Source organism: Halorhabdus amylolytica (assembly GCF_004944975.1).
In the GTDB taxonomy this organism is placed as follows: Archaea; Halobacteriota; Halobacteria; order Halobacteriales; family Haloarculaceae; genus Halorhabdus; species Halorhabdus amylolytica.
Map to the genome: position 1 here is coordinate 25,360 of NZ_SPQG01000007.1, position 57,671 is coordinate 83,030.

General features: G+C 63.5%; 45 protein-coding genes, 3 tRNA genes and 4 pseudogenes. 27 read left to right on the forward strand and 25 right to left on the reverse strand.

Features of this window, described 5'->3' with window-relative positions:
* The 3 genes and pseudogenes from E3374_RS17640 to E3374_RS10165 form a co-directional block, all read left to right on the forward strand.
* Nucleotides 1-459: pseudogene (locus E3374_RS17640) on the forward strand (transposase); the annotation flags it as partial.
* Nucleotides 460-634: 175 nt separating this feature from the next.
* Complete coding sequence (locus E3374_RS10160) at nt 635-988, forward strand: hypothetical protein (RefSeq protein ID WP_136688980.1); 354 nt, start codon at nt 635-637, stop codon at nt 986-988.
* 121 nt (nt 989-1,109) lie between these two features.
* Nucleotides 1,110-2,282: an outer membrane protein assembly factor BamB family protein gene (locus tag E3374_RS10165; protein WP_169051823.1), complete on the forward strand. Its 1,173-nt coding sequence runs from the start codon at nt 1,110-1,112 to the stop codon at nt 2,280-2,282.
* 83 nt (nt 2,283-2,365) lie between these two features.
* Here E3374_RS10165 and E3374_RS10170 read toward each other — a convergent pair whose 3' ends face one another.
* Both E3374_RS10170 and pheA read right to left on the reverse strand, forming a co-directional pair.
* Nucleotides 2,366-6,124, reverse strand: a complete 3,759-nt coding sequence (locus E3374_RS10170) for a vWA domain-containing protein (protein ID WP_136688982.1) — start codon at nt 6,122-6,124, stop codon at nt 2,366-2,368.
* A gap of 599 nt (nt 6,125-6,723) precedes the next feature.
* A complete protein-coding gene (gene pheA, locus E3374_RS10175) occupies nt 6,724-7,530 on the reverse strand; it encodes a prephenate dehydratase (RefSeq protein ID WP_136688983.1) in 807 nt (268 codons plus the stop codon).
* Between the two features lie 241 nt (nt 7,531-7,771).
* Between pheA and E3374_RS10180 the strand changes: the two genes are divergently transcribed.
* Together E3374_RS10180 and E3374_RS10185 are read left to right on the forward strand one after the other, a co-directional pair.
* A complete protein-coding gene (locus E3374_RS10180) occupies nt 7,772-9,337 on the forward strand; it encodes a protein kinase family protein (RefSeq protein WP_136688984.1) in 1,566 nt (521 codons plus the stop codon).
* 57 nt (nt 9,338-9,394) lie between these two features.
* On the forward strand, nt 9,395-10,234 hold the full coding sequence (locus E3374_RS10185) for a sugar phosphate isomerase/epimerase family protein (RefSeq protein WP_169051824.1): 840 nt from the start codon (nt 9,395-9,397) through the stop codon (nt 10,232-10,234).
* A 148-nt stretch (nt 10,235-10,382) separates the two neighbouring features.
* Here the strand turns inward: E3374_RS10185 and thsA are convergent, their stop codons facing one another.
* The 8 genes from thsA to E3374_RS10225 all read right to left on the reverse strand — a co-directional run bounded on the left by thsA (nt 10,383) and on the right by E3374_RS10225 (nt 18,320).
* Nucleotides 10,383-12,062, reverse strand: coding sequence for a thermosome subunit alpha (thsA, locus tag E3374_RS10190; protein ID WP_136688986.1), 1,680 nt, complete (start codon nt 12,060-12,062; stop codon nt 10,383-10,385).
* A 196-nt stretch (nt 12,063-12,258) separates the two neighbouring features.
* Entirely contained in the window at nt 12,259-13,320 is a 1,062-nt protein-coding gene (locus E3374_RS10195) for an ATP-binding protein (protein ID WP_136688987.1), read from the reverse strand.
* Between the two features lie 109 nt (nt 13,321-13,429).
* Nucleotides 13,430-13,978, reverse strand: a complete 549-nt coding sequence (locus tag E3374_RS10200) for a KH domain-containing protein (RefSeq protein WP_136688988.1) — start codon at nt 13,976-13,978, stop codon at nt 13,430-13,432.
* Nucleotides 13,979-14,053: 75 nt separating this feature from the next.
* Complete coding sequence (locus tag E3374_RS10205) at nt 14,054-14,956, reverse strand: acyltransferase (protein WP_136688989.1); 903 nt, start codon at nt 14,954-14,956, stop codon at nt 14,054-14,056.
* A gap of 89 nt (nt 14,957-15,045) precedes the next feature.
* Nucleotides 15,046-16,092: a DNA repair and recombination protein RadA gene (gene radA, locus E3374_RS10210; RefSeq protein WP_136688990.1), complete on the reverse strand. Its 1,047-nt coding sequence runs from the start codon at nt 16,090-16,092 to the stop codon at nt 15,046-15,048.
* A gap of 103 nt (nt 16,093-16,195) precedes the next feature.
* Nucleotides 16,196-16,537, reverse strand: coding sequence for a hypothetical protein (locus E3374_RS10215; RefSeq protein WP_136688991.1), 342 nt, complete (start codon nt 16,535-16,537; stop codon nt 16,196-16,198).
* A 315-nt stretch (nt 16,538-16,852) separates the two neighbouring features.
* Nucleotides 16,853-17,083: an Lrp/AsnC ligand binding domain-containing protein gene (locus E3374_RS10220; RefSeq protein WP_136688992.1), complete on the reverse strand. Its 231-nt coding sequence runs from the start codon at nt 17,081-17,083 to the stop codon at nt 16,853-16,855.
* Between the two features lie 124 nt (nt 17,084-17,207).
* Complete coding sequence (locus tag E3374_RS10225; RefSeq protein WP_136688993.1) at nt 17,208-18,320, reverse strand: outer membrane lipoprotein-sorting protein; 1,113 nt, start codon at nt 18,318-18,320, stop codon at nt 17,208-17,210.
* Between the two features lie 236 nt (nt 18,321-18,556).
* Between E3374_RS10225 and E3374_RS10230 the strand changes: the two genes are divergently transcribed.
* The 3 genes from E3374_RS10230 to E3374_RS10240 all read left to right on the forward strand — a co-directional run bounded on the left by E3374_RS10230 (nt 18,557) and on the right by E3374_RS10240 (nt 20,091).
* Nucleotides 18,557-19,243 (forward strand): potassium channel family protein, encoded by a 687-nt coding sequence (locus tag E3374_RS10230; RefSeq protein ID WP_136688994.1) that lies wholly within the window; start codon nt 18,557-18,559, stop codon nt 19,241-19,243.
* Nucleotide 19,244: 1 nt separating this feature from the next.
* The gene (locus E3374_RS10235) at nt 19,245-19,475 is read left to right on the forward strand and encodes an Lrp/AsnC family transcriptional regulator (protein WP_136688995.1); all 231 of its coding nucleotides are present in this window, start codon (nt 19,245-19,247) and stop codon (nt 19,473-19,475) included.
* A 106-nt stretch (nt 19,476-19,581) separates the two neighbouring features.
* On the forward strand, nt 19,582-20,091 hold the full coding sequence (locus E3374_RS10240) for a type IV pilin (RefSeq protein ID WP_248299442.1): 510 nt from the start codon (nt 19,582-19,584) through the stop codon (nt 20,089-20,091).
* A gap of 54 nt (nt 20,092-20,145) precedes the next feature.
* On the opposite strand, the gene E3374_RS10245 is transcribed toward E3374_RS10240, so the two are convergent.
* Nucleotides 20,146-20,664, reverse strand: coding sequence for a DUF5813 family protein (locus E3374_RS10245; RefSeq protein ID WP_136688997.1), 519 nt, complete (start codon nt 20,662-20,664; stop codon nt 20,146-20,148).
* A gap of 138 nt (nt 20,665-20,802) precedes the next feature.
* Here E3374_RS10245 and E3374_RS10250 point away from each other — a divergent pair, with 138 nt between their 5' ends.
* The gene (locus E3374_RS10250) at nt 20,803-21,684 is read left to right on the forward strand and encodes a hypothetical protein (RefSeq protein WP_136688998.1); all 882 of its coding nucleotides are present in this window, start codon (nt 20,803-20,805) and stop codon (nt 21,682-21,684) included.
* A 450-nt stretch (nt 21,685-22,134) separates the two neighbouring features.
* On the opposite strand, the gene E3374_RS10255 is transcribed toward E3374_RS10250, so the two are convergent.
* Nucleotides 22,135-22,217 (reverse strand) — tRNA-Leu (locus E3374_RS10255).
* Nucleotides 22,218-22,307: 90 nt separating this feature from the next.
* Nucleotides 22,308-23,888, reverse strand: coding sequence for a S1C family serine protease (locus tag E3374_RS10260; RefSeq protein ID WP_136688999.1), 1,581 nt, complete (start codon nt 23,886-23,888; stop codon nt 22,308-22,310).
* Between the two features lie 140 nt (nt 23,889-24,028).
* Here E3374_RS10260 and trpD point away from each other — a divergent pair, with 140 nt between their 5' ends.
* The 8 genes and pseudogenes from trpD to E3374_RS18005 all read left to right on the forward strand — a co-directional run bounded on the left by trpD (nt 24,029) and on the right by E3374_RS18005 (nt 35,549).
* Nucleotides 24,029-25,039, forward strand: coding sequence for an anthranilate phosphoribosyltransferase (gene trpD / locus E3374_RS10265; protein ID WP_136689000.1), 1,011 nt, complete (start codon nt 24,029-24,031; stop codon nt 25,037-25,039).
* On the forward strand, nt 25,036-25,674 hold the full coding sequence (locus E3374_RS10270) for a phosphoribosylanthranilate isomerase (protein WP_136689001.1): 639 nt from the start codon (nt 25,036-25,038) through the stop codon (nt 25,672-25,674). Before trpD ends, E3374_RS10270 begins: the two co-directional genes overlap by 4 nt.
* A complete protein-coding gene (gene trpE / locus E3374_RS10275; RefSeq protein WP_136689002.1) occupies nt 25,671-27,368 on the forward strand; it encodes an anthranilate synthase component I in 1,698 nt (565 codons plus the stop codon). Before E3374_RS10270 ends, trpE begins: the two co-directional genes overlap by 4 nt.
* The gene (trpG, locus tag E3374_RS10280; RefSeq protein WP_136689003.1) at nt 27,365-28,048 is read left to right on the forward strand and encodes an anthranilate synthase component II; all 684 of its coding nucleotides are present in this window, start codon (nt 27,365-27,367) and stop codon (nt 28,046-28,048) included. Before trpE ends, trpG begins: the two co-directional genes overlap by 4 nt.
* A gap of 334 nt (nt 28,049-28,382) precedes the next feature.
* Nucleotides 28,383-28,985, forward strand: a pseudogene (locus E3374_RS17980) (ribonucleotide reductase N-terminal alpha domain-containing protein); the annotation flags it as partial.
* 78 nt (nt 28,986-29,063) lie between these two features.
* A pseudogene (locus E3374_RS17985) lies at nt 29,064-30,377 on the forward strand (LAGLIDADG family homing endonuclease); the annotation flags it as partial.
* Nucleotides 30,378-35,103 (forward strand): annotated as a pseudogene (locus tag E3374_RS18090) (LAGLIDADG family homing endonuclease); the annotation flags it as partial. It abuts the pseudogene before it with no gap.
* Between the two features lie 326 nt (nt 35,104-35,429).
* Nucleotides 35,430-35,549 (forward strand): HVO_2523 family zinc finger protein, encoded by a 120-nt coding sequence (locus E3374_RS18005; RefSeq protein ID WP_342210804.1) that lies wholly within the window; start codon nt 35,430-35,432, stop codon nt 35,547-35,549.
* Between the two features lie 40 nt (nt 35,550-35,589).
* Here E3374_RS18005 and E3374_RS10290 read toward each other — a convergent pair whose 3' ends face one another.
* Nucleotides 35,590-36,267 carry a TVP38/TMEM64 family protein gene (locus E3374_RS10290; RefSeq protein WP_136689005.1) on the reverse strand — a complete coding sequence of 226 codons (678 nt, stop codon included), beginning with the start codon at nt 36,265-36,267 and terminating at the stop codon, nt 35,590-35,592.
* A 78-nt stretch (nt 36,268-36,345) separates the two neighbouring features.
* Here E3374_RS10290 and E3374_RS10295 point away from each other — a divergent pair, with 78 nt between their 5' ends.
* A complete protein-coding gene (locus E3374_RS10295) occupies nt 36,346-36,741 on the forward strand; it encodes a DUF5830 family protein (protein ID WP_136689091.1) in 396 nt (131 codons plus the stop codon).
* Nucleotides 36,742-36,786: 45 nt separating this feature from the next.
* On the opposite strand, the gene E3374_RS10300 is transcribed toward E3374_RS10295, so the two are convergent.
* Nucleotides 36,787-37,881 carry a DUF7115 domain-containing protein gene (locus E3374_RS10300; protein ID WP_136689006.1) on the reverse strand — a complete coding sequence of 365 codons (1,095 nt, stop codon included), beginning with the start codon at nt 37,879-37,881 and terminating at the stop codon, nt 36,787-36,789.
* A 157-nt stretch (nt 37,882-38,038) separates the two neighbouring features.
* Between E3374_RS10300 and E3374_RS10305 the strand changes: the two genes are divergently transcribed.
* The 3 genes from E3374_RS10305 (at nt 38,039) to E3374_RS10315 (ending at nt 39,819) form a co-directional block, all read left to right on the forward strand.
* Nucleotides 38,039-38,173, forward strand: a tRNA-Met gene (locus tag E3374_RS10305).
* 605 nt (nt 38,174-38,778) lie between these two features.
* On the forward strand, nt 38,779-39,180 hold the full coding sequence (locus E3374_RS10310) for a universal stress protein (RefSeq protein ID WP_136689007.1): 402 nt from the start codon (nt 38,779-38,781) through the stop codon (nt 39,178-39,180).
* A gap of 219 nt (nt 39,181-39,399) precedes the next feature.
* Nucleotides 39,400-39,819 (forward strand): CBS domain-containing protein, encoded by a 420-nt coding sequence (locus tag E3374_RS10315; RefSeq protein WP_136689008.1) that lies wholly within the window; start codon nt 39,400-39,402, stop codon nt 39,817-39,819.
* A gap of 232 nt (nt 39,820-40,051) precedes the next feature.
* Here E3374_RS10315 and E3374_RS10320 read toward each other — a convergent pair.
* The 5 genes from E3374_RS10320 to E3374_RS10340 all read right to left on the reverse strand — a co-directional run bounded on the left by E3374_RS10320 (nt 40,052) and on the right by E3374_RS10340 (nt 47,676).
* Nucleotides 40,052-40,126: transfer RNA gene (locus tag E3374_RS10320), tRNA-Glu, on the reverse strand.
* Nucleotides 40,127-40,191: 65 nt separating this feature from the next.
* A complete protein-coding gene (locus tag E3374_RS10325; protein ID WP_136689009.1) occupies nt 40,192-41,490 on the reverse strand; it encodes a helix-turn-helix transcriptional regulator in 1,299 nt (432 codons plus the stop codon).
* Nucleotides 41,491-41,615: 125 nt separating this feature from the next.
* Nucleotides 41,616-44,663 (reverse strand): FAD-binding and (Fe-S)-binding domain-containing protein, encoded by a 3,048-nt coding sequence (locus E3374_RS10330; protein WP_136689010.1) that lies wholly within the window; start codon nt 44,661-44,663, stop codon nt 41,616-41,618.
* A 61-nt stretch (nt 44,664-44,724) separates the two neighbouring features.
* Entirely contained in the window at nt 44,725-46,170 is a 1,446-nt protein-coding gene (locus tag E3374_RS10335; RefSeq protein WP_136689092.1) for an MATE family efflux transporter, read from the reverse strand.
* A gap of 153 nt (nt 46,171-46,323) precedes the next feature.
* Nucleotides 46,324-47,676 carry a serine hydrolase domain-containing protein gene (locus E3374_RS10340; RefSeq protein ID WP_136689011.1) on the reverse strand — a complete coding sequence of 451 codons (1,353 nt, stop codon included), beginning with the start codon at nt 47,674-47,676 and terminating at the stop codon, nt 46,324-46,326.
* Between the two features lie 400 nt (nt 47,677-48,076).
* Between E3374_RS10340 and E3374_RS10345 the strand changes: the two genes are divergently transcribed.
* From E3374_RS10345 to E3374_RS10350, 3 genes are all read left to right on the forward strand, one after another.
* The gene (locus E3374_RS10345; RefSeq protein WP_169051825.1) at nt 48,077-48,538 is read left to right on the forward strand and encodes a universal stress protein; all 462 of its coding nucleotides are present in this window, start codon (nt 48,077-48,079) and stop codon (nt 48,536-48,538) included.
* A 115-nt stretch (nt 48,539-48,653) separates the two neighbouring features.
* Complete coding sequence (locus tag E3374_RS17170) at nt 48,654-48,797, forward strand: hypothetical protein (RefSeq protein ID WP_169051822.1); 144 nt, start codon at nt 48,654-48,656, stop codon at nt 48,795-48,797.
* 72 nt (nt 48,798-48,869) lie between these two features.
* Nucleotides 48,870-49,649 carry a DUF1405 domain-containing protein gene (locus E3374_RS10350; RefSeq protein ID WP_136689013.1) on the forward strand — a complete coding sequence of 260 codons (780 nt, stop codon included), beginning with the start codon at nt 48,870-48,872 and terminating at the stop codon, nt 49,647-49,649.
* Here the strand turns inward: E3374_RS10350 and E3374_RS10355 are convergent, their stop codons facing one another.
* Together E3374_RS10355 and E3374_RS10360 are read right to left on the reverse strand one after the other, a co-directional pair.
* Complete coding sequence (locus E3374_RS10355) at nt 49,650-49,841, reverse strand: DUF7333 family protein (protein WP_136689014.1); 192 nt, start codon at nt 49,839-49,841, stop codon at nt 49,650-49,652.
* 80 nt (nt 49,842-49,921) lie between these two features.
* Nucleotides 49,922-52,645, reverse strand: a complete 2,724-nt coding sequence (locus E3374_RS10360; protein WP_136689015.1) for a valine--tRNA ligase — start codon at nt 52,643-52,645, stop codon at nt 49,922-49,924.
* A gap of 307 nt (nt 52,646-52,952) precedes the next feature.
* On the opposite strand from E3374_RS10360, the gene E3374_RS10365 reads away from it, so the two are divergent.
* The 3 genes from E3374_RS10365 to E3374_RS10375 all read left to right on the forward strand — a co-directional run bounded on the left by E3374_RS10365 (nt 52,953) and on the right by E3374_RS10375 (nt 54,735).
* Nucleotides 52,953-53,213, forward strand: a complete 261-nt coding sequence (locus E3374_RS10365) for a BolA family protein (protein ID WP_136689016.1) — start codon at nt 52,953-52,955, stop codon at nt 53,211-53,213.
* Between the two features lie 60 nt (nt 53,214-53,273).
* Nucleotides 53,274-54,080, forward strand: a complete 807-nt coding sequence (locus tag E3374_RS10370) for an aldo/keto reductase (protein WP_136689017.1) — start codon at nt 53,274-53,276, stop codon at nt 54,078-54,080.
* A 292-nt stretch (nt 54,081-54,372) separates the two neighbouring features.
* Nucleotides 54,373-54,735 carry a glutaredoxin family protein gene (locus tag E3374_RS10375; protein ID WP_136689018.1) on the forward strand — a complete coding sequence of 121 codons (363 nt, stop codon included), beginning with the start codon at nt 54,373-54,375 and terminating at the stop codon, nt 54,733-54,735.
* Nucleotides 54,736-54,752: 17 nt separating this feature from the next.
* On the opposite strand, the gene E3374_RS10380 is transcribed toward E3374_RS10375, so the two are convergent.
* Genes E3374_RS10380 through E3374_RS10390 form a run of 3 tightly spaced genes read right to left on the reverse strand, consistent with a single transcriptional unit; the run spans nt 54,753 to nt 57,395 of the window.
* Nucleotides 54,753-55,676 carry an HFX_2341 family transcriptional regulator gene (locus E3374_RS10380; protein WP_136689019.1) on the reverse strand — a complete coding sequence of 308 codons (924 nt, stop codon included), beginning with the start codon at nt 55,674-55,676 and terminating at the stop codon, nt 54,753-54,755.
* 35 nt (nt 55,677-55,711) lie between these two features.
* A complete protein-coding gene (locus tag E3374_RS10385) occupies nt 55,712-57,181 on the reverse strand; it encodes a sodium:solute symporter family protein (protein WP_136689020.1) in 1,470 nt (489 codons plus the stop codon).
* Nucleotides 57,174-57,395: a DUF3311 domain-containing protein gene (locus tag E3374_RS10390; RefSeq protein WP_136689021.1), complete on the reverse strand. Its 222-nt coding sequence runs from the start codon at nt 57,393-57,395 to the stop codon at nt 57,174-57,176. The genes E3374_RS10385 and E3374_RS10390 overlap by 8 nt, the downstream gene beginning before the upstream one ends.
* Nucleotides 57,396-57,671 lie beyond the last annotated feature (276 nt).

Consider the following 57,671-nt stretch of genomic DNA (forward strand, 5'->3'; position numbering starts at 1 on the left):
CGACGCTGCCTCGTGGAACTACGATCCAACAGCCGAGGAGTACTACTACGGCTTCGGCTGTACACTCGTCTCAACTGGCGCAAAATCCCGATAGCAGCAGAATTCACACAAGCCAAGCAAGCAGATCAGGAGACGGCGATGCGCGTCACACGTGACGCGCTCGCCGTCGATACACCGATCTGGATGCTCGGAGACAGCGCTTACGACATCCTCGATTGGCACGACTACCTGCTGGCCGCAGGGGTCGTGCCAATCGCTCCGTATAACCCGCGAAACACCGATGACCCGCTAGACATCGAGTACAGAGTTGAAGACCGCATTGAGGAACACAGCAAGGATGTTCAGCTGAAACAATCTATCTTGGACGAGACGTACAACCACCGGACAGGAGTTGAACGAACTAACGACGCGGTCAAGGACTGCGGCCTCGTGCACGTCCGCGCCCGAGGCCGCGTCCACGTACGAACAGACGCTCTCGTGAAGGTGATTGTTGATACTGTTGTCCGGAGTCGATTGATACCTGAACCCGGTCGTGTGAGTGCTTGGCGCGTCCGTTCTCGTTTCGCATCCCTCAGCATAGAATCGCAAGAGGGCACTACATCAACAACGTGCTTCACAAGAGCGACGAACAGAAGTGTTCCTTGCACTGTGTCTCCGACTCGTCATTGCCATCACCAACTTTGAGCGGGGAGACGACCCTGGCCGCGAGAAGCTCAAGCGGATCGACAGCGAGTACAAGTCGATCCTCCAGTCGGACGCCTGCAAGGCCGAGACGAACTTCATCTTCGACCTCGAGGGGGCGTCGGCCGAAACCGCGGCGGCGTTCGCACAGCGACTCCGAGAGCACAAGACCATCTCGCTCCGCCGAGAGACGCCCAACGGTTTTCCACGTCGCACCGACCCGTTCGACTACTCGACGCTCTCGACGGACGTGGAGTACGAGCTGAAGACCGACGACATGGTGTTCGTCGACTTCATCGGCGAGTGACGCAATGCCACGAGAGCGCTTGGCACGGTAACAGTACGGTACAGCCGGCGTCGACGCGTCACGAACCGCACGCCACGACCAGCGGTACTGATAAATGTCTGTTAGCAGTAATCGTTCAACCATGGGGTCGCGAGTTTCACGTCGGGCAGTCATCGGGTCGGTAGCGGCAGTGATCAGCACCGGGATCACCGGCGGGTGTCTGTCAACGCAGGAAGACGGCAGCGCCGACCGACCGCCGACACCAGAACTCGAGGGACTACATCCGGCATACGGCGTGACACCGGAGCGAACACACTGCAACCCCGACGCCAGTCTGCCCGGAGAAGCACCCACCGTCGACTGGACGTTCGACGGCGGTGGCCCGTTCAGTTCGACGCCGGCCGTCGTCTCGCAGACGGCGTACGTGGGTTGCGACGACGGCAGCGTCTACGCCGTCGCCCTTGCGGACGGAACGAAGGTCTGGCAGTACGAGACACAGAGACGAGTCGTCTCTTCCCCCGTGATCTTCGAAGACACGATCTACGTCGGCAGTACGTCCGGAACGGTCCACGCGATCGCAGCCGACGACGGAACGGAGCGGTGGACCTACGAGACAGGGGGGACGGTCGTCTCTTCGCCGATGGTCGGATACGGATCGGTGTACGTCGGCTCCTACGACGCCAGCGTGTACAGTCTCGCGCTGGACGACGGGAGCCAGCAGTGGACCGTCGACGCTACAGAAGGGATCGCCTCCTCCCCTGCCGTCGCGAACGGACGGGTGTACATCGCGAGCGGCGACGGCGTAGTGCGAGCGATCGAAGCGGCGAGCGGCGACGTCCAGTGGACCTACGACACGAACGCGACCGTCCTGGGGACGCCGGCCGTCGCCGACGGTGCGGTGTACGTCGGCAGCTCCGGCAGCGGTTCGGAGCTCCTCCGGATCGACGCACAGTCGGGGTCAAAAGACTGGGCAGTCACGACCGGCGACAGTGTCATCGCCTCACCCGCAGTCACAGACGGACGGGTGTTCGTCGGCTCGTCCGACGGGAACTGCTACGCCGTTGCCGCAGGAAGCGGTGAGGTCGAGTGGCAGACCGAAATCGGGTCCGAGGTAAACTGGTCACCGCTCCATACCGGGGACGGCCTTTGTGTCGCAGACGACCAGGGAACACTGTACGAACTCGCACCGGCGGACGGATCGATCCGCTGGTCGGACGCGTCGCTCGGGATCACGTCCGCACAGGTGGCGGGTGACGGGACGATCTACGTCGGTGGCAAGAACGATCGGCTGTACGCGCTCACTGCTCGTTCGTGAACCGCCTCGAGGCACTCGGCCTGCTCCGCCTGTAGACGCCCTACTGCCGTCAGAGGGCAGAGACGAACGCGGCAACCGGACCGTCAGTTCGCCCGGAGAACCGTCGGGCCGGCCATCCGGACGTCCGCGTCGATGGCACTGCCCTGGTACCGTTCGATCCGGTCCGCGAAGGCACTCATCCCGTCGTTGGTCGCCGTCAAGACGAGATCTTCCGCGGGGGAACTGCTGACGCCGAGCTGGCCCTCGATCTTCCCCTTGGCGTACTCGTAGATCGCGTATCGGATCGCTCGCCGGACGCCTTCACCGCGCGCGCTGGCTCGCAGCGTCCCCGCCTCGGCCGCCAGGGCGATCTCGGCACCCTCGCTGTAGATCGTCTGTGCGTCGTCGACAGTCTGTGCAGTCTCATCGAGCAACGCCGAGCCGACACCCGAGTATTCGACCTCAGTATTCGGATCAGCGTCGCGTTCGGCGGGGGTTCCCTCGAGCCCGTCGACATCGTGTTCCAGTTTCATCGCCTTGAACGGCCGTTCCTCGGCGATCGCGTCGAGCGTATCCTGGTTGACAGAGATCGTCACAGTGACCGTCCGCGCTTCGTTCGCACCGACAGAACTCGGATAGTCCATCATGACGTAGGTGCTGCGCATGCTATCGAATAAGAGATCGGATTCGAACTCGGAGAGATCGAAGTTCTCCATCGCCGCGTCGTTGGCCGACGCGTACACCACGACGTCGACTTTCTGGACGAGCATGTCGTCGCTCGTCGAGTACGACTCTTTGGCATCGTAGACCAGGTCGTCGCCACGACCCTGGTTGTTGTTGTACGGCAACCGATCTATCCCACAGCACTGGTCGAGTTCGTTGACGGTCGATGGTTTCGACCCGTCGGGATCACTCAACACCGGCATGTAGTAGCCGGCGGTGACGATTTCTGCCTCCATCGGGTCGGAGCCGTTCTCTCGCTCTTCAGTGTCGTTGAGTCCGTGGTCGTCGGAGTTTTTATCTGTTGGGTCGCTGTGAACTGTGTAATAGTTCAGCTCGTAGGTGTGGCCGTAGAGGCTAACGTCACGCTGGACGTAGCTGCCGAGTTCCTCGTCGTCGTCGAGCCCGTCGTCGTCGGTGTCGGTCGCCTCCGGGTTCGTCGTGACGTACGCGAGTTGCGTGTCGTCGCTGGGGTCGATCCGTCCCTCGTCGAGCTGAGGAGCGACCAGCGGCGAGACGGGGATCCCGTTCTCCTCCAGACTGTCGGAGAACTCGTCGTCGTCGCTGTTGGTCTCCGAGACGTCGTCGGCGACGCGGGAGAACACCTCGGGGAGTTCGTCGGCACTCCCGACCGACGAGTACTCACCGCCGGTCGTTTCGGCGATGGTCTCCAGTTTGTCGCCGTCGGCGGATCCGAAGCCGATCGTGTAGATCGTCGTCCCCCGGTCGGCAGCCGTTTCGGCTTCGTCGATACCGCCTCGCCCCTGGCCGTCGGTCAGCAAGATAGCGACCTGTGATCGCGAGTCGTCGCTAGCGGACGCGAAGTGATCGTTCGCCGCCTGGACGCCCGCCCCGATGTTCGTGCCGCCGTTGGCGTCGAGACTTTCGACGGTGACGTTCACGTCCCCGAAGTCGGTCGTCAGCTCCTGTGCGACCTCTGCATCGCCGTCGAAGTCGACGACACCGGCCCGATCACCGTCGATCAGCGCACTGACGAACTCCTTGGCCGCCTGTTTCCGGAACTCCTCGGGGTCGTTCCAGGACATCGAGCCAGACGAGTCGATGACCAGCATGACGTCGACACTCGCGGTGCTACTGCTACCGTCGTCGTCCGACGTGTCGCTCGGCGTCCGAGCATCCAACATGGTCTGCCAGTTCGACACGCGGAAGACCGTAAACCGCGAGAAGTGTTCGGTTTCGCCTTCTATCGTGTTGTTGGCCCGGTCGACGGTCGTCGGCAGCGCCTCGAAGCCCTGGATCGACTCGTTGTACCTGACGACGACGAGGTCGGACTCGTTGGTTCCGAGGTCCGACTCGTTGTACGAGAACTGCACCGTCGCGTTGTCGAAGTCTCGTTCCGTCTCGAGATCGACGATCGGCGCCGCAGTCAGGTTGTCGACCAGTGGCTGGTTGAACCGGTCTTCGGTCTCGTTCTCGATGCTGAGTGTGCTGGCGAGGTCGCCCTCACCGGTCAGGCTGACAGCGACGTCGAGCGACTCGCTTTGTTTCTCCGTGGTGAAGGTTTCGTTGCCGTCGAGCGTCCCGTCACCGTCCGTATCGGGATCGAGCGGATCGGTCCCGAGCGCGACTTCCTCGCCGTCGAGCAGACCGTCGTCGTCAGTATCCTCGTCCGTCGGCTCAGTCCCGAGCGCGAGCTCGCGGCTGTCGTTGAGCCGGTCGTCGTCCGTGTCCGCACGACGGGGAGCAGTGCCTGCGGACTGCTCTTCGCGGTTCGTGAGCCCGTCCTGATCCGGATCTTCGGCGGCGTCCGGCGTGCCGTCGCCGTCAGTGTCCTCCACGAAGGGCATCGTCTGGCTGTCGTCGAGTTCGAACCCGTCGGTGAGTCCGTCACCGTCGGTGTCCTTCGACAGCGGATCGCCACCGAACGCGTACTCGTCGACGTTGTCGAGCCCGTCTGCATCGAAGTCCTGATCGCCGTCGATGACGCCGTCGTCAGCCTGGTCACCCGAGACCACGGTCGAATCGCTGTCCGGATCCAGCGGGTCCGTCCCCGTCACGTTCCTCTCGTAGGTATCGGGCAGGCCGTCGCCGTCCAGTCGAAGCACGACCGTACTCGCTCGGGACTCCTGGTTACGCCCGGGTGGCCCACCACCGTTGCCGTTACCTCCCCGTCTCCCCGTTCGTTTCCTCTTCTTCTTGCCCCTCTGTTTGCGGTTGCCACGGCGTTTCGCCGTTTGAGTGCCGTGGCTCTCGACGACGTTCACTTCGATCGTGTTGACGCGCTCGGTGAGATTGATCGTCGTCCCAAAGGAGGCGTTGGTGTATCCGCCACGAAGCGAGAGCGGGACGGTCCGGTCGTCGTTGATCGTCGCCGTGACGTTCACCGCGTCGAGCCCTGTCGGATCCGTCACGCGACCCACCAACGTGTACGGCGTCCGTTCGGAACCGTTCCGGATCGGATCCGCCCGCCGCGTCAGCGTCACGTCGGGACTGGTCTCTCGATCGATCAATCGCAGGGCTGTCCGGGCCTGGTTGAGTGCCACACCGTACTGGCGGACGGCCCGGGCCATCGTTCGGATGTATTGTGCGCCCTCCTGATTTTGCGCCCGCTCGCGAATCCGTTCGGTGCGATCGAGTTGTCGACGAGCGTTGTCGATGTGGGCCTCTGCGCTGTTCGTGATTCCCGGACCGAGCCGGTCCTCCGTCGCCACAAACGCGTTCTCGGCGTCGCGGATCACCTGTCGGGCCGACCGGTTGTCCGCCCGCGCCACCAGAGTGACGATCCGCTGGAGGCGCTCGTCCTGCCCGGTCCCATCGAACGCCGCGAGTGCCCGCAATCCAACGGCGTCCTCGACGAAGAGGTGCTGGTCGGTCACTCGTGTTGGCCCCTGGTAGTACACGAACGAGTGGTTCAGGCGCGAGCGGGCGCGATCGCGGGCTGCTGCCAACCGATTACTCTCCGCCGAGAGATGCTCGATCGTCGTGATCGCTTGCCCCTTCAACACGACCGGCGGGCCCTCGATCGCCTGGTCGGATCGGTTTCCGCTGTCGATCAGTGCCGTGTTCCCCGCGTTCCCCGCGGCCGCGCTGGCGGGGATCGTCCCCGCCGGGACACTCGCCACGATGATCAACACTGTAGCCGCGAGCGCGAACAGCTGCCTCGTTCCCCCACTACCAGACATTATTGCCGCAAATACGAACCAGCCGTAAATATTTTTCTCACTGTATTTCTATACTATATATTCAGTTCATACTCTTCGAGTTCGAGACAGTTCAACAGAACTGTTCGGGAGTTCAGTGTCGCTTGTAAGCTACCCATGACTGAAGTCAAGGGCTTTCCCCGTGGAGGTTTCCGCCCTCGCTCCATCAGCCGTCATGGGCGGGTTGCACGATGCCGTGATTCTTCCCGACCAAACTGTTCTGTTTGGTCTGGCGTACTCTCGCCGGGCTTTATCCGGCGAGGGCAGCTGGCGCCAACACACCGCTTTAATTCAGCGTGGACTCGGACGCTTCGCACCACCAGAACGGCGGTCGGAGCGGCGTCGTCAGCGTCCCGCTGTTTGGGGCCGGCCTACGGCAGCCCCTCCGAGGCGTCCATTTTGGCCGCCCCGGAATGTAGGGTAACATACGGCACAGAGCGGGGTAAATGTCCCGATACCGAAACCGTCGCCGGCCAGAGCGCGGTGGCCGCCAGCGCATCCGACGCGCTTCCTCACGACTGAAGTCGTGGCCTTCCGCGCTACACAACTATGACGATCGATCTCCCCGGCGTTTTCGTCGATCACTCGACGACGTGACGCGTGTCGTAGGAACCGAGCCGACGCACCCAGCCCTCGCTGGCCAGTTCTTCGACATCCTCCAGGGCTTCCTGTAGCCGTTGCTCGTACAGCCCCGCTTCGACGTCGATGTGGAACAGGTAGTCCCCGAGGCGTTCGCCGCTGGGCCGCGATTCCAGCCGCGTCAGGTTCACGTCCCGCTCGGCAAAGGGTTCCAGCAGTTCCAGCAGGAGGCCGGGGTAGTCGACGTTGGGGTAGACGATCAGCGAGGTTTTCCCGCCCTCGATCGAGCGTTCCTCGGGACCGGCGATGACGAAGAATCGCGTGGCGTTCGAGGATCGGTCCTGGATGTCCTCGGCGAGCACGTTCAGACCGTCGCCCGCGTTGTCGGGATGGCCGATCGCTGCAACCGTCGGGTCTTCGCGGGCGTGTTCGACGCCGCGGGCGGTGCTTGCGACCGCTTCCAGGTCGGCCTCGGGGTAGTGTTCCTCGAGATAGTCGCGACACTGGGCCAGTGCCTGGGCGTGGCTGGCGACGGTTTCGAAGGACTCTCCCTGGGCGACCAGGGCGTGGCGGATCGGCGTGATGACCTCCGCGACGATAGCCACGTCTGACTCGGTCAGACTATCCAGGGACTCGGTGACACTCCCCTCGATGCTGTTCTCGATGGGGATGACGCCGCGGTCGTACTCGCCGTCGGCGACGGCCTCGACGATGGCCGAGACCGATTCGGTGAATTCCACGGGCTCCGAGACCGCCGAGGCAGCCCGATGGGAGTAGGTTCCCTCGGGCCCCAGCGTGATCGTTCGCATGCGGGAGGGTTCGACGCTCCGGCCCTAAAGCGTCGCGGTCGGGTAGCGAATTGGACGCGCACGGCGAACGCCACGTGGTCGCTTCTGCCCGTGCGTCCGCGTGGCACTTCCGGCCGAACCGAAAACCGCCGATCCCACGGTGTCAGCTACCCGTTCACCCGCGTGACGGCGGGGTATCATCGCTGTCGTGTGACGGCCGTCTGACTGAGGTTCTTGAGTCCGCGGGTGAATTGATCGGACGATGGGAGCCGACCAGGTGGACGCAAGCAAGGGCGCCCTTCGCCCGGGCGAACCCGATGCGGCGGACGTCCTCTCGCTGATCCTGCCGTCGGTGCTCGACGGGCTGGCCGCCGAGGGCCACCGGTCGCGCGTCAGCGCGGCCTGGACGGCCTGTCGGCTGGCCGACGAGCGCCCCGAACTGGGTGCCGAACTCGCCGATCGTCTCGTCCGTTCGGCGGATCGGACGCCCAGGGAGCCGCTGGTCAGGACCCTTTCCTCGCTACACGAACGACACCCCGAGTCAGTCGGCGACGCGTTGCGCGCCTTCGACGGGACGGTCGTGCGGGCGGTCCGGCGGGCCGACAGCTGGGACTTTGACGCCGAACTGCGGGCCGACGGGGGCGGTGCGGCCGTGGCCGATCACCAGCGGGTCGTCGACGCCGACGCCCCTGGTGTGACGGTCTATCAGCGCCAGATGCCCGACGAACCCACATCGCGGGACACTTCCTCTCCGGGATCCGAGACGTCGTCTTCCGTCGATGCCGGCGTCGAACCCTCGGGAGTCGACGCAGCCGGGTCCACCGACACTGACCGGGCCGAAACCACGACTGTCGAAGGGGCACGAAAGGGCGACCCCGCCAACACTGACCGGGCCGAAACCGCGCCCGTCGCGGGGACGGCGACGACTGAATCCGATGGGGCCGACGTGCCGGATACCGCCGTTGAGCGACGACGTCGGATCCAGGCCGCCGAGAACTCCGAGTCCTTCGCCGCGGTGCAGCTGGTCAGCGACTTCGACGAGGTGAGCGTCGTCGACCCCCCGCGTCGCGGCCGGTACGGCCACGTTCTTCCCTCGCGGGGCCGCATCGACCAGGCCGAGTACGGCGTCGACCTGCTGTTCTTCGACGAACCCGGGGCCGAGACCCGGTCGTTCGGGTCCACGATGGCCAAGCGCCTCCGACAGTGGTACTGTGCCGACGAGGCGTCCGGGATCGCCGCGGTGGCGGACTACGGCGATCACCCCCGCCCCTGGGTGGCGACGCCCCGGGCCGAGACGACGCTGGCCGACCGCGATCCGTCGGCTCTCGGCGTCGCGTTACGGGACGCCCGTGAACTCGCTGCAGGACTGGTGGCTGCTCACGAACGCGGGCTCGTTCACGGCGGTATCGATCCCCACGACGTTGTGTATCCCGCGACCGGATTCTCATCCGAGCCCGCCCCGAGCCTCTCGCATCTCGGGGTGATGACCGTCTTTCGTAAGTACTTCGGGCCTGCCGAGTACGTCGATCCTCGCTACGCCGCCCCGGAATACTTCGACGACAATTATGGCGACGTCGATCACGCGACCGATGTCTATCACCTCGGCGCCGTCCTCTTCCGGCTGTTCACCGGCGAGCCACCGTACGACGGGGACTACGAGGTCGTCCGCGAATCGATTCTCGCGGATGGAACGCCCTGCCCCAGCGACGTTCGCCCCGAGATACCCGAGGCCGTCGACGAGGTGATCGCCAAGGCCATGGCACCACGGAAGCTCACCCGCTACGAGGCCGCGACGCAGCTCTCACAGAGTCTCGATCGTCTCGGATGAAGCGATGATCCCCGTCCTACCGGAGGATTCATGCCTCATCCCGCTGACTCTCCGACCGTGTTCTGGAATCTCGATCCGGGGGCGATCGGCGTCGATCGGCCGTTTCCCGAGGCGGCCACACTGGCGGCTACGCACGGTTTCGCCGGTATTCAGGTCGACCTCGGATACCTTCGCGAACACGGTCGATCGGACTATCGGGCTGTACTGGACGACCACGACCTTCGGTCGGGAGCGCTCGCACTCCCGTTCGAAATCAGTGCCGATCGCGCGGACTACGAGGCCGGTCTCGAACAGTTGGAGGTAGACGCCGCCGCAGCGGCCGCGATCGGCTGTGAACAGATCTCGACGTATATCTTCTCGTTCAGCGACGAACGCCCCTTCGCGGAGAACCTCGCGTTTCACCGCGAGCGTATCGAACCTGTCGCCGAACTCCTGGCCGAACACGACCTGGAACTCGGTCTGGAGTACCTCGGTCCCGACACGCTTCGGGATGGTCACGAGTACGAGTTCGTCCACACCGCAGAGGGGATGGTCGACCTCCTCGCCGGACTGGAGGCGTCGAACGTCGGCCTGCTGCTGGACAGCTGGCACTGGTACACCGCCGGTGACAGTGCCGACGCTCTCCGGGAACTCGATCCCGGGGCTGTCGTCGACGTGCACCTCAACGACGCGCCGGACCGCCCGCGGCAAGCCCAACAGGACACCGACCGGCGGCTCCCCGCCGAGACGGGCGTAATCGATATCGAGACGTTCCTCGCAGCACTCGATCGACTGGACTACGACGGGCCGGTGACTCCCGAACCGTTCAGCGACCGGGTCGAAGCCATGGACGACGATGCAGCCGTCGCGGCCACGAGCGAAGCGCTCTCCGCTACGTTCGATCAGATCGAGCGCTGAGCGGAGGAAAGACGTCGAAGCGGATGATTTCGCGTCGCTATTTTTGCTTCCGGAGCGGCGGCTGCGAGCGTGAACGCAGAAGAAAAGTGGTTAGAACGTCACTGTGGGGCGCGAGGCGCTGGTCGGGATGGGTGTTCTCAGGCAGCGATCACATCATGCCGCCCATGCCGCCGCCCATGCCGCCCATGCCACCGGGGCCGCCGCCCATGCCGCCGGGGCCGCCAGCGGGTGGTCCTTCGTCCTCGTCGTCGTCGCCGGAGCCACCCTTGAGGTCGCCCGCGGCGATGACGTCGTCGATGCGGAGGATCATCACGGCGGCTTCCGTCGCGCTTTCGACGGCCTGAGTCTTCACGCGCAGCGGCTCGACGACGCCGTCGTCTTCCATGTCGACGATGTCGCCGCTGTAGGCGTCCAGTCCGACGCCCGTCTCGCCGCCGTCGTGCTGACTGCGCAGGTCGACCAGCGAGTCGATCGGGTCGAGGCCAGCGTTCTCAGCGAGCGTACGCGGGACGACGTCGATGGCGTCGGCGAAGGCCTCGACGGCCAGCTGTTCGCGGCCGCCAACGGAGTCGGCGTGGTCACGGAGTCCGAGAGCGAGCTCGGCTTCGGGGGCCCCGCCGCCGGGCAGGACCTTGCCGTCTTCGAGCGTGACGCGAACGACGCCCAGTGCGTCCTCGACGGCGCGCTTGACCTCGTCGGCGACGTGCTCGGTGCCACCGCGGAGGATGAGCGTGACGGCTTTGGCGTCCTCGACGTCCTCGACGAAGATCCGGCTGTCACCGGCGACTTCTTTCTGGGCGACACTGCCCGCGAAGCCAAGATCGTCGGCGGTGACGTCGTCGATGTTGGAGATGATCCGTGCGCCGGTCGCTCGCGAGAGCGCCTTGATGTCGGACTTCTTGGCACGCCGGACGGCGAGAATGCCCTCCTGGGCCAGGTAGTGCTGGGCCATGTCGTCGATACCCTTCTGGCAGAAGACGACGTCCGCACCGGCCTCCTTGAGGGTGTCGACCATGTCCTTGAGCTGTTCCTCTTCCTGATCGAGGAACTCCTGAAGCTGGTCGGGATCGGTGACGTTGACCTCGGCGTCGACCTCGGTCTCACGGACCTCGATCGCAGTGTCGAGTAGCGCCACATCGGCGTCCTCGACGGCGTAGGGCATGTTCTCGTGGACGCGCTCCTTGTCGACGAGGACGCCCTCGACGAGTTCGGACTCGTCGATCGACCCGCCGACGACGGTCTCGATTTTGACGTTGTCGGTGTCGATCTCCTCGTCGTCGGCGACCGACTGGACGGCCCGGACGACCAGTTCCGAGAGGGTGTCCCGGGCGGACTCGGCGCCCTTGCCCGTCATCGCCGTCGCGGCGATGGACTCGAGCTTCTCGGTGTCCTCGGGCGACACCTCGATGGCGTTCTCTTCGAGGATCTCCTTTGCCTTCTCGGCGGCCTGGCGGTAGCCCTGTGCGAGGATCGTGGCGTGAATGTCCTGGTCGAGGAGATCCTCGGCTTTGCTGAGGAGTTCGCCCGCGATGACGACCGCAGTCGTCGTGCCATCGCCGACCTCGTCCTCCTGGGTCTGGGCGACCTCGACGATCATGTTCGCCGCCGGGTGCTCGATGTCCATCTCGTCGAGGATGGTGACGCCGTCGTTCGTGACGACGACGCTGCCCGCGTCGTCGACGAGCATCTTGTCCATCCCTTTGGGACCGAGTGTGGTCCGTACGGACTCAGCGACGGCCGTCCCGGCCGTGATGTTCATCGACTGGGCGTCCTTTCCTGAGGTCCGCTGGCTATCCTCTGAGAGTACGATAAGGGGCTGATTACCCATCTGTTGAGCCATAGTCAAGCAAGGATTGAATGTGATTCTATAAAAAAGTAACGTTCCGCTTTCCGACCGAGGGGGCTGGATAGGGGACTGGGCCCCGCCATGTGAGGTTATGGCAGGCTTTTAAGTATCGTTTCGTCGCGTCGAAGCGGTGGTTCGGGACCGGAGAGATCGGCCGGCCGTGTTCCCGTCCGGGCCGTCAGCGGTCCATGCCGAACCGACGGTGACGGAGTTCGGGGGTGATCCGGATCCGGTCGACGTCCTGGCCGGTCCGGTACCAGACGAACGCCGCGCGCGTGAACAGTTCCCGACACTCCAGTCGGACGTCCCTGGGATTGCCGCCGGTCCGTTCGTGGACGTCCGCGATGGCCGAAGACTCGAAGAGGTCCGGCGACTTGCCGTCGTACTCCTCTCCCCGGAAGAACGCGAGCGAGCGGGCGACGTACTCGGCAACGTCCTCGACGCCGAAGGGCTCGATCCCCTCGTAGTAGCGCAGTCGGGAATCGAGCGTGGCCTTGGCGTCTCCGAGTCGTTCCTTGCCCTCGGGCGTCCCGCTGAGGAACAGCCGGACCCCGGCGTCGCCCGCTATCTGGATCGCGGTGAGCAACTCCTCGGGGAGGTCCTCGATCTCGTCGACCAGCAAGAGCAACGTCACGTCCTCTTCCCGGGCGGCTTCGGCGACCTCTTTGACGGCCTGTTTCGTCTCGGCGGTTGCCCACGGGATGCCGTCGCGGATCTGCCAATAGTTCTCGGGGTCGATCTCGTATCCCGCGTCGCCGGCCGCCCGGAGGACCTTCTCGTAGAGACCCCGGGGAGTGGTCTCCCGGGGGTTGTCGACGTGCGCGACCGCGAAGTCCTCGCGACGTCCCAGATCACGCTTGAGGATCTCCCGGAAGGCCGTCTTACCGGTCCCGTACTCGCTGACCAGCCCGATGTGCTGGCGCTGGAGCAGCCAGCTGGTCACCTGATTGAGCAACATTCGGTCGTGGCGGACATACAGCGGCTCGGGCATGCCGTCCCGGCCGGCCTCCTCGGTGAACGGGAGGTCCTCGACGTCCTCGGGATCGCCCCCCATCGCCCGCCCGAACGCGAGCAGACGCTCCTCGACCGCGTCGAGTTGGTCCAGCACGACGCCCTCTTCGGAGTGCTCGCGTCGCTGTCGGTCGGCCGCTCGTAACTCCCTGAAGCGATCGACGACGCTGCCGACGCGCTCCCCAACCTCGTCGTCCCCCTCGGCGTGTTCATCGAATGTATCAGCCATCGACTCGTTCAGTGAGACATTGTTCAGTGAAGCGAAATAAGTTTCGGCGAAGCGGGACGCGCGGAGTTACTGTGACCTGCTCATCCAGTGAACCGGGCAGCCGACCTGTTCAACCCGTGAACTGGTGGTACTCGAGGCCGGCGTGTTTCATCTCGTTGTGGCGCCGTTCGAGGAACGAGTAGACCGAGCCGTGTGGTGCGCCGTCCAGCAGCATCTCGACGGCCTCCCGGACGGCGTCGACCTGTTCGGGACCCCCGATGATCGACAGCGTCGAGCCGTAGATTACGACTGCGGCACCGGTCAACTCCTCCATCAACTCCCGCGTGCGGCCGTTCTCCCCGATGAGCCGGCCCTTGATCCGTTTGAGGTCGTTGGGATTGCGAGCGGCGGCGTCGATGTCGATCACGTCGAACATGATCATGTCGTCCTCGAGTAGCCGGAAGGCGTCCTCCGGGGCGAACCCGCGGCCGATGGCCTTGACGATGTCGGGGCCTTTCAGCGCCGTCACGGGATCACCGACGGACTCGACGGCGACCTGCCCGGTCTCGCTGTCGATGTCTAAGCGCACCTCCGCGCGTTCCTCGATCTCGCGCATCGTCTCACCCCCCTCGCCGATCACCACGCCGATCCGGTCCTGCGGAATCTTCACGTGTTGCATGTGCGAGACGTAACGCCCGCGTTCAGTTAAGTATCTCGCACTCCCCTGGTCTGGAGTGCGACCGCCTTTCGGTTCTCAGACGTTCGGCGGTTGCAGATCGCGGTCGAACTCGTCGAAGGTATCGAGGTCGTCGGGCAGGTCGTCCTCGATCCGTCGTTGCTCCCGCCGGTCCTCGTTGGCTTCTTCGATCGGCCGGGCGATCGACTCCCAGCCGTCCTTGACAGCGATGGATTTCGCCGGCGTCCCGGCGGCGATGTGGTGTGGGGGAACGTCCTTCCCCGTGATGCTCTTGGCGGCGAGGACGGCGTTTTCGCCGACTTTCACGCCCGCCCGGACCATCGAGTCGTAGGTGAGCCTGACGTCGTCCTCGATGATCGTGTGGTAGTTGCGCACCTCCGTCTGGTCGACGACGTCGTGATCGTGGCTGTAAACGTGGACGTCGTCGGCGATCGAGACACGGTCGCCGATCGTCAACCCTCCCCGGTCGTCCAGGTGGACGTCGTCGTGGATTACGACGTTGTCTCCGACCGAGATGTTGTGTCCATAGGAGAACGTGATGCCCTTGAAGAACCGACAGTTTTCCCCGCAGGATTCAAAGAGGTGGGAGGCGAGCATTCGCCGGAAACGCAGTGCGAAGGCGACGTTGTCGGCCATCGGCGTCGAGTCGAACTGTCGCCAGAGCCACTGGAGGTACTTCGATTCCTCGTAGCGGTCCTCGTCTTTCTCGGCGTAGTACTCGCTCTCGAGGGTTGCGTTACAGGGATCGTACCCTTGCAGGCGGACTCGCTCGGCAGGAGTGACTTCCTCGCCGGCCTGCCAGCGTTCATAGGCCTCTCTATCCCCGTGGAGGTCGACGAGGACATCCTCGACGACATCGCAGGTGTCCTCGTCGCTCTGGAGACGCTCGTTCACCTCGTGGAGAAACTCCCGGAGTCCGTCCTCGGCGAAGGGCGGAAGGGAAACGTGGCGCTTCGTCATGGCACCCCGTACGTGGGTCGGGAGTGAAATGGATTGTCGTTACGGTGGGGTCACCTGGTGACGCTTGTCTCACCGGGCGACGTGTCCGCTCACTCGGCCATCAGGCCGCCTTCTTCGACGCGCATGACGCCCTCGCCGTCAGGCAAGTTCGGGGCGTCGACGAGGCGGACGATCCGCTTGTCGCCTTTGGACTTCCGGAGGTACAGCCGGAACGTCGAGGTGTGGCCGAGGATGTTACCGCCGATGGGCTGGGTCGGGTCGCCGAAGAACGAATCCGGATTCGCCGCGACCTGGTTGGTGACGACGACGGCGGTGTTGTTGAGGTCGCCGACCCGCATCAGGTCGTGGAGGTGCTTGTTGAGCTTCTGCTGGCGATCAGCCAGTTCACCGCGACCCACGTACTCCGCCCGGAAGTGAGCAGTCAGTGAGTCCACACAGAGCAGGCGGACGGGGAACTCCTCGTCCTGGCCCTCGCTTGCGAGTTCCTGGGCCTTCTCCGCCAGTAGGATCTGGTGGTTGGAGTTGAACGCTTTCGCGACGTGAATCTTGTCGAGAACGGATTCGACGAGGTCGTCGAATAGTTCGTCGTCCGCGGGATCGGCCTCGCCCTCCTCGGCGACGCCGTGGAGGACCATCGTGTCCGCGATCACGTCCTCGGCGAGACCGTCAACCATTTGCTCGATACGTTCTGGCCGGAACGTGTCCTCGCTGTCGATGAAGATCGAACTCCCTTCGAGGCCGCCGTGCTCGGCCGGGAGCTGAACGTTGACCGCCAGCTGGTGGGTGACCTGGGACTTGCCGGCGCCGAACTCGCCGTAGACCTCCGTGATCGACTGGGTCTCGACGCCGCCGCCCAGCAACTCGTCGACTTCCTCGACGCCCCAGGTGAGCTTGCCGATCTCTTCGCGGCGTTCCAGCACCTCCGCGCCGCTCTCGAACCCACCGATATCGGCGGCCTCACGGGCAGCCTGGATGATATCCGCGGCACTGGACTCCCCGATGTCCGCCGTGTTCGAGAGTTCTCCGGGACTGGCGACTGCGATCCCCTGATAGGAGTCGAACCCGTTCTCGATGAGCTTCTCGGCCGTCGCCGGACCGACGCCCGGCAGGTCTTCGAGATCTTCTGATGCTGCCATACCACGCCGTTGCGCCCCCTGTTATTTAAAGCCTCGTTAACACCGGAGTGAAAGTGAAACGCGGAGGACGACAGTTCAGACTCTCCCCACTCGACGGGGTCGGTCACCGTGGCTCGGGCGGCGAGTCCTCGGAACGCTCGGGCAACTCGACCTCCTCGGGCGCGGGCATCCAGAAGTAGTCGAAGGTCATCCCGAGCGCCAGCGGCCCGACGATCGTCACGACGACGACGGCGGCGGGACTGACGAGGTCCGCTCCGAGGTCCAGGAAACCGCCCAGGACGAGCGTCGAGACGAGCAACGCCACTGATCCGAGCAGGACGGCGTACAGCGGTCCGGCCCAGGCGGTGACCATGCGCACGCGAAAAAAACGAGTGAGGAGCGCGGCGATCGCCGTGTTCGCGAGGACGATCGCCGCGAGGCCGATCGCATCGACGGCGCCCACCATACCCGACTCGACGCTCCCCACTCTCTTTGTCGTGTCGTTCCCGGCACGATCGTGACCGGTTCGGATCGGTCGACCAGATCCCACCGCTCGTTCCACTTTCACGGATCACTTTGCTCACGGATTACTCCGCTCTCACTGGTCTCTCTTTTCGAATTGCCGAACTCTCGCCTGTTTCGAGGCCTCGCTCTGCTCACGGGTCGCCGTGCTCCTCTTTCGCGTTTGTCCAGACGCTCGCTTCGCTCGCGTCTCGCTGTTCGCGGGTCACTTCGTTCCCCGCTCGCTCGTTCCGAGACGCTCGCTTCGCTCGCGTCTCGCTTACTCCAGACAAATGTACGTCCGCGTGTCGGCGACCCCGTCGAGATCCCGAATCCCGCTGGCAACCGACTCCATGATCTCGTAGACGCTGTCCCGTTCGGCCTCGACGATGAGGTCGTACTGTCCCGCGACGATATGGGCTTCCTTGACGCCGAGCGCGTCCCGTACGTCGCCCAGAAGCCCCTCAGCCTTGCCGGCCACAGCCTTCACCATGATGAACGCTCGGACCATCGTGGCCTGTGGTACGATGTGACATATCATGAAGGTTTCCCCCGGTTCGGTCGGACCAGTGGTTGTCCCGTCGCTTGCAACGCTGACACCGGCGTGGGAATCGAAAATACGGTCGGCAACGGCGTTACTCGGCGACGATCGACTCGGCGATGTCCATCGCCGTTTCGTTCTCGATCTCCCCGTAGAGGGAATACGCCTGTTCGTCCGCCCAGTGCAGCGACGTGAACTCGTCGCTGGCGTAGCGGTACCCCATCGTGTCACCGATCTCGACGGCTTCGTACCGATCCGACTCTTCGTAGATCGACTCGTTGAAGGAGTCGGTGCGGGTGTTGACGCTGATCGTCTCCTCGCCGTCGGTGTATCTGAGACTGATACTGTAGTAGTCTTCACCGTCGACGATCGTGCCCTCTTCGAAGTTGAACCCCGCCGCGAGTTCTTCAGCTGGGAGCGACAGGGTGGCCGATGTCGAGAGGTTATCGTAGCTCTCGTACGACGAAACGTCGGGGCCGACGTATTCCGACGGTTCAGACGCGTCCGCCGGCACGTCGAGTTCGAACGTCGAATCCGGAATCTCTTCGTCGAGCGTGACGTTCCTGTGTGTGATCGTCGAACTGTAGGTGTACTTCTCGCCCGTGCTTTCGCTCTCCATCCTGACCGGGAAATACGTCTCCGTGTCGACGTAGACTGTTAGCGACGTTTCCCCTTCAGTCTCCCCTTGCAGTTGGGGTGTCCCTTCTAGGACGTAAGCGTTCTCTCCCTCGACAGTCTCCGTCCCGGTGAACTCGTAGCTAACGAGTGACTCGTTGGAGAGGGCGTTTAGCGTCGGCAACAGGATCCGGTCCCCGCTGACCTCGAACTCGGTGACGGTGTTTTCGTCCGCGTTGTACGTGAGGACCGTACTCTCGTTCATCACTGTCGTGGTGTTGCTCCCGACAGTCGTGTTCACGGTCTCGGTTCGCTTCTGAAAGTCTCCGAAGTCGGCGAAGACGTGAACCGTGCGCGTGCTCGTCTCGTTACCGAACTCCGATTCGCTCGTCCGGGTAAACTCGGCGGTTTCGAGCGTCGAGAGGCGTTCGACGAACGAGTCGATCACCTCGTCTCCATCGAGTTCTTCTGTCGTCTGTGCGTCGGTCGTGGAGGGCGTCTCGGCGAACGTGATACCTGCGATACCGCTGGTCAGCAACGCGGCCGCGAGGAGTATCACGAGGACCGCCGGGCGGCGATTGGTCGAAGCCATTGCGAGCGCTCTTTGGTCTCCCCATCATAAATCAGCCGGGCGGCGTTGCGCTACCGGCAGGTCGACCCAAGCCTTAAGAGCCCTGACTATCCTGACACCGCCCCGATGGACACGTGTGACTGTCGGCGAGCGTCGTCCCGCCGGAACCGGATTCCCGCTCCGGGTGACGCTCGGATCACGGATCGGGTTTCGCCGGCGAGGATAGCTTTATTCGTCCCCGTGCAGTTAATCGATATATGCGATTCGTTATCGTGGGTGCCGGCCGCGTCGGGTTGCGGACGGGCCGGGCGCTCCGGGAGAGCGGCCACGAGGTCGTCTTCGTCGAGGTCGACACGAAGACGGCCGGAGGGGCCCGCGAAGCCGGTTTCGAGGTGATCGAGGGCGACGGCTCCCTGGAGGCGATCCTGGAGCAAGTCGACCTCGCGTCGACCGACGTCGTCGGCGCGCTCACCGGTGATCTCAACGACAACTTCGCCACATGTCTAATAGCTGATAATTATGGCTGCCGGACCGTCATGCGTATCGACGAGGACTACCGCGAGGAGATCTACCGGCAGTACGCCGACGCCGTCGACGAAGTGATCTATCCCGAGCGACTCGGTGCGATCGCCGCGAAGAACGCCCTGCTGGGAGGTAACAGCGTCGCGATCGCGGACATCGCTCAGCACCTCCAGCTCATCGAGTTCACCGTCACCGAATCGGCGCCGGTCAACGGCTACAGCCTGAGCGAACTCGAACTCCCGGCGAACGCCCGCCTGCTCGCGTTCGGCAAGCGCGACGGTCCGGTGGGTGTCCCGGATGTCGACGACTCACTGGAGGTCGGTGACCGGCTGGTCATCCTCGCGGATTTCGCCGTCCTCTCGGACGTCCGGCAGTTGATCGTCGGCGAGAGCACGACATCACCCGCATTGGGGGAGGTCTGACATGGTCATTGCGTACATCATGGTCAAAGCACACACAGGCGAGGCGGATCGACTCAAGAACACTATCGCGGCCATCGACGGCGTCGTGAGTACGCACGTCGTCGCCGGCGACGTCGACCTCATCGCCAAGGTCGACGTCCCCTCGCCGGCCGACGTCAAAGACATCGCCGCCACCGAGATCCAGGACGTCGACGGCGTCGAGGACACCCAGACCTACATCGCGATGGACTGACGCTACTCACCCGGATACTATATCTCGTCTATCATTTTCCACAAGCAGTATTACCGACTCGCGTCAACGGTTTCCTAGACGGATGTTTCACCTCGAGTACCGGGGGATGACCTCGGTCGTCGGCATTATCTTGCTCGTCGCAGTCACTGTCATCGTCGCCGGGACAGTGACGGTGTTCGTCTTCGATCTCGGGTCCGGCCTGCAACCCAAAGCGCCGTACGTCGAGACGAGTCACGAACTCGTTGAGGACGGAAGCGAACAGACGATCGCGATCACGCTCGAAGCCGGCGACACGGTCGACGTCGATCGCCTCTACGTGGCCGGATCGAAGCCGGTCGACATCGGCGGTGCCCCCGGGAGCGGCCGTGCCGCCGACGACGCCCACGCGAGCCCTATCGAGAACTTCACTGAAACACCGGGAGGGACACCACAGGTGGCGATCGGCAATACGTGGGACGCCGGCGAGACCGTCTACGTCGATCCCCAGGGAAGCGTCGACGGCGTCACGGTTTCGATCTACTGGATCAGCGGTTCAGTGCAGAACTATAACCCTGGCGAGCCGGATGGTGACGATTCGTATCGACTTACGACGATGACGATCCGGAGTTCCGGGTGAGCTGTTCGTTGCTCGGGATCGCCGTATCGGGACTGTGGTAGCCCGTCACGTCGATCAGAGCGGCGTTCCGCCGCGTTCGGCGTCGCTACCGGTCGTCTTCGCACGATGCAGGAGGTCCGCTACCGGCGACTCGTAATCGTATCCCGGGATCACCCCCTCGACGTACGTCCCCTCGACGTACTCGACGATCGTCTTGGCGATCTCGGCCCCCCGGTTGGCGTCGCCGTATTCGAAGACGAACCGTGCTACAGCCTGGCCACCATCGTCCTCGACGGTGTATTCCTCCAGGTCGACCTGGCTCCGCGTGGCCATCGTCGCGTCCTCGAGGCGCCGTTCGTACGTCTCGAACCACCCATCCTCGACCGCCGGACCGACCACCTCGTTCCCGACAGCCTCCCTGAGCATCGGTGCCCGGACCGTCACCGTAAACTGGTAGCCGACCCCGTCGATGTCGGTCGCCGTCACTGTCGCGTCGAAGACGGTCGTCGTCACGCGATATCCCTCCTCGCTCGCTTCGAACGCCTCGTGGTCGTCGAACGCCGAATCGACAGCCTGCGGCAGCGTGTCAGTCATCGGTACCCCGTTGGTTCGGAAGCCAAAAAAGTACGTCGCGTGAGTCCTCCTCGCCCTGTTTTCTCGCTTACAGTCGTTCTCCGGTCGTCGAAATGTGAACCACAAAACCCATACCCGATTCTTGTGACTCTTGCTCACATGCAACGCCGCTCAGCCCTCCTCACCGCCCTGGTCCTCCTGGTAGTCGGTCTCTCGGGGTGTTCGGCGGCCGGATCGCTCTCCATGCAACCGGTCCCGAACGCAACAGCTATCGCCGAGCACGCCTCGATCGACGTGACTGACCTCGACGACGAATCACATCGGCTCGCCGTCGGTGCTGTCAAGGGCTCCGGCCCCACTGTGGAGGATGACCATCCACCGTTCACGCCCGACCGTCCGATCGCGGTCGACGGGACGTACTACAACGTCACGTGGTCGGGGATCGACTCTAGACAGGTCCCCCAGTTTGCACTCACGCTCGAGAAGGACCCGACGAACACGACCGGTCAGTCTATCGCGTATGAGGACCTCCCGGCCGTCGATCGGCGCGCGCTTCCTGCCCCTGATTCGGGATTGATAGCGGGAGACGAGGACATCGCGACGCTGGCCGTCTACAACGAGAGCGAGCAGGGGTCGTCCGTGTTGGTGTCGGAACCCCGCTACGAACTCGTCGAGTTTGAAGATCGGACGGTCCGCATCACGGTGGACGGCCCGTCGCCGAAGACGATCTATACCTATCGATACGACGCGTCGCCGGTGGCCGACAGCGGCGAGGAACTCGCCGCTCGGATCGAATCGGCATATTTGTTCTCGCTTTCGAATCTCTCCTCGACTGAAAAGGAAATCGTAGACAAGGCGATCGGGGAGACCCACTACGTGGAGGACGAGTCGGACGCATGGACGCGCCTCGTCGGGCGGTTCGACGCGGCTGAACCGGTCTACGATGCTGATCCGGACGGCGAGGATTACGTCGACGGCGAGTACCTGGTCCGCTACGACGGCATCGTCTACTGGGCCGATATCTCCGGTTACACGGAGTAGGGACGTAGGCGATCCTCTCCTTCGAATCGCCCTCCATAGTAATTCGGCGCGGCGCGAACATGCGCCGCGCACGGACTCACGGCTCGCCTCGCTCGCCGTTCGCAAAATCGAGGTTTCACGTTCGTTCGACCTCGCCATGCGAGGGAGGGGATTCGAACCGAAATCAGACGGTCGGCCTCACTTCGTTCGGCCGCTGCGACTGATAGGCTTCGAATCGCCCTCATGTTGATTCGGCGCGGCGCGAACATGCGCTGCGCACTCGCTCGCGGTTCGTTTCACTCACCGCTCGCAAAATCGAGGTTTCACGTTCGTTCGACCTCGCCATGCGAGGGAGGGGATTCGAACCACGGTCGCTCCCGTTCGCTCGTTGTACTCGCTCACCTCCCGCTCTCTGATTCGAATCGCCCTCCATAGTAATTCGGCGCGGCGCGAACATGCGCCGCGCACTCATGCGAGGGAGGGGATTCGAACCCCTGGACCCCTTCGGGAGCGGGTCTTAAGCCCGCCGCCTTTGGCCGCTCAGCCACCCTCGCTCATCTGTGTCTGAGGCGGTGAGCGGAAAAGCGGTTTCGATCACGGAACGCCCGCGACCAACGGCCGAGGACTCATCCAGATCACCTACGTTACCCGGAGGCCCCACCGGACTCGCAGTCCTCAATGTATTGACTCGCGTACGGATGCTCAGGGTAGAGTTCGAGCACGCGATCCATGCGCTCGACTGCCATCTCGCAGTCCCCACGCCAGTAGGCCGCGATCCCCTCGTCGAAGGCGGTATCCATCTCGCCCGAACGGTTCTCGATGCCGAGGTCGTCGAGCATCGTTTTTCCGACTTCGACCGGCAGGCCGAACTGGACGTCCTCGATGCCCGCATCGGACGGGCCAAAGGTCGCGATCCCGACGACCTCGCCGCTGTCGTCGTACATCGGCCCACCGCTGTTGCCGCTGTTGATCGCTGCGTCGGTCTGGATCGTCTCGATACCGGAATTGAGCGTCCGGCGGGCACTGACGACGCCCGTGGTCAACGTCGGTTCGAGGGCGCGGTCGCGATCCTCGAAGAGATCGTGGATGCCGATGTCCGGGTAGCCGATCACGTACAGGTCGTTTCCGGTGGTGAGGTCCGACGAGCTGCCCAGCGTGACCGACGGGAGGTTCTCGCGGTCGACCTTCATGACGGCGATGTCCCGTCCCCAGGTCCGCTGGCCACCGACTTCCGTGACGACTGTCCCCGCGGCTTCGACGGTCGCCTCCCAGCTAGCCACTTTAATGTCGTCGTCGGGCGTCGCCCGGCCGTTGAGTACGTTGAACGCCGTCTCCGTGTTCGAGATGCGGGTGTATTCCCCGAAGTACGCCAGCAACTTGTCGAACAGCACCTGTTCGATCTCGGCCCGCTCGGCGTCGGTCAACTCGGCGCCAGCCAGGTTCTCCCGGAGTGACTCCTGGAGACTCGTCGCCGTCCGACGGGCCAGGCGCTGGAAGAGTAACTGTCGTGGATCAGTGTCGGCCAGGACGACGTGAGCGTTCGTGAGCAGGTATCCGTCGGGTGTGACGAAGAAGCCGGACCCGGTCGCACCGCTCTCCAACTGGTTACCTTGTGTCGTCGCCGTCTCGCTCCGGTCGCGCTCGACGCGCAGATCCTGGACCGCGTCGACCGGATCCATGTCGGGGGTACTCCGGCGGCGGTACCGGTCGACGACGTTTCCGTCTCGGAGGAATTCCATGACGACTCCCGAAGCGTCGGCCGCCCGTCTGTAGGTGTATCGGACGGTGCCGTTGTCGGTCTTGAGGAGCAATTCCCGGCCCTGGTTGATCCGGTACTCGCCCCCGATCGTCTGCTCGGAGGTCTGTATCGTGAACTCCCCGTCGGGTGCGAACTGGATAGCGTCCTGACCGTCGATCTGATCCCACATCCCGTAGATCTGGGTCGGATCGATGACTGTCAGTGATGGCCAGGTAACATCTCCCGATACGCGGGCGTTGACGTGGGTGATCGCGGCCCGGTCGCGCTGGACGATTCGGGTCTGGACGTTCGGTAACTCGGGCGTCGATGTGGGTGTCGCGGTCGGTATCGCTGGCTGGTCTGTCGTCGTCACCGTCGCCCCGTCGTCGGAGCCGCTACAGCCTGCGACTACCCCTGTCAGTACCGCTGTCACGCCACCAAGTAGCCGCCGCCTGGTGACCGTCCTCGTCCGATCCTGTCGCTCCATGATTGAATGTGATTAACTAACAAGTAAAGCTCTTTGGATGTTGACAACCTCCATCGATCGCTGCGTGGTTATGGCTCCCCGTCCCGACACGCTTAAGTCGGTGTACGAAGTTGTACATTACAACCCGAATAAGTACAACGATGTCCACGATACAGACACACATCGAGCGCGTGACCGAGGGCGAGGATCTGACCGTCGAACAGGCGCGAGAAGCATCAAGTGCCGTCTTCGAGGACGCGACGGAGGCCCAGATCGGGGCACTGTTGAGCGCACTCCGGGCGAAAGGGGAGACCGAGGCCGAGATCGCGGGTTTCGCCCAGGGGATGCGCGAGGCCGCACGGACCATCGACCCCGATCGTGACCCACTGGTCGACATCGTCGGGACCGGCGGCGACGACTACGATACGATCAACGTCTCGACGACGAGTGCGATCGTCGCCGCGGGCGCGGGCGTCCCGATCGCCAAACACGGCAACTACTCGGTGTCCTCCTCGTCGGGCAGCGCGGATGTCCTCGAAGAGGTGGGCGTCACCGTCGACGCCGAGCCGCCGGCTGTCGAGGATGCCATCGACCGCGAAGGGATCGGATTCATGCTCGCACCCGTCTTCCATCCGGCGATGAAGGCCGTCATCGGGCCACGGAAGGAACTCGGCATGCGAACTATCTTCAACATCCTCGGCCCGCTGACGAACCCCGCCAGCGCGGACGCACAGGTCCTGGGGGTGTACGATCCAGACCTGGTTCCGCTGATCGCAAATTCCCTGGCGCACATGCCCGTCGAACACGCCCTGGTCGTCCACGGTGCAGGTCTCGACGAAATCGCCGTCCACGACGAGACCACTGTCGCGGAAGTCGAGGGGGAGTCTGTCGAGGAGTACACCCTCTCGCCGGGCGACATGGGCGTCGACCGCCACGACATCGCCGACGTCGCCGGCGGGACACCCGCAGAGAACGCCGACGCCCTTCGAGAGATTGTCCGGGGCGAAGCCAACGGTGCGAAGCGGGACATCATCCTCGCGAACGCCGGCGCAGCGATCTACGTCGCTGGTGAGGCCGATTCGTTGGAAGACGGCGTCGAGGTCGCCCGCCAGGCCATCGACTCGGGGGCGGCCGGCGAGAAGCTCGGCGATCTCCGCGGCGTGATCGCATGACGCGCGTGAAGATCTGTGGGCACACGCGGATCGAGGACGTCCAGGCGACCGTCGACGCCGGGGCGGACGCCATCGGAGTTATCAGCGAGGTTCCCGTCGAAACGCCCCGAGAAGTCCCCCGTGAGCGCGCCGCCGACCTGTTCGATGCGGTCCCGCCACTCGTCTCGGGCGTCCTCGTGACGATGCCCGAGACAATCGAGGACGCCCGGGAACTCGTCGCGGCCACGGAGCCGGACACCGTCCAGGTCCACGGGACGCTCGACCCCGATGAAGTCCAAGAGTTCACGGAGTCGATCCCCCAGTCGGTCCTGGTCGCACTGGATCACGATGCCGACCTGGGGGCGTACGCCGCGGCCGCCGACGGGCTCGTGGTCGACTCGCTGGACGAGGCGGGCGGCGGCGGGACTGGTCGGACACACGACTGGGACCGAACAGCAGAAATCATCGAGACCCTTGGGGTTCCAGTCCTGCTGGCCGGCGGACTCACGCCCGAGAACGTGACCGATGCCGTCGAGACCGTTCGGCCCTTCGGCGTCGACACTGCAAGCGGCGTCGAGCGGGAGGGCGGGATCAAAGATACCCACGCAGTCACACAGTTCGTCGAGCGGGCCGACACCGATCAGGTGGTCGCATGACTGGCGAGCCGTCGCTGTCCCGCGAGGAGTTCGTGGCTCACGCTGACGCCGAGGAGCCGGGTGTCGTCCGAGTTGCCGTCGAACTCGACGTCGACGTCGATCCACTCTTCGCGTACGCGGCGGTAACCGGCCGGAAGAGCGACGCCGACGACGTTCACGCTGACGACACCGGCTACGCGTTCTTGCTCGAAAGCGCCGAGAAAGTCGCCTCCAGCGATCCGAACGGCGCGTTCGCACCCTCGACAGACGACCGCCACGCGCGATACTCCTTCGTCGGCTACGATCCCGTCGCGGTCGCGACCGTCGATCCCGACGAGACGGATCTGGACGTCTTCGACGACCGATACACCGATCTACTCGAAACCAACGGCGGCGATGTCCTCGACGACCTCCGGGCGACGCTGCCTGACGTCGAGCGTCGTGGATTCCCGGACCACGACCGCCAAACACTCTCGGGTGGTCTCGTCGGCTTTCTGGCCTACGAGGCCGTCTACGATCTCTGGCTCGACGAAGTGGGCATCGATCGGCCGGACTCGCGATTCCCGGACGCTCAGTTCGTGCTCGCAACGAAGACGCTGGTGTTCGACCACGTCGATGAGACTGTCTCGCTTGTGTTCACTCCGGTCGTCAAACCCGGGGAAGACGCCCACGCGCGGTACGACGAGTTGCTCACAGAGGCTGAACGCGTCGAAACAGCACTGACCGACGCCGACGATCCCGAGACAGGCGGATTCGCCCTCGTTCGAGAGGATGCCGGGCCACAGGACGAGTACGAGCGGGCGGTCGAGCGCGCCAAGGAACACGTTCTGGACGGCGACATCTACCAGGGTGTAATCTCCCGGAAACGCGAGCTCTACGGCGACGTTGACCCACTCGCGCTGTACGACTCGCTGCGATCGATCAACCCCTCGCCGTACATGTACTTGCTGGGGTACGACGACCTGACGATCGTCGGCGCGAGCCCGGAGACGCTCGTCTCAGTAGGGGGCGACCTCATCACGTCGAACCCCATCGCTGGCACGTCTACGCGGGGATCCAGCCCCGTCGAGGATCGCCGACTGGCGGGGGAGATGCTCGCCGACGAGAAGGAGCGAGCCGAGCACACGATGCTGGTCGATCTGGCACGCAACGACGTCCGCCGCGTGGCCGAACCGGGGAGTGTTCGCGTCGAAGAGTTCATGAACGTCCTGAAGTACAGCCACGTCCAGCACATCGAGTCGACAGTAACGGGGACACTCGCCGAGGACAGAGCTGTCTCCGAACTACGTTCGGAGGCCCGAAAGAGCGCGTCTTTCGATGCTTTCGACGCGACGCGGGCGGCCTTCCCGGCGGGGACGCTCTCGGGTGCGCCGAAGATCCGCGCGATGGAGATTATCGACGACCTCGAAGTCGACCCCCGCGGAATCTACGGCGGCGGCGTGGGTTACTTCTCCTGGAACGGCGACGCCGACTTCGCGATCGTCATCCGGTCGGCGGCGGTCGAACACGGTGTCGATATCGCCGACGCCCACGGCGGCAACGACCGAATCACCGTCCAGGCGGGGGCGGGGATCGTCGCCGACAGCGATCCCGCAAGCGAGTACGAGGAGACCGAACAGAAGATGGGGGGCGTGATCGACGCCCTCGAACGGATCGAGTCGGATCCGGACGTCGAGGCCGACACTGAGGCCCCGATCGAGGAGGTGTCCCGATGAGCGAATCGATCAGTGCGGGTACGACTGAGACGGTTACCGGTGAACTCGACGTGCTGTTCGTGGACAACTTCGACTCGTTCACGTACAACCTCGTCGAATACACCGAAGTGGCGCTGAGCGCCACTTCGAGCCACGCAGAATCCGTTGATTCTGCGGACGTCTCCGAACACGCGAGCACGACCGTCGTGAAGAACACGGCCTCGCTGTCGGATGTCCGGGCAGCCGATCCGGACGCCATCATCATCAGTCCCGGGCCGGGTCACCCGAAGAACGACCGCGACGTCGGTGTGACGACGGACGTCCTCCGGGAGATCAGTCCCGGGGTGCCGACGCTGGGCGTCTGTCTCGGCCTCGAGGCCGCGGTCTACACCTACGGCGGGACGGTCGGCCACGCGCCGGAGCCGATCCACGGGAAGGCAGCCTCGATTTCCCACGACGGCGAGGGCGTCTTCGACGGCCTCGACCAGGGATTCCAGGGCGGGCGATATCACTCGCTGGTCGCCAGTGACGTCCCGGACTGTTTCGAGGTGACTGCGACCACCGAGGCCGACGACGGGACTGCGCTCGTCATGGGGATCCGTCACCGTGAGCACCCCATCGAAGCCGTCCAGTTCCACCCCGAATCCGTGTTGACCGCCGTGGGCCACGACGTGATCCGGAACTTCCTATCAGGGGTCTGAGGATAGGACCGGTCGGCTGCGGAACCCACCCCTTCCGTTCGACTCCGGGCCGCCGGACGTGAGCGGTTCCTCGACGGCAACGTTCACTTTCACTCCGGTCTGGCAACCCTTATATGGCATCGTCGCTTTGCTTGCCAGCGTGCGCGCTACTCCCCTGAGTCGGGAGTTTCGCAGTCACGTATCCATATCGTGACACGAGTTGGATCGCACGTGATCGCCAAGCCAAACGGTTATTCGAGAGCAGAGCGAATGAATTTCAGCTACAAATGACACGAACGGACACGCGAACGACGGGTCGAAGCGACGAGCAGCCGAGTGGACGGGGGGTCGAACAATGAGCGACGCCGACCTGGGCGTCGACGAGGTGACGCTGCCGATCAAGCGCACCGAGGGCGAGACGCTCACCGACCGGCTCACCGACAACGCCTATCACAACATTCTGCCGGCACGGTACCTCCGGAAGGACGCCGACGGTGAACTCGTCGAGGATCAGGAGGACCTTTTCGAGCGCGTCGCAAAGAACATCGCCCTGGCCGAGGCCGTCTACGAAGCTCGAAACGAGGACGTCGAGATCACCGTCACGCCCGAGCAGCTCAAGCCCGATCATCCACGGCGCGACGAGCTCGCCGAGGAAGTATTCGGGAAGGGAACCACGGTGACTGACGACGCCGAGACGACCCTCTCGATCTACAACGTCAACAAGTTCGCCTACGAGACGGTCGTGCCCGAACTCCCGCCGGCCGTCCGCGAGCACGTCGAGGACACCGCCGCGGAGTTCCGGACGCTGATGGGAGATCTTTCTTTCATGCCGAACTCTCCTACATTAATGAATGCCGGCGACGAACTCCAGCAACTATCTGCCTGTTTCGTCGATAGCCCCGAAGACGACATTGATGACATTCATCAGACAGCAAAAGAAGCCGCACAGGTTTTCCAGTGTCTGACAGAAGACACGACCGTTACCGTCGAGGGAAAAGGCGTCGTTTCCATCGCTGATGTCGAGCCCGGTGATCGGATCGTCCAGCGCGACGGCGACGATCATCGCGTCCAGAATGTTGACGAGACCCACGCCTACGACGATTCACCGGTCAAGCGCGTCGAAACGAAGGCCGGTGTGGAACTGACGGGGACGCCGAACCACGAGCTGCTCGTTGGGGAGGACTGGACGCGCATCGACGAGATCGAACCCGGGGACGCGCTCTCGCTTCGACTCGGCTGGATCGACGGTGCGAACGAGACTCCCGAACTCACGACCGTCGCCGGCGGTGCGCAGTGGGCCGAGAACCGTACTGTTTCGAACGACGACGTCCTCGAGCTGTATGCCGATGGACTCAGCGACTACGAAATCGCCGAGCGACTCGACAGTTCGGCCTCGACGATCCAGCGCCGGCGCTCGCTCGAACTCGGTCTGGATCCGAACGGCAGCGGCGGACGTCCCGGCGGGAGCGTGAGTTTCGACGAGAGCGAATTCGAGACGCTCTATGAGGACGGTCACTCCGACGGTGAGATCGCCCGGGAACTCGGCGTTTCGACCCGGAGCGTGGCCCGGTACCGCGAGAACCAGTCGATCGAATCCAACGGTGAGGCCGTCACGGTCGTCGACCAACCGACCGAATTGACGCCGGACCTGGCCGAACTTGTCGGGATGTGGGTCGGCGACGGTTCGAAACACGAAGACGGGATCCGATTTCATCTCAATCGCGAGGAGACGCTCGAACGCGCCGATCGACTTGCCCGCGATCTCTTCGACGTCGGTCTCGACTGGCGCTGGGACGAAGGCTGTTACGACGCTGTCGTCCACAGCCACGAGGTCAAACGCTGGTGGCTTGCGAACTTCGGAGATGCCAAGCCCGACGCGACATCGGCATCCGTTCCGGAATCGGTCTGGAAGGCGGACCGCGAGACGATCGGTGCATTCCTCCGGGGACTGTACTCGACCGACGGCAGCCTCCAGAAAGACGTCTATCCACGGCTGTGGAGTTCCTCGGAGGATCTGATCGAGGGTGTCCAGCAGTTGCTTCTCGGTCTCGGCATCCCTGCAATCAACTGGGAGTACGATACCGAAGATCGTGATTACTTCAACGTCGGGCCGACCGGCGAACGCGGACTCGAACAGTTCAGCAATCTGGTCGGATTCGTCGACTCCCGGTCGGAGACGATGGCAGAGACGCTCGCCTCGATCGACTCGGAGGGGCCGAGCGTCGGCACGCTCGACGGTTCGACGTGGCACGTCCCCGTCGAAGCCGTCGAGGACGCAGGAACGGCTACCGTCTACGACGTGACCGTCGCCGATAATCACGAGTACGTGGCAAGTTCGGTCGTCTCGCACAACAGCGGTGGCGGAATGGGCTATGCATTCTGGCGATTACGGCCCTATGGAGATGCTGTCGGCTCGACGGGAGGAATTGCTTCTGGTCCGATTACGTTCATGCGGACTTTCGACCAGATGTGTGAGACGATTGCCCAGGGTGGTGCCCGACGGGGTGCCCAGATGGGGGTCATGCGGATCTCCCATCCGGACGCCATCCAGTTCATCCACGCCAAGAACAAGGACGTCTCCCTCGCTCATACCCTTCGGCTGAACGACCCTGATGACTTCACGCACACCTCTTTTGCCGACGCCTTAGAGGAAGCACGAGAGTTGATCGACGACGAGGGTCGTGTGCCCGAACACCTCCGCAACGCCGTCGAGGGGCATCTCTCGAATTTCAACATCTCAGTGGGTGTCACCGACGACTTTATGGAGGCCCTGCAGAACGGCGAGGAGTTCACCTTCACGAACCCCCGAACCGGCGAGGCTCACATCGTCACCGAGGAAACCAAAGAACTGTACGACATGTTCGGCCTCGGCGAGTACGTCACGGTCGGCGAGGAGCTGTCCGTGCCCGCCGAGGAACTCTGGGACGACATCGTCGAAGGTGCCCACGAGAACGGCGAACCCGGCGTGATCTATCTAGAGCGCGTCAACAAGGAACACTCCTTCGACGTCGAGGCCGAACCTGACCACCAGATCCTCGCGACCAACCCGTGTGTCACCGGTGACACGCTCATCAGTACCGAAAACGGGCTCGTCCCGGCCGAAGAACTGTACGAGCACGGTGTCGCACAGGATGTCGTCGTCGACGGTCGGTTGAGCGAGGATCGAGTCAAGGAGGCCAGTAGCGTCTTCAAGACCGGCGAGAAGGACGTCTACGAACTCACAACCGAGGAAGGATACGAACTCCGACTCACTGCTGACCATCGCGTGATGACCGACGATGGCTGGATCGAAGCGCAGAACCTCGAACCCGGAGATACTGTTCACGTCCAAAACCAGAAGGGCGAGTTCGGTCAACACGGGTCGGCCGAAGAGGGTCGCGTCCTCGGCTGGCTCGTCGGTGACGGCCATCTCAAGCACGGCGAGGAACGTGCAGTACTGAACTTCTACGACGAAGATGCGACCGTTTCCGAGCAGTTCGCCGACGACGTGAACGAGATCGTTCGCGAACCACTCGGAAACGCCGACTACGAGGTCGGCGTCAGCGACATCAGTCGGAGTGACGACTATCGAGGTGCCCAGGCACTCGAACAGCGCATTCGGTCGGCACGTCTCTACGAGTACGCCGAGGAGACTGGACTTATCGAGGAGAAACTGCAGGTTCCGGACGCCGTCATGCGTGGCAGTGAAGAGATGGCTCGTGGATTCCTGCGAGCACTGTTCAGTGCCGACGGGAGCGTACAGGGCGACGTCGAGAAGGGGGTCTCCGTGCGACTGGCGAGCGTCGACGCCGGTTTCCTCACAGACGTGCAGCGATTGCTTCTCAACTTCGGCATCGCCAGCAAAGTCTACGAGGACCGGAAAGAGCCGGGGACAGTCGAACTACCCGACGGTACCGGCGACACAGCCGAGTACGAGACTGAAGGGTTCCATGAACTCGTTGTCGTCAAGGACAACCTCGTTCGCTTCGCCGAGGAGGTCGGATTCCTGCTGGACAGCAAAGACGAGACCCTTGCGGAGCGACTCGCAGAGTACGACCGGGGCCCGTACAGCGAGCGCTTCGAGGCGACGGTCGAATCAGTCGAGTTCGACGGACACGAAGCCGTCTACGACCTGACGGAGCCGGACACGCACTCGTTCATCGCGAACGGGCTCGTCTGTCACAACTGTGGTGAGCAACCCTTGGAGGAGTACGAGGCCTGTAACCTCGGGCACATCAATCTCTCGACGGTCGCCGACACGGACGCGCCGGACTGGCGCGTCTGGTCTGACCGCCACGCTGAGGACTATGCGGACTTCGAGGATGCGATCGATGCCTACCTCGAAGAAGCGATCGACTTCGAGGAACTCGACCATCGTATCGCGATGGGGACGCGGTTCCTCGAAAACGTCGTCACGATGTCGGATTTCCCGGTCGACGAGATCGAGGAGAAAGTCCGGCACATGCGCAAGATCGGGCTGGGCATCATGGGCCTGGCGCAGCTGTACATCCAGCTCGGCGTCAAATACGGCAGCGAGGAGGCCGACGAGATCGCTCGGCAGGTCATGCAGCACATCAACTACGAGTCCAAATGGACGAGTCACGAGCTCGCCGAGGAACGCGGCTCCTTCGCGGAGTGGGACGATTCGAAGTACGCCGATCCCACGGAATATAGCGAGTGGTTCGAGCATTACGTCGGCGAGGATGCAGAGGACTGGGCAGATGGCTTCCCCATCCGCAACCACAACACGACGACGATCGCTCCCACTGGCTGCGTGGAGGAGAGTTCCCTCATCTCGACTGACGAGGGGCTCGTCCCGATCGAGGACCTTGACGAGACGACTGCGGAGTTCCAGCAGTGGGACGAGATTGACGTCGGTGTTGCGACCGATGGCGGCACGAAAGCTGCGACCGCCATTTATGACAATGGGTTCACATATGTCCGGAAAATCGAAACCGAGGGCGGATTTAGCGTTGCTTCGACGCCGGACCATCGGTTCAGAACACTCACCGAAGATGGCGAGTACGCATGGAAAGAGGCCGGCGAGTTCGAACCTGGCGACAGGATTTTGCTTCAACGGAACACCTTCGAAGGCGGAACCAGGGCCACACTGGACACGAGCGAACGGGACAACTACCATCACAACACGGACGACGATCTGACGCTCCCGGAGGAGATGACGCCGGAACTGTCCGAGTTCCTCGGATACTTCATGGGCGACGGCTACGTTCACGACGAGGTTGGAGTGAAAGTCGTCGTCGAGTCCGACGCGACAGAGCTCGATGAACATCTTCGCGAACTCGGTCGGTCCCTGTTCGGAGTCGCTCCGACTGTCGAGGACCAGGATACCCGGCACACGCTCACGTTTGGGGGCCGACACCTGTCGCGATATTTCGAGGACAACGGCTGGAAGAAGGCACCGGGCAATGAAGGGCAAGGGGCTGCAAGCGCCTTCGTCCCGGACGAGGTCCTCAGCGGTGACGAACCGGTCGCGAAAGCGTTCCTCAGAGGTCTATTCGAGGCTGATGGGACTGCATCGCGGAAGGTCGAGCTGTCAACGGTGTCAGCGACGCTCGCCGAAGAAGTCCAGACGCTACTGTTGTCGCTTGGCTGTGTCTTCGTCCAGGACGTGCTCGAAACCGAAGACATGGACGACCACTACGGAGACCGGCCGCGACACAGCGTGCGTGGAGCCAACAGGCGCGAAGACGCACGATTTATCGACGAGATTGGATTTATCACCAAGTCCACGGAGTTCGATCTCGGGCCACAGTCGTACAAGAACGACACGTACCCACCGGAGATAGTCGAAACGCTTCGGGCCGTCGACGGATACGATTCGGTGAGCAAGCCGGTCAAGAAACGAGTCAATCAGTCTCCGATTAACGGGGCTGTGAGTCGAAAACTCGTCAAAGACGTCGAGACCGAGACCGACCAGGTCGTCAGGGTCGCCGGTCGTCGTCTCACCGATTTCTATGCAGCGACGGTCGGGTCCGTCACCGAAGAGAAAGCCTACACCAAAGACATCAGTGTCCCATCGAACAACACGTACGTCGCCAATGGATTCGTTACCCACAACACCACCTCGATGGTCGGGAATACGACAGGAGGTTGCGAGCCCGTCTACAACGTCGCGTACTACAAGAACGTCTCCGACGACGTCCAGGGCGACGAAATGCTCGTTGAGTTCGACGATTACTTCCTTCGGGTCTTAGAGGAGAACGACATCGACGTCGAGGCCGTCAAGCGGGAGGCCCAGGAACAGATGGCCGACAACGCCTTCGACGGCGTCGAAGGGCTCTCGACGGTGCCCGACGCCATCGGCGAACTGTTCGTCACGACCGGCGATCTCTCGCCGAAACAGCATGCCTCGATCCAGTGTGCCCTGCAAGACGGCGTGGACTCGGCAATTTCAAAAACCGTCAACGCCCCCAACGATTCGACGCTCGGGGACGCAAAAGATGTCTTCGAGTACATCTACGAACACGGTGGCAAGGGCGTCACCTACTACCGCGACGGCACCCGGAGCAAGCAGGTGCTGACCACGCGGGCCGAGAACACCGACTTCGCGGACATGGACGAGGACGAGGCCGCCGAGACGATCGTCGAGCGCATCGACGAGGTCTTCGGCGGGCTGGAGGGGTTCCTCGACAACGAGGACGTTCGCGAGCGACTCACGGCCGACATCGAGGAGCTACTGGACGGGGACACCGCCCGGCAGTACGCCGAGAAGAAACCCCGCCCCGATCAGCTTCACGGCGTCACCCAGCGTATCGAGACGGGCTACGGCAAACTGTACGTGACGATCAACGAGGACCCCAAGACCGGCGAACCGTTCGAGCTGTTCGCCAACACGGGTCATTCGGGCGGGTTCACCAACTCATTCACCGATGCGCTCGCGAAGACCATCTCCGTCGCGTTGCGCTCGGGGGTCGATCCCGACGAGATCGTCGACAAGCTCCAGGGCATTCGGTCGCCGAAGGTCGCCTGGGACAAGGGCGAGCAGATCAACTCCATCCCGGACGCCTTCGGAACGGCTCTGCGGCGGTATCTCGACGACGAGATCGACCGGACCTATCCCCAGCAGCGCACCTTAGAGGAGACAGCTGACGAAGATCTCACTGCGGAAGAACAGGCTGCCCGGTCACGTTCGGAGGACCGATCGACCGACGGCGGTTCGACCGCCACGGAGTCGACCATGGTTGACGATCAACAGGACATCATCGCCAACGGTGAGAGTCCCGAATGTCCCGAATGTGGCTCGATGTCGCTGTACTACTCTGAGGGCTGTAAGACCTGCGAGTCCTGTGGCTGGTCGGAATGTTGAACGCCCACTGAGCTAACCCGTTTTTCCTGCTTCTCGTTCGCTTCTTCGTTTTCCGCCTCCCGAACTGTCAAGCGCCCGCTCACCAATCCTACGCGTATGGACGACCACGGCGGCCGCCCGTGTCCGCGCTGTGGCCGTCCACTCTTCGAACGACACTGCAAGTACGTCTGCCCGGTTCACGGCGTCGTCTACGACTGTGCGGACACGTTCTATTGAGATGGACTACTCGACAGGGCTGCTTTCGCCGCCCGCCACGTCAGGAACTCAGCGATTCCAGACTCGGGAGTCGATCCTGTGCCTGGAGGTGGCGGACTGCCGGGCCGGCCAACACGAGGACGCCCAACCCGGCCGTTCCGGCGAGCAGCGGGAGGCCCGCCGAGGCACCTTCAAGCGTGAGCGTCCGCATCGACGAGCCAGTCACGACGCCCGTGACGACCCACGGAATCTCCCCGAAGAAGGTGCCGACGACGAACGCCCGCCCCGAGACAGTCGAGAGGCCGGCGCCGTAGGAGATCACGTCCGCGGGCAGCGGCAGCAACCTCGCGGCCACGACGCCGCGGAGCTCGCCGATCGCCGCGACGACCTCTTGACTTCGGCGGTGGAGCCGACCGAAGATGCCCGTCTCCCGCGGTGCGCGTCTGGCGAGCAGGTATGGCGGAATACAGGTGAGGACCGCACCAGCGAGTGCGACAGGTACACCCAGCGTGACGCCGAGTCCGTACCCCGCGAGGATCGAGAGTGCGGAGATCGGCCACAGCACGAGCGGCCGGACGGCGTACAGGCCGGCAAGGACACCTACGAGGGCGAGGGGCGATCCGGCGACCGTCTCGACCGTTTCAAGGACAGCGGCGGGCGAACTCGCGAGCGTCGCGACGGCTGCGACGCTGAGAACGAAGACGACCGCCGTCACCTGCCGACGGACCGCGGGATGCATCACCCCACAGTGGGGGCGAACCCGCCAAACCTCTTGTGGTCGCTGCTCGTTTCCGAGCGATCGGATCCACGACGGCCGATGATACTTGTCCCTGGGGTCCGAAACCCCGCTGTGGCAGACGACTCGGACCCGATCGAACTCGGCGTGGCGTTGCTCTCCCACTTCGAGGATCCCGAACTGTCCGTCGCGGAGGCCGTCGATCGCCTGGAGAGCGTTACCACGGACCCCCGTCTCACGCGGGAGATACTGGAGACGGCGGAGGCGAGAGGCATCATCGAGCGCGAGGACGCGACCATCGAGCCGGTCGCCGGCAACTACGTGAGCTTCGAGAGCCAGGTAGTCGTCCGCGAGGGGGATTTTTCCTGTCGACGCTGCGGGGCCTCCCTCTCGACGGGCCACTTCGTCAAGTTCGACGCCGGGGAACTGGGACCGTTCGGCTCGTCGTGTATTCGGAAAGTGACGGGGCGGGAGTGAACAGTCCGGCGTGGCGGACGGATCGACCGGAGTCCGCCGTCGCGATCACTGCTCGCGGAGTTCCTCGACGAGTTGTTTGATCGCGTTGTGTTGTTTCTTCAGGAGCTGGTTCTGGCGTTTGACTGCGGTCGAGAGTTCGCCGACCTGTTCACGCAGCGAGCGGAGGTCCTCCTCGGAGGCCACGTCGGCGTCCGCGAGCAACGCTTCGAATGTTTCGGCGTCCGGGGGAGAGTCCGGCTCGCGACTCGATTGGTCTCTGGTTTGTTGGGCCGCTGTACCGCTCGCTTCCTCCCCGATTTCGTCTCCAACCTCGGTGGTCGCGACCGCCGTGTCGCCGGTCGCTTCGGACGTGGTCGCGGTCGTCTCCGACATCGTACCGACGTCCGTGTCCAAGAGCCCCTCGTCTCCGTCGTCTTCGGCCACCAGCGGATCGATACCCGAACCGAGGGTGAGGTCGTTCTGGTCGTCCTCTGGCCGTTCTTCCGCTGTCTCCGGTTCCTCGTCGACGCCGACGACGCGTCGTAACTCCTCGAAGGAGGCCACGTCGTAGAACTCGAAGACGGCCGTCTTGACCGTCTCCTCGACGAGGCGGGCATCCTCACGAGGGATCTTGATCCGCTGGGGACGGTTGTCGATCGAGACGACCAGTTCCGTAGCGACGCTTCCCTCCTCGAAGGCGATGTCCGTCACCCTCTCGTAGGGGTAACTCTCGTAGTCCTCGGCCCAGACCGTCCCGCCGATGTGTCTGACGAGGCGCTTCTCGGCGACGATCAGCGTCATCTCGCTGAACCGGAAGGCCCCGACGATCGACTCGTCAGCGTCGATGACCTCGTGGGCACCGAGCATCCCCTCGAGGAGTAGCGTGAGGACGTCCCGCGTATGGTCGGTCGGGACCGAAAACGAGCGTGTCTCGTCGAAGTAGTCGACGTGGAACTTCGATTTGCGTCGCCCTTCGGAAAGCTTGAGCCGATCGGCCTCGTGGGGATAGGAATCGACGCGCTCGTCGCTGATCAGTCCCTCGGAACGATAGACGATGGTCCGGGTGGGCGTCAGACAGACCACGTCTTCGTCCCCAATCGACACGCCGGCGAGGATGTCCTCGTCCCCGAGCTCCTCCCGGACGAGGTCTGGTATGTCCATGCTCTTGGTGTACCCGTCCGTGGCTATAAATCCGCGGGCTTGGCGCCGCGAGGCTCGGTCACGCTTCGAGTTGGCGACAACTGACTCACGAGGCTCTGCCCTCGGGTGACCCGGAGATGAGAAGCTTAAAGACGACCCTCACGCAAGCAACGAGTGCGCCCGGGTGGCTTAGCTGGACATAGCGCCGCACTCATAGGGTCTTCCCACGTGTGCGCCATCGCATACCCGTCGGGGTTCGTGACCCCGGACCTGGGTCATGCGGAGATCGAGGGTTCGGAGCCCTCCCCGGGCACTTCTCAAAGCCGCCACTCACTCCGTTGAGTGGCAACTCCAGAGTGTGCCGGTGGAGGGCGATGAACCCAGCAAGGTCTCGCGCGAACGCCAGTGAGCGCGAGGGATGGAAATCTTCGATTTCCTGTCGTTCGGAGCCCTCCCCGGGCACTCCTCTGAAACTTAATATATCCACGGAGAACCGACTCCCAGCGGCGCGTTTTGACCTATCGACTTCGTAGGGATGTCGGGGCGTGAGTCACGGACTCCAGCCGGCAAAACCTGTGCCGAGAGGGGTGTCGACGCCCGATCGCGGTACACGTTGTGGTTCTTCTCACAGTGTTCTCGATCGGATTTTAGTAAGCAGATCGCTCAGTGCAGGCAAGCCAGGTAACGGAGCAATATTCTCTCTAACCAATAGCTGTCAAGAACAACATGCTGCATAGAGGCCCTGAGTTCAGCAAGGCGATCATCGTCATCAATTCAGTATGTTCTACTGCCGATTAAATTATTTTATATAAGTGGTCGTGTTTTCATCATTCTGGCTCATGTCGACACTATGTCAGCCACCAATAAATCATGTTTATCCATTAAGTTTATAGGTTTGCGCTGTGTAAATTTAAATCTATGTATCAGATATTGATGCCGATCGATGGCAGCGAATCGCGTGGACAGGCACAGGCCGAGACAGTCATCGGTTTACCTGCTGCAGCCGACCAGATCGAGGTATCATTGCTCCACGTGTTCGAAGATGAAGATCGGGAAGAGTCGACAGGAATCACCCAAATAGCGGGTGGTAGTGAAGCCAGTTCCCGATTACGGGAGGAGAGAGTCACTGTAACCGAGATCACCCGCGTTGGAGATCCAGCCGAAGAGATCCTGGCGGCAGCCGACGAAATCGATGCGGACCATATCGTCCTTGGTGGTCGGAAACGGTCGCCGGCACAATCACTGCTTTTCGGAAGTGTTAGTCAAGAGGTCATGCTCGACGCTGATCGCCCCGTCACGATCACCGGCGGAGAAAAGTAACTCTGTACTTACAGCCACCCATTCCCGAAACAAATCGTCGAGTGATGGGATTCACGCCAGGCCTGAAGGCCAGGATTCTCTCGCTGTTCACAGATCGCAAGCAACACCAGCACCGATCTCAGTCAGTGTAAATCTACGAAAAACGTCCGGATTCCCAATTCTTCAGAAAGTACACTATCTTTAATGTTATACTGCCCGTAAGTATATGGGGGAATCCCAATGCCGATCAACGACCTTGCTCGAAGCGATACCGTGACTGCTGGTCCTAACACTCCCGTCACCGAACTCGCAGGGACCATGGACGAAGAGAACGTCGGAAGTATCGTGATCACGAACGATGAGACGCCCATCGGAATCGTTACCGATCGAGACCTGGCCGTTCGCATCCTCGGGGAAAAGCGTGACCCGACCGAACAGACCGCCGAAGACGTGATGACCGACGACCTCTGTACAATCGAGCCTGGCGCCGGCTTCTACCAGGCGGCCAACCTGATGGCTGATCACGGGATTCGGCGGCTCCCAGTCTGTGAAGATAATACTCTCGTCGGAATCATTACTGCTGATGACGTGACAGAACTGCTCGCCGACGAACAACAAAAGCTGGGAAACATCATCCGGTCTCAGCGACCTGAATACTGAATTTTATCTATCTTTAAGTGACAGGTTCTCTGGCCGGATGATGAATTTACCGATTGTTCTCAGACCCTCGCTGTCACGTGGTATCCGGTTCCACGTGGTCGCACTCACTACCTCACGGTTACGCGGTTTGGCTTTCGAAGTCGCTTCACAATCGCATTACCGTTCGTGCGCTACAACTGTGATACTGATCCCGGGTCGCATTTGCGACTCACGAGTTAGTTCGTCGCAAAAGTGCTCCGGCAGGGATTTGAACCCTGGTCCTTGCCGTGAGAGGGCAAGATGATTGGCCGGACTACACCACCGGAGCGCATTCTACGGTTGCGAAGAGACGGGTTTAACGGTTCCGCTTTCCACCGATTACGGCAGGCACTCTCAGGGAGGGTCGTCGTCGAGATCCTCAAAGGGGGACCGTGCGGCTTCGGGTTCGGCTCCCGGCAAACTGATGATGTTCTCGCGGCCGACCCGCAGCTTCGTGATCTCGCCCTCTTCTTCCATCTCGGAGAGCAGCATGCTCACCTTCGACTTCGACCACTCCGTGGCGTCGACGATCTCGGTCTGTTTCATCCGGCCGCCATTGTCTTCGAGCAACTGCCTGACGCGGTCCTCGTCGTCGAGCAGTGCCGTCTCCGCCCCGCTGCTCGTATCCGTCGCGGCCGTCCCGGCAGGATCGTCGCCTGAATCGTCGTCAGTCGCGATCGTCTCGTCCTCGGCCGGTTCGAGATACCCGTTTACCCACGCCGCAACGACGACTCCGAGCGCGACCAGCGCCAGTGCGGCGATTGTCACCAACATCCCGATTCCCGTCGAGGCGTCTCCAGCGGCTGTCGTCGTCCGGTCCGTCTCGGACCCGTCGGTCGATCCCTCGCCGGCGTTCGTCGTGTCCTCGGAAAGCGTCGTTCCGGCCCCGTCGGTCGCCTCCGTTCGGACCGCCGAGGCGGGCTGGAACGTCACTGTGGGTCGCCGATCGGCGAACGACTGTTCGCCAGTCCAGGCGACCCACTCGCTTTCGGGAAGCGTCGGCCCGGAGGTGTTCGTCGGCTGCGGGTCAACCGTCTCGAAGGCGAGGCCCGGACCGGTGACGAACCGCAGGCGCTGATCCGATCGGATGTAGATACCGCCCTCGAAGACGTCGCTGATGAGCACACCGCCATCCTCGCGTTGCTGCCCGAAGTTCGTCCACGTGAAAGACATTTCGACGATGCCACGATTACCGAACGGTGTGACCCGCGCGCCCCGGTCGAAGGCCGTCGCGTTCATCGGTCGGCCGGTGACGTTACTCCCGGCGGCCGTCAGCGCTTGGGCCTGCTTGACGAACTGTCGATAGAGCTCCGTTTCGTTCGTCCGGAAATCGGCCGCGAAGCCTTCGAAGTTCGCCTCCTCGGTCTCGTTTTCGAGCAATCGGGTGTACTGGAACGTCCACCTGGCTGACCCGTTCTCGAAGACGTGGATGCTGAACAGCGTCCGGTCGAAGTCCCCCGTCGTCTGCTGGAGCAACGCCGGCTGGCTGTCCGCCGGCTGTGGCCGATCCTCGAGGCGGTCCGTCTCGTCAGCGCTCGGCAGCGTCACGGGGTCGACTGTCGCCCCGTTACTCCCGCCTGCGATCGCGATCGGAACCACGATGAGCCCGACAATGACCATCAGGAGACCAACCACAGCTACCCGTCTGGACATCTACCTGAGATACATCCCACGCCAACATAAAAGGACTGTGACTGGCCTCAGACGGTCCATCCGGCGATCACCGTCGAGTTGTCGTGGGGTGTTCGGATCGTCTGCCCTTCTTGGGGGAAGGGATGTCAATCGGCCAGTTCCTTGGCGAGTACCTCGATGGGGTGTGGCGGGTCGTCGCTCGCCGTCTCGCCCTCGCCGATCTGGTGGCGACAGGAGGCTCCCGGAGCGATCACGCGTTCGCCGTGGCTGTCCTCGATCTGATCGAAGAGGATCCCGGCGACGGCCTGGCTGAGCGAGTAGTGTTCGGCTTCGTAGCCGAACGACCCCGCCATGCCACAACAACCGCTGTCGAGGTGATCGACGTCGAAGCCGACTGCCGAGAGTACCGAGGAGGTGTGATGATCCTTCTTGACGGCCTTCTGCTGGCAGTGGCCGTGATACGTCAACGGCTCGCTTCCGGCCTCGACCGCGAGCTCGTCGACCAGCCCTTCGGTTTCGAGGTATTCGAAGACACCGTAGCTGTTCTCGGCGACGGCCTCGACGTCCTCGCCCGCGAGTAGATCCAGGTAGTCCAGCTGGAACATCACGGCGACGGAAGGCTCGACGCTCACGACATCCCAGCCGTCGGCCACGCGTGGCGCGAGGACATCGACGTTCTCGCGGGCGTGATCTTTCGCTTTGTCGAGAAAGCCCTTCGAGTGGGCTGCCCGACCGCTGTCGGTCACGTCGACGGGCACCTCGACGTGCACGCCGGCCGCCTCCAACGCTTCGACGGCGGCCTTGCCGGCCTGGGGTCGGTTGTAGTTCGAGAACGAATCCGGGAACAGCAAGACCTTCCGGTCGGCCGCCGACTCCGGGACCTGTGGGCCGCGATCGGCGAACCAGTCGACGAACGTCTCCCGGTAGAAGGTCGGCAGGCCCCGTTCGCGGGCGATCCCGAGTACCTTCTCCTGGACGATCCCGGTCCCGGGCAGTCGCTGGGCCCAGTTCGAGACGGGGGCGAGTGCACTTCCGAGCGGGAACAGTCGATCGACGTTCGCGAAGAGTTTGTCCCGGAGACTCGAGCCGTGTTCCTGGTGGTGCTGGTGGACGACTTCGGCCTTGAGCTTCGCCATGTCCACCTCGCTGGGACAGTCCTTCGCACAGCCCTTACAGCCGATACAGAGGTCAAGCACCTCGGTGACGAACTCCTCGTCGGTGACGTCGTCGGGCAGGTCGCCGCTCATGGCCTGCCGGAGCATGTTCGCCCGGCCACGCGTGGAGGTGATCTCTTCCTCGCTGGCACGGAAGGTCGGGCACATCACGCCGCCGGTGGTGTCCTGGGGGCCACGACAGCCGCCACAGCCGTGACAGAGTTCGACCATGCCCTGCATGCCGTTGTCGTTGTCCCAGTTGAGGGTCGGCTCGAACCCAAGATCGAGGTCGTACTCCGGGCTAAATCGGAGGTTCTCGGTCATGTCGTGGTCACCACAGACATTGCCCGGGTTGAGCAACCAGTCGGGGTCGAAGGCCGTCTTCAGGTCCTCGAAAGTCTCCCAGAGATCGTCACCGTATAGCTTGCGGTTGAACTGCGAGCGGGCGCGGCCGTCGCCGTGCTCGCCCGAGACGCTGCCGCCGTACTCGACGACGAGGTCGGTCGCACCCTCGGCGATGGCCTCGAACTGCTCCATCCCCTCGGTCGTCTTCGTGTTGACTAAGGGTCGGATGTGCAGACAGCCCGGTCCGGCGTGAGCGTAGAACGCCGCGAACGTGCCCACGTCATCCAGCAGATCCTGGAAGTCCGCGACGTACTCGGGGAGGTTCTCCGGCGGGACGGCAGTATCCTCGATGAAGCTGATGTGTTTCTCGTCGGTCGTCCGGCCCAGTAGGATCGGGTTCCCGCTCTTGCGGAGCTTCCAGAAACGCTTGCGTTCGTCGTCGTCGTGAGCCTCGCGTGCGTGGAAGGCATAATGGGACTCGTCGGTGATATCGCTCGCGCCGTCGCTGGGCTCGAGTTCGCTGTCGCCGTCGGGTACTCGATCGGCGATCAGGTCGGCGACCTTCTGACGACCTTTCTCGTCGCTGTCGGCGTAGAACTCCACCAGCAACATCGCGCCGGTCCCCTCCGGCACGATCTCCTCGACTAGTGGCCCGAACTCCTCGGTCTTGCCCGCCAGCTCCAGTAGAACGTCGTCGAGGACTTCCAGTGCCGAGGGATCGTGTTCGAGGATGATCGAGACATCCTCCATCGCGTCGATGAGATCCTCGTAGGCCAGCAGCGCGATGGACTTGGTTTCGGGAACCGGCTCTAAGGAGACTTCGGCCTCCGTGATCACGGCGAGGGTCCCCTCGCTGCCGGCCAGCAGGCGTGCGAGGTTGACTGATCCGTCCTCGGCCTCCTCGATCAGGCGATCCAGGTTGTACCCCGAGACGTTCCGTTTCAGGTCCGGGAACCGCTCGTCGATGGTGTCGGCCTCCTCTTCGACGATCCGCTCGACCTCGGCGTAGATCCGCGCCTCGAGGTCGCCGTCCGGGTCAGCACGTGCCTCGAGTTTGGCGAGCGTGACTTCGCCGAACTCGGTGACGGTCCCGTCGGCGAGGACGACCTCACATGATTCGACGTAGGCGTCGGTCTTCCCGTACTTCAGGGAGTGTGAGCCGGTGGAGTTGTTGCCGATCGCGCCGGCGACGGCGCTCTTGTCGCCGTAGGCGGGGTCGGGCGCGAACTTGAGATCGTGCTCGGCGAACGCCGCGTTCATGTCGCCGATGTACGTCCCGGCCTGAACCCGGGCCCGAGCGTTCTCGGGATCCGTCTCCAGCACGCTGTCCATGTGGCGGGTAAAGTCTAGGACGACCGCCTCGTTGACGGTCTGGCCGGCGAGACTGGTTCCCCCTCCCCGGGGCAGGACCGGAATCTCCCGCTCGGCGCAGTACTCGACGACGCTCGCGACGTCGGCGGTCGATCGGGGGAAGACGACGCCGATCGGCAGGACCTCGTAGGCGCTGGCGTCCGTCGCGTACAGTTCCCGGGAGTACTCGTCGAAGCGCACGTCTCCGTCGATCAGCTCCCGGAGGTCGGCGACCAGTCCCGGTCGCTTTACGTTCTCACTGGCGTAATCGTAGTCCGCGCGGGCGTCGCTCGCCGGATCCGGAACGCTCGGCTCGGCGAGACCGACATTGTCGCTGGTTCCCATGGGCGTACCCTACGACGCTACCGAGATTAATGTCACGCTCCATAGCCGACGCGCGAACGGGTCATTCGGGAGTCGGTGTGGTACCTTCCTCGCCGGCTCCGCTCGTCTCGTCGATGACGGCCTCCTTCCAGGTACCCCGGGTGAACCACAGCGCCGCGACGATACCGCCGATGATATCTCCGGCAGCGAACCCGATCCAGATGCCGAACTCGCCGAGTATCCCGGGGTTGACGGCGAGTAAGTACACCAGCGGGACCCGACCCAGCCACAGCGCGACGATCGCGAGGACCATCGCGATCCGGGTGTTGCCTGCCCCGCGGAACGCCCCGAGGATGACCTGGAACAGGCCCATGAAGCCAAACTCGACGGCCCGAACCTGGAGGTACGTCGCGGCGAACGCGAGCGTGATCGCTGCCTCCTCGGTGCCCGTCCCGAGGAACACGCCCACGATGGGTTCGGGGAAGACGAAGGCGACGACGGCCGCGACCAGCAGGACGCCGACGGCGACCTTCGAGGCGAGCCAGGTCGCCCGCTCGGCGCGATCGGGTTTGCCGGCCCCGAGGTTCTGGCCGACCATCGTGTTGGTCGCCCGGCCGAGCCCCATCGACGGCAGGAACACGATCGTCCCGATGCGGTTAGTCAGGCCGTAGGCCGCGACGACTGCCGGCGAGAACATCGACACCATCGCGGTCATCGTGATCATACCCAGGGCCGCGGCGGACTGTTCGGCCGTCGTCGGCAGTCCCAGGTCCACGAGTTTGCGGATGACGTCTATGTCCGGCCACAGGTGCGTCGGTCGCACGTCCGGGCCGTAGCCGCCGAAGAACAGGAGGGCAATCCCGACGACGGCACCCAGTCCCCGCGTCGAGACTGTCGCGATAGCGGCCCCCTCGATGCCGAGGCCGGAGAAGGTCGTCAGCCCGGCGAGCGTCGCGCCGATCGCATCCAGTCCCGGCGGGGCGAACAGGGGGTTGTCAGCGAACCCGAAGATGAGGATCGGGTCGATGATCACGTTCAGGCCCACGCTGCCGGCCATGACGTACATCGGCGTTTTGGTGTCGCCGTAGCCGCGCATGACCGTCGAGAAGACGAAGAACGTGAACAGGAACGGGAGCCCGAGGTAGAACACCTCCATGTAGTCGTTGGCCATCGGAATGATCCGCTCGGTCGTCGCCGCACCCGAGGGCAACAGCGCGAGCAACTGATCGGAGAGGAAAAAGCCCGCGACACCCAGAATGGCGGCCATCCCGACGACGAACGTGAGCTGGTTGCCGGTCACTTTCCCGGCGGACCCCTCGCTGTCGGCCCCGGTATACTGGGCGACCAGGATCGCCCCCGCGGAGTTGAACCCGCCGGCGATCGAGATGAACAGGAAGATCAGCGGCCAGGCGATGCTCAGCGCACCGACTGCGTCGGCGGAATAATGGCCGAGCCAGATGGTGTCTGTCACGTTGTACGCGACGTTCAGCAGTTGAAAGACCACCAGCGGCCACGCAATGGCCAGCATCGGGCGAACGAGCGCCCCCTCCGTGATATCTTCCTGGGGCTTGGACTCCTCCACGAAGAAAAAGTTCAGCCGCTGTGGTTTAATAGTCTTCTGATCGTTCCCTCACCGGCGGTCGCCCGTCGCCGGGACGGGACTGTTCGATCGCGATCCGCTTCAGATGTCCTCCTCGAAGCGGTTACGATCGGGCCAGGAATCGACGTTGCTCATGGCCCGGATGAGCGTTCGCTGGGCGGCGACGTTGAACTGTCCGAACAGCGGGTCCGGTGCTCGGCCGTTGAACAGGGCGACGAGGGTCCGGGACTCGTTTCGATCGTGGAACAGGAAGGCGTAACTGCCCGGCAGAGACCCGTTGTGCCAGAGTACCACTCCGTCTTCGGGGCGTTCGACGTACCAACCCAGTCCGTAGTACTGGTCGGCCCCTTCCCAGCGGCTCACGTCGGGACGGGCGAGCATCGTCTCCGTGGTCTCGGTCTCGAGGATGTCCGGCACCCCATCGATCCCGTCGACGCCGCGCACGAACCGTAACAGGTCGGGTGCCGACCCGACCCAGCCGCCGTCGGCGTCCAGGGCTTCGCTCAGCACGCCGGTGCCGTACGGACGCGGGACTGTCCCCTCGCCGGGAAACGGGGATTCGACCGTGGTGTGACTCAGATAGCGGACCTCGTCCTCGCGGAGGTTCTCCCTTCGAGTTGCACCGATCGCCATTCCGTCCGCGTTGAGGGGCGCAAGGATGGCCTCCCGGACGTGTGTCTCGTAGTCTTCGCCGGTGACACCCTCGATGATCCGCCCCAGGACGCAGTAACCGAAGTTGGAGTACTGGAAGTCCGTCCCGGGATCGTATCCCAGTTCCCGGGTCAACATGAACTCGACCGTGGTTTCGGCACTGGCCGGCGGCTCGGTCTCTTCTGCCTGGGCCACCTGATTCGGCGCGAAGACCGGATCGAACCCCACGGTCGTGGTACTCCACCCGGCCGTATGTGCCAGCAACTGTCGGACCGTGATTTCCTCGATGCGGGGGTCGGCCGGACCTCCCTCGGAGAGCAGATCGGATCTGATTTCGAAGGCACGATCGTCGAGAGACAGGTCTCCCTTCTCGACGAGGTCGAGGGTCGCGACGGCGGTGATCGGTTTCGAGAGACTGCCGATACGGAACGGCGCCGTCGGTTGAACCGGCTCGTCGCTGTCCGGACCGACGGTCCCGTACCCGCGCGTGAACACCAGCCGTTCGTCAGCCATCACGGCCACCGTCGCTCCCGGGAGTTCCCACTGTGTCAGGAACGCCGGAATCGCCTCGTCGAAGGCCTCGATGTCACCCGGGTGCCCGGTCCGCGCAACCTCCGCGGCCGCTTCCGTGGTGTCCACTGGGGTCTTCCCCTCGCTCGGGGTCGTCGGCTCCGTGGTCGTCTCGCTGGTTGTGGTCGATGTGTCGGTGTTCGAACACCCGGCGAGCCCGGTGAGTGCCGAGCCGAGCCCAGCGAGTACTGACCGTCTGGAGGGCCTGTCCATGCACTTCGTGCCCTTGACACCTCAATCAAGGTTTGGGAGTCGGCAGGTGATTGGGAGATCGGGACTGCCCGTCAGTCGACCTCCCGGACACCTGACCGGGAGATCCTCGCACGGATACGCTTCGATCAGATCTGTCTCGACCTCGCCAGAGGACTGGTGGTCCGGTATGATCCGGACGGTCGTTCGAGCCGTTCGAGTCGGACGTGTGTTGGACGTCACTCGTCCTCTCGGACTGCGATCGGACCGGAGGTCGACTGGTCGAGGCGCTCACGAGGATCCGGTACCCGATTGCTGATCGACCCGATCCGGTCCCGACGCTGATTGATTCGACGGTCTCGAGGGAGTGCCAGCGAGTGTACCGATCGCTACTTTGATTAGTTCCGACTCGGATCGAATGAACATGGCATTGTCATTGGCCGTCGTCATGACCGGCAGCGACAAGGAGATCGATCTGCTCGAGACAGCAACGGCGTTCAGCGAGTGTCGAGACTCGGGGCTGGTCGTCTTGCGACTCGCATCGCCCGACGAGTTCGAGGAAGTCGCTGACACGATGGAGACTATCGGCGACGTCGAACAGACGAGCTACGGGGACGACGACATCCGGGAGGGACTCAAAAACGACGCTCAGAAGGCCGCCGCCGAGGCGACTGCTGACACCGATATCTCTACAGACGTTTTCCTGCGTGTCGTCGAGGACGACGAGCGGGCCGACGCGATCCTGGAGGTCGCCCGCGAGAACGACTGCGATCACGTCTTCCTCGTCGGCCAGCGCCGCTCGCCGACGGGCAAGGCGCTGTTCGGGGACGTAACCCAGAAAGTCATCCTGAACTTCGACGGCGAGATCACCCTCTCGATGGAGTGATCGGTGTCGCTGCCGGTCGTGCTCTCCCCGTTCGTTTCGACTGCGAGCGGGAAGAAAACCTCACGGTTTTGCCTCTTCTGTAAGTTCTTTGTGTCAGGTGGTCGGAGAGACCTCTATGGCAGCGAGCACTTCCCCCCTCATGGCCTGTCCGGAATGTGGAAGCGACCATCGAGAACGCGTCGGGACCGACCAGGTTCCCGGTGGCACCGACTGGCGGTACTTCGCCTGTGAAGACTGTGGCCACGAGTGGCGGGTCTGACAGACGTCGGGACACACCCTTGGATCGACGCGGATCCGCATCGTTTTGGCGCTGCCGGCCGTCGCCACGCACATGGCAGGCGATGGCGTCGGTCGACGTCTCGAACGAGTGGTTGCGCGGTATTTCGACGCGGAACTGCCGTCTTCCGGCCAGCGGCCGCGATACGTCGCGCCCCTGCCTGGCTGGTTCGAGGACCTCGGTCTCCGGCTCGCCTGGCCGATCGCCCTGATCAACCTCCTCGGGACGGCCTTCGGGTTCTGGTACTACGCAGGACGGCCGCTGGAGGTCGCGCCGCCGCTGATCGAAGGACAACTCGGCGCCGCCCCATTGGCAGCCTGGCCGCTGATCCCTGACAGTCCGGTCGCGACGTTGTTGATCGGCCTCTCGTTGCTCGCCTGGCGACTCGACGTGCGGGCGAACTGGCTGGCCGTCCTCGCCTTTTTCGGCTGTATCAAACTCGGGTTCTGGACGCCGTTCGTTCAGTTGTTCCTCAACGGACCGGGGGGGATCGCCACCTGGTTGTACGTCTTCTTGATCACCAGTCATCTGGCGATGGCCCTCGAAGCGTTCTTGATCCATCGTTACGCCACCTTCTCGCTACCGGCGATCGGGCTGGCCGTCGGCTGGTTCGGCCTCAACGATCTCGTCGACTACTTCTGGCCGGTGCTTTCGGGGCCACAACACACCTGGCTCCGGGCCGAACCGTACGTGAACGGGGCGATCGATCACAGCGTCCCTGCTCACGATCTGGCCGCCGCCGCGGCGATCGGCCTCACCATCCTCGCGACGGCACTGGGGCTCCTGACGCGTCGGGTCCAGCTACGGGAGCGAGGATCTCACGACGACGCGTGATTACTGTCCGGCGCGGTACTCGCCGTGTTTGACGCCCAACAAGAGCGTTACCAGACCGAAGACCGCCAGTCCGCCCGAGACCATCGCGACAGTGCTCGTTTGCATCGGACTCATGACGGTCCCGCCGATCAGAACGCCGAGCAGGACCAGAAAGGCGATGCCGGTCGTGAGCGCGTCGAATTCGAGTGCCATCGCACGGACGTAGTATCTCGACGGATAACCCCCGTCGGGAAGCGGCGAAGGCTGTCGGGATTCGACGATCCCGAACGCTCTCAGTTCTGGACGACGACCGCCAGATCGCCTTCGGTCTCGATCAGTTCACCCTCGCCGGCGTAGGTGTGCTCCTCCCGAACCTCGAAAGCCTCGTCCTCCAGCGTGATGTCGCCAGCGTGTAACTGGTCGCCGTCGATCTCGTAGTCACCCTGACCGATCGCCGCCTCGATGTCGCCGACCTGATCCCCGTACTTGGGCCCGATGATCGAATAATCGAGGTCGATGTCCGCTATTTCGGTGCCGATCTCCGGCGCGTCGTCGCTGACGACCAGTTCGCCCACGTGCATCGCGCCGCTGATGGCATCGGCGAAGCCATCGACATCGGCGAAGACCTCCACGCGATCGAGATCGGCGTTCAGCGCGAGTCCCTGCTCGGTCTTGTATCGACGGAGCGCCCCGATGACGGCCATCGCCTGCTCGCCGGCCGCGATATCGGCCTCGTAGCCCCGTGGCTCGGGCCAGTCGGTGGTGTGGATCGAACCCGTCGTCGCGCTGTCGGCGTAGCGGGCCTGCCAGATCTCTTCGGTGACGTGGGGAAGGAACGGTGCGAACAGCTTCAGGAACGTCCGGTGGGCAACCGAGAGCGCGTAAGCCGCCGAATCGTCCTCGCGCTGCTTGGCGATCTCGAGGTAGTCGTCACAGAACGTCGACCAGAAGAAGGTCCGCAGCTCGTCACGGGCCTTCGAGAACTCGTAGCTTGCGAGTTTCTCGGTGATGCTCTCGACCGTGTCGTCGAGACTCGCCAGCAGCCAGCGATCGATCGCCGCGAGGTCATCAGGCTCGGCGGGATCCGTCTCGGGAGCGAGTTGATCGACGAGCTTCGAGGCGTTCCAGAGCTTCTGGAGCAAGCGCTCGCCAGCCTCCAGGTCGTTCTCCTTGAAGGGGAAATCATCACCGATGGAGGTGCCGGCGGCCCAGTAGCGGGCGGCGTCGACCGGGAACTCCGCGAGAACCTCCGCGGGCGTGACGACGTTGCCCTTCGATTTGGACATGGCTTCGCGGTTCTCGTCGAGCACCATGCCGTTGACCATCACCGACTCGAAGGGGACCTCGCCGGTGTGCTCGTAGCATTTCACGATCGTGTGGAACAGCCAGAAGGAGATGATGTCGTGGCCCTGGGGCCGGAGGTTCATCGGATAGAGTTCCGGATTGTCGAAGGTGAACTTCCCGGACTCGGCGTCCACCGAGTCGGCTGTCTCTGCCGACTCGTCGGCATCTTCGTTCCAGTCCCATCCCGAATTGATCAGCGGCGTCAACGACGAGGTGGCCCAGGTGTCGAAGACGTCCTCCTCGGGGGTGACCGACTCGCCGCCACACGCCGGACAGCTCTCGACTGGCGGGTCGTCGCTGAGGGGATCGACCGGCAGGTCCCCGCGGTCGGCGAAGATCGCCTCGCCGCAGTCGTCGCAGTACCACACCGGGATCGGGATGCCCGAGTCCCGTTGACGGGAGATACACCAGTCCCACTCCAATCCCTCGATCCAGTGTTTGTACCGGGAGAACATCTTCTCGGGGTACCACTCCATCTCCCGGCCGGCTTCGAGGTATTCGTCGGTCCGATCGAGCATCTCGACGTACCACTGCTCGGTGACGAGATACTCGACCTCGTGCTCACAGCGTTCGTGGACCTGGACCGTATGCTGGTGGTCGCGACTCTCAAGGAGGTGGCCCTCGCTGTCGAGGTCCTCGATGATAGCTTCGCGGGCGTCCTCGGTGCTCAGGCCCTCGTACTCGCCCGCGCGGTCGGTCATCGTCCCGGACTCGTCGATGGCGATCCGGAGGGGCAGGTCGTGGGCCTGGTACCACTCGATGTCGGTCTGGTCGCCGAAGGTACAGCACATGACCACGCCGCTGCCCGTCTCCAGGTCGACCCGATCGTCCTCGATGATCGGGACTTCCTGGCCAAACAGGGGGACTTCGGCGGTGCCGCCGACGAGGTGCTGGTTTGCGTCGTCGTCCGGATGGACGAAGATCGAAACACAGGCCGGCAGGAGTTCTGGCCGGGTGGTGGAGATAGTCAGCGTTTCGCCGTCGTCGGCCGCACCGTTGCCGTCTTCGATCAGGGGAAACGCGATGTCGTTGAACGTGGTGGCTTTGTCCTTGTCTTCCTGTTCGACCTGGGAGATGGCTGTCTCGCAGTCGGGACACCAGATCGTCGGCGCGCGCTGACGGTACTCCCGGCCCTGCTCGTACAGATCGAGGAAGGAAAGCTGCGAAAGGCGCTGAACGCGAGGTTCGATCGTCTTGTAGGTGTTATCCCAGTCGACCGAAATTGCGAGTGACTGGACATTCTCGGTGAAGGCGGCCTCGTAGTCGGCACAGACCTCCCGGCATTTCTCCTGGAACTCCCGGCGCTCGTAGTCCTGATGACGGATGCCCAGTTCCCGCTCGGTCAGCCGTTCGGAGGCGATGCCGTTGTCGTCGTAGCCGAAGGGGAAGTACGTCGTGTCCTTCGCCATCCGGTGGTAGCGGGCCACGAAGTCCTGTAAGGTGAACTGATAGAGGTGGCCCATGTGCAGATCGCCCGAGACCGTCGGCGGCGGCGTGTCGATGCTGAACTGCGTGTCGGCGTCCGGTATGTCAGATTCCTCGTAGGCGTAGGTGTCCGTCTCGACCCAGTAGTCTTGCCACCTGGGCTCTACCTCGCTGGGATCGTAGTCCCCGTCGAGGGTCGCCTCGGGCGTCGATTCGTCGGCGGTGTCGGCTGCGTGATCTGTGCTCATGGTTGTGCGTTGTCGGGTGGTGATTTCCGTGTTCCGCATTCACTGGCTGGTCGGTGTCCGATCCTGCGCTGGGACAGAAGGTGAGGAGAGTGGTGGGGCTAGGCCGCCCCTACTTCGGTACGTGCGTCCACGGCAGGCTCGGTCGGCGGCGTGGCGCGGCCGGCGGACTGGGTGTACCGTCGCATATGCCCGATTCGACGTTCCTCCGGATTGAGTGTTTCGTGTTGGCCCGGGCGGGAGTTGGTCCGGGGAGCGCGTGGATTGTCACGAACACAACCCCTTTGGCCGTTCATCGGTCAGCGGGAGCATGGACCCCGCCGAAGTCGAGTCCCGCATCGAGGCGGCGATCGATGACGCGGAAGCGACGGTCACTCACCCGCGTCCCAACGACACCGAGCACCTCGCGGCCACGGTCGTCTCGCCGGCCTTCGACGGGAAGTCCCTCGTCGAACAACACGAACTGGTCTACGACGCCCTGGAAGATGCGATGACGACGGAGATCCACGCGTTGAAAGTGACGACCCGCACGCCGGAAGACGTCGGGGTGGGCAACGACGATCGGGGTTAGTTTCGCGTCGAGAACCGGGGCATCCAAAGGACTATCAGGGTCACTTGCCAGCGATCGTGTATGCAACTTCCGGAACTCGGACTCGGCACCTGGCAGAACACCGATCCGAAGACCTGCGAACGGACCGTCAGGACGGCTCTGGAGATGGGATACCGTCACGTCGATACCGCACAGTACTACGGCAACGAGCAAGCGGTCGGCGCCGGCATCGCGGCGGCCGACGTGCCGCGGGAGGAGGTGTTCGTCGCCTCGAAAGTCCACCCCGAAAAGTTCGGTCTCGCCTACGAGGACGTGATCGAGGGCCTGGAAGTGTCCCTCGACCGCCTCGGCCTCGACTCTCTGGACCTGCTGTACGTCCACTGGCCGGTCGGGGACTACGACGCCGCGGAGACGCTGCCGGCGTTCGACGAACTCATCGACAGGGGACTCATCGATCACGTCGGCGTCAGCAACTTCAGCGTCGAACTGCTCGCGGAGGCCAGCGACCACCTCGAGCACCCGCTGTTCGCCCACCAGGCCGAGACCCATCCGCTGTTACCACAGGACGAACTCGTCTCCTACGCCCAGGAGCACGGGATCCACCACGTCGCGTACTCTCCACTCGCCCGGGGCGACGTCTTCGAGGTCCCCGAAATCGAAGCGGTCGCCGAGAAACACGGCGTCAGCCCCGCCCGCGTCAGCCTCGCGTGGCTGCTGGAGCGGGACAACGTCAGTGCCGTCCCGAAAGCGACAGGCGAAGCCCACCTCCGGGACAACCTCGGGGCGACGACACTCGAACTGGATGCGGAAGACAGAGAGCGGATCCGCGCCGTCGACCGGACCGAACGGTTCGTCGAGCGTGAGGGAGCGCCCTGGATTGAGGACTGATACGGATTATTGTAGATTATTTCCGAATGACGCCGACCCGGGGTCGACGGATACCGGTAAATCACGACAATAATGAGACACGCGCGTCCGGACGGTTACCACATTCGCCGGGAGTGAGGAACCATATGCACTCGCCGGGAGTGAGGGACCATATGCACTCGCCGGGAGTGAGGAACGGGCGGTCGTGAAATATCGTATCGACTTCGTCCGGGCGAGGTCGGGTCACTCGTCAGAAGAGGCACGTGTTGCTCGTTCCCCAACCGATAGGCGGTTTCGAACTCTGTACCTGACGATGTCATCAGACGCCACGTCAGGGTCCGAGACCGTCGCCGACCGGGTCGATCGAGTTATCGCGGACAACGAGGTCGTCTTGTTCATGAAAGGCACGCCACAGCGCCCGCAGTGTGGCTTCTCCCAGCGGGCGGTCGGATTGATACGTGAGCATCGCGAGGACTTCACAACAGTGGACGTCCTCGAATCGTTGCCCGCCTATCGGGACGCGCTTGAGGACCACAGCGGCTGGGAGACGATTCCCCAGACGTACATTGAAGGGGAGTTCGTCGGCGGGAGCGACATTTTGCAAGAACACGAGGAGAACGGCGACCTCGCCGAGATTCTGCCGCCTGAGAACGCGGGCGATGGGCGTCCGGGATAGTCCAGATCGGTTCGTGGTCAGGGCTGGGTACCCGAGACGGCGACATCGGGCCGTTCCCCAGAGTGGGCGCGGACCCAGAGTTCGCCGATCCGGGAGAGGCGGGTCCGGTAGGACTTCCCGTGCTCCTCTTGCTCGATGTAGCCTTTTCCGCCCGGGCCGAGGCGATCGACATTGTACAGCACTTTCGAGCGGAAGCTGTCGGTGTACTCCTCGCCCAGGTCCTCGGCCAGCGCTTGGGCGAGTTCCGAGACGGACTCGAACTCGCCGTGTTCGCCCAGCGTGAAGAGGATGAGTTCCTCGAAGGGTTTGACGTTCGAAAAGGAGGCGACGGGGATCTCGACCATGTAACTCCCGTCAATCTCCTTGGCGCCGATGGTCGTCCCGCGTTCGTCGAACTCCTCGACGAGATCGCGGGCACTCGCGAGACGCTCGTCGATCCGCTCCCCGTCTGCGTCCGCCGAGAGTCCCTCCAGCAGATCGATCTGTTTCCGCAACTCTTCGGCGAGTTCGGTTTCGAGGTACTTCTCGGGGGCGGTGTAGTAGGTGTGGATGCGCTGGCGGTCGCCCTCGCGCTCGACGGCGATCGAGTGGGCCGCGGTGGCGAACGCGAAGCTGACCGTGCGGGGCATCGCGGAGATATTGAGCCAGACCTCGGCGTCGGGGTCGCGATCGAGTTCGGCGCTGATCAGCGAGAAGCCCTGCTCGAAGGCGGCGTCGTAGTCGTAGACGTCTTCGACGAGGATCCGTTCGGTGTTCGAGCCCAGCAGGTTCTGGAAGTCTTTCTCCAGTTGGCTCGTCAGCAGGCGGGAGTACTCGGCGTTTGCCTCGTTGCCGATGGCTCCCTCCAGTAAGATGGCGCGGTCGACGGTGCGTTGCTCCCGGACCAGCGGCGCGATCAGCCGGTCGTAGTCGAATCCGACCGGGACGATGTGTGTTTGCATGGTGGTGAGTTCTCAGGTGGTTGGTTTAAACGTGTTCAGTCCGCACGCAGTCCCTCGTAGAGCGTCGCGTCGGCGTCGGTGCCGGCCGTGGTCACCAGCGAGACGCCGACCGTCAAGACGAGCCCGATCCCCATCCCGACGAGGCCGGCCTGCCAGCCCCAGTAAGTCCCAGGGACCCACGAGGTGAACGTCGCCAGTAGATAGAACGCCTGACTGACGCCGATCCCAGCGAGCATCCCTGCCCGCGTCGTCCCGTGCCAGTACAGCGCGACGAGCACCGGCAGGGTCAACTGGGCGTAGCCCTTGAAAGCCGTCGCGCCGATCTCGATCAGCGTCAGGTTCGTCCCCAGACTCATCAGGAGGGCGATCAGCGCGAAGGCGACGACCGCAAGCCTGGCGACGATGTCCTCCCGACGGTCGCTCGCGTCGGGATCGACGAACGGTCGATAGAGGTCCCGCGTCAGGTACGACGACCCCGACAGCAACATCGAATCACTGGAGGACATCATCGCAGCCATCGCGCCCGCGACGACCAGGGCGGCGAACCACGTCGGCGTGTAGGCGTTCAACAGCGGCGGGAGGATGTTTCCCCTGGCGTTGGGCGTGACCCCGAGTCCCGTCGCCCACGCGCCGAGGATGAACGCGGGGACGAAAAGCAGGATGACCAACAGTGGCCACAGAGCCAGCGACCGCTTGAGGACGCGCTGGCTCCGGGCGACGAAAAAGCGCTGGTTGATCTGGGGAAACATCGCGACACCGAATCCGATCGCGATCGCCATCGAGAGCATGTACTGTGGCGAGTACAGTCCCCCGCCGAGCGAGAGGAACTCGGGATTCGCCTTCCCCATCGCCGCCGTCAACTCGCCGGGGCCGCCCACCGAGACGACGATCCAGATGAGCGCCAGCCATACGAGGGCGAGCATGAACACGCCCTGGAGTGTGTCCGTCCAGGCGACGCCGCGCATCCCTGCGAGGACGACGTACCCGATCATGAACACGGTGATCAGTGTCGCCCCCGCCCAGTAGGGGATCGCTCCCTCCGTCAGCGATTCGAGGGCACGACCGGCCCCGACCTGCTGGAGCATGACGTACTCGAGCAACCAGAAGAGGCTAATCGCCGCGACCAGCCCGCGCAATGTCCGGGACCCGAAGCGATCACCCAGCATCTCCCCGAGCGTGACATAGCCGTGTTTCTGACCGATCAACCACTGCTTGTAGCCCATCACGTACCACAGAATCCCGAATATGACGCCGTCCATCAGCCCCATGACGAGGATCCACTCCGGGCCGGCCCCAAAGGCCAGGTTGGGGCCGCCGAAGAACGTAAAGGCCGACAGCAGCGTCGCGAAGGTCGTAAAGAGGAGCACGACAGTTCCGATCGTCCGATTCGCCAGGTAGTAATCCTCCGCCGAGCGCTCGGTCAGGCGGTAGGCGATCAGTCCGACCGCCAGGGCCAACAGGAGGTATCCGACGACGATACTCAACTGCAGGGCGACGTCAGCCATCGCCGACACCTCCCTCGACACCGATACCCCAGGCGGTCCTGGTGAAAGTGTAGAAGACGATCGCCGTCAGTCCCATCCAGCCGACGTGCCACCACAGCCACAGCGGCAAGCCGGCGACGACGGCGTCACTGCTCCACAGGAACCAGGGGATCGCCAGGGCACTCAGGACGAACCCGACGGATATCCAGAACAACTCCTCGCGCGTCGGCGCCATACGTACGTGGTTTTGTTTACGTCCGGGTATAATAGTTGCCACTCGCCACCAATCTGCCGGATCGAAAAGAAAAACTGTTCAAAACGGCCGACGGCCGGGCGTCCCCCGCGGGATCCGTCCCGTTCGCTGGGGACCGACTGTGTCCCGTGGCGTCGACCGGGTCGCGCGGAACTTGCTTCCGGAATCGGCCGTATCGGCGGATGCTTCGCTTCTCGGGATCGGCCGTATCGGCGGATGCTTCGCTTCTCGGGATCGGCCGTATCGGTGGATGCTTCG

What these genes read in the sequence shown, in the direction of transcription:
- E3374_RS10300 (WP_136689006.1), bottom strand. Translation starts at nt 37,881, where the DNA reads ATGGACATACCAGACCTCGTCCGGGAGGAGCTCGGGGACGAGGACATC.
- trpG (WP_136689003.1), top strand. Translation starts at nt 27,365, where the DNA reads ATGAGCGAATCGATCAGTGCGGGTACGACTGAGACGGTTACCGGTGAA.
- E3374_RS10200 (WP_136688988.1), bottom strand. Translation starts at nt 13,978, where the DNA reads ATGCAACACGTGAAGATTCCGCAGGACCGGATCGGCGTGGTGATCGGC.
- E3374_RS10195 (WP_136688987.1), bottom strand. Translation starts at nt 13,320, where the DNA reads ATGGCTGATACATTCGATGAACACGCCGAGGGGGACGACGAGGTTGGG.
- E3374_RS10230 (WP_136688994.1), top strand. Translation starts at nt 18,557, where the DNA reads ATGCGATTCGTTATCGTGGGTGCCGGCCGCGTCGGGTTGCGGACGGGC.
- E3374_RS10325 (WP_136689009.1), bottom strand. Translation starts at nt 41,490, where the DNA reads ATGTCCAGACGGGTAGCTGTGGTTGGTCTCCTGATGGTCATTGTCGGG.
- pheA (WP_136688983.1), bottom strand. Translation starts at nt 7,530, where the DNA reads ATGCGAACGATCACGCTGGGGCCCGAGGGAACCTACTCCCATCGGGCT.
- E3374_RS10290 (WP_136689005.1), bottom strand. Translation starts at nt 36,267, where the DNA reads ATGCATCCCGCGGTCCGTCGGCAGGTGACGGCGGTCGTCTTCGTTCTC.
- E3374_RS17170 (WP_169051822.1), top strand. Translation starts at nt 48,654, where the DNA reads ATGGCAGCGAGCACTTCCCCCCTCATGGCCTGTCCGGAATGTGGAAGC.
- radA (WP_136688990.1), bottom strand. Translation starts at nt 16,092, where the DNA reads ATGGCAGCATCAGAAGATCTCGAAGACCTGCCGGGCGTCGGTCCGGCG.
- E3374_RS10235 (WP_136688995.1), top strand. Translation starts at nt 19,245, where the DNA reads ATGGTCATTGCGTACATCATGGTCAAAGCACACACAGGCGAGGCGGAT.
- trpD (WP_136689000.1), top strand. Translation starts at nt 24,029, where the DNA reads ATGTCCACGATACAGACACACATCGAGCGCGTGACCGAGGGCGAGGAT.
- E3374_RS10385 (WP_136689020.1), bottom strand. Translation starts at nt 57,181, where the DNA reads ATGGCTGACGTCGCCCTGCAGTTGAGTATCGTCGTCGGATACCTCCTG.
- E3374_RS10295 (WP_136689091.1), top strand. Translation starts at nt 36,346, where the DNA reads ATGATACTTGTCCCTGGGGTCCGAAACCCCGCTGTGGCAGACGACTCG.
- E3374_RS10360 (WP_136689015.1), bottom strand. Translation starts at nt 52,645, where the DNA reads ATGAGCACAGATCACGCAGCCGACACCGCCGACGAATCGACGCCCGAG.
- E3374_RS10330 (WP_136689010.1), bottom strand. Translation starts at nt 44,663, where the DNA reads ATGGGAACCAGCGACAATGTCGGTCTCGCCGAGCCGAGCGTTCCGGAT.
- E3374_RS10340 (WP_136689011.1), bottom strand. Translation starts at nt 47,676, where the DNA reads ATGGACAGGCCCTCCAGACGGTCAGTACTCGCTGGGCTCGGCTCGGCA.
- E3374_RS10370 (WP_136689017.1), top strand. Translation starts at nt 53,274, where the DNA reads ATGCAACTTCCGGAACTCGGACTCGGCACCTGGCAGAACACCGATCCG.
- E3374_RS10215 (WP_136688991.1), bottom strand. Translation starts at nt 16,537, where the DNA reads ATGGTGGGCGCCGTCGATGCGATCGGCCTCGCGGCGATCGTCCTCGCG.
- E3374_RS10180 (WP_136688984.1), top strand. Translation starts at nt 7,772, where the DNA reads ATGGGAGCCGACCAGGTGGACGCAAGCAAGGGCGCCCTTCGCCCGGGC.
- E3374_RS10220 (WP_136688992.1), bottom strand. Translation starts at nt 17,083, where the DNA reads ATGGTCCGAGCGTTCATCATGGTGAAGGCTGTGGCCGGCAAGGCTGAG.
- E3374_RS10345 (WP_169051825.1), top strand. Translation starts at nt 48,077, where the DNA reads ATGGCATTGTCATTGGCCGTCGTCATGACCGGCAGCGACAAGGAGATC.
- E3374_RS10170 (WP_136688982.1), bottom strand. Translation starts at nt 6,124, where the DNA reads ATGTCTGGTAGTGGGGGAACGAGGCAGCTGTTCGCGCTCGCGGCTACA.
- E3374_RS10315 (WP_136689008.1), top strand. Translation starts at nt 39,400, where the DNA reads ATGCCGATCAACGACCTTGCTCGAAGCGATACCGTGACTGCTGGTCCT.
- E3374_RS10365 (WP_136689016.1), top strand. Translation starts at nt 52,953, where the DNA reads ATGGACCCCGCCGAAGTCGAGTCCCGCATCGAGGCGGCGATCGATGAC.
- E3374_RS10310 (WP_136689007.1), top strand. Translation starts at nt 38,779, where the DNA reads ATGTATCAGATATTGATGCCGATCGATGGCAGCGAATCGCGTGGACAG.
- E3374_RS10355 (WP_136689014.1), bottom strand. Translation starts at nt 49,841, where the DNA reads ATGGCACTCGAATTCGACGCGCTCACGACCGGCATCGCCTTTCTGGTC.
- E3374_RS10260 (WP_136688999.1), bottom strand. Translation starts at nt 23,888, where the DNA reads ATGGAGCGACAGGATCGGACGAGGACGGTCACCAGGCGGCGGCTACTT.
- trpE (WP_136689002.1), top strand. Translation starts at nt 25,671, where the DNA reads ATGACTGGCGAGCCGTCGCTGTCCCGCGAGGAGTTCGTGGCTCACGCT.
- E3374_RS10380 (WP_136689019.1), bottom strand. Translation starts at nt 55,676, where the DNA reads ATGCAAACACACATCGTCCCGGTCGGATTCGACTACGACCGGCTGATC.
- E3374_RS10165 (WP_169051823.1), top strand. Translation starts at nt 1,110, where the DNA reads ATGGGGTCGCGAGTTTCACGTCGGGCAGTCATCGGGTCGGTAGCGGCA.
- E3374_RS10245 (WP_136688997.1), bottom strand. Translation starts at nt 20,664, where the DNA reads ATGACTGACACGCTGCCGCAGGCTGTCGATTCGGCGTTCGACGACCAC.
- E3374_RS10205 (WP_136688989.1), bottom strand. Translation starts at nt 14,956, where the DNA reads ATGACGAAGCGCCACGTTTCCCTTCCGCCCTTCGCCGAGGACGGACTC.
- E3374_RS10375 (WP_136689018.1), top strand. Translation starts at nt 54,373, where the DNA reads ATGTCATCAGACGCCACGTCAGGGTCCGAGACCGTCGCCGACCGGGTC.
- E3374_RS10250 (WP_136688998.1), top strand. Translation starts at nt 20,803, where the DNA reads ATGCAACGCCGCTCAGCCCTCCTCACCGCCCTGGTCCTCCTGGTAGTC.
- E3374_RS10240 (WP_248299442.1), top strand. Translation starts at nt 19,582, where the DNA reads ATGACCTCGGTCGTCGGCATTATCTTGCTCGTCGCAGTCACTGTCATC.
- thsA (WP_136688986.1), bottom strand. Translation starts at nt 12,062, where the DNA reads ATGGGTAATCAGCCCCTTATCGTACTCTCAGAGGATAGCCAGCGGACC.
- E3374_RS10390 (WP_136689021.1), bottom strand. Translation starts at nt 57,395, where the DNA reads ATGGCGCCGACGCGCGAGGAGTTGTTCTGGATATCCGTCGGGTTCGTC.
- E3374_RS10225 (WP_136688993.1), bottom strand. Translation starts at nt 18,320, where the DNA reads ATGGCTTCGACCAATCGCCGCCCGGCGGTCCTCGTGATACTCCTCGCG.
- E3374_RS10270 (WP_136689001.1), top strand. Translation starts at nt 25,036, where the DNA reads ATGACGCGCGTGAAGATCTGTGGGCACACGCGGATCGAGGACGTCCAG.
- E3374_RS10350 (WP_136689013.1), top strand. Translation starts at nt 48,870, where the DNA reads ATGGCAGGCGATGGCGTCGGTCGACGTCTCGAACGAGTGGTTGCGCGG.
- E3374_RS10335 (WP_136689092.1), bottom strand. Translation starts at nt 46,170, where the DNA reads ATGCTGGCCATTGCGTGGCCGCTGGTGGTCTTTCAACTGCTGAACGTC.
- E3374_RS18005 (WP_342210804.1), top strand. Translation starts at nt 35,430, where the DNA reads ATGGACGACCACGGCGGCCGCCCGTGTCCGCGCTGTGGCCGTCCACTC.